The following is a 57,671-nucleotide window of genomic DNA, read 5'->3' on the forward strand; positions in this document are numbered from 1 at the left end:
ACAGCATGTCCAGGCGGCTGAGGACGAGGGCGCGCAGGCTGGTGGGCACCGGCAGCGGCTCGCCCGGCCGGGGCGGGGTGGGGCTGTCGGCGAGGGCGCGGCCGAGTTCCAGGGCGAACAGCGGGTTGCCGCCGCTCGTGCGGTGGATCTCGCGGACCGTGGAGCGGGGCAGGGCGCCGTGGCCGCGGTGGCCGAGCAACTGGGCGACCTGGGCGCGGGAGAGCGGGCCCAGCCGGACGGCGAGGGTGTCCGGCGGGCAGGCCCGCAGGTGGCGGTCGTACTCCTGGCTCTCCTGGCCCTCCGTGCGGACCGCGCACAGCAGTTGCACCGGGGTGCCGCCGAGGCGGCGGGCGGCGAAGCCGAGCAGTTCGGCGCTGGCCGGATCCAGCCACTGCAGGTCGTCGGCGACGACCAGCACCGGGCCCCGGGCGGCCAGCGCGCGCAGCACGGAGAGGACCGCGAGGCGCAGGGCGAGGCCGTCGCGCTGGAGGCTGGACTCGCCGCGGCCGGTGAGCGCCGACTCCAGGGCGGTGCGCTGCGCGGCCGGCAGCCGGGGGGAGACCTCGTCGAGGACCAGCCCGAAGAGGTCGGCGAGGGCGAGGAACGGAAGGTGGGATTCGGACTCGGTGGCCGAGCAGCGAAGCACGGTGTGCGCGGTGGCGGCATATTCCTCGGCCAAGGCCCGCAGGATGGTGGATTTCCCTATTCCGGCGGGGCCGTGGAGCAGCACACTGCCGCCCGAGGCGAGTTGGTCGCGAGCGCCGGCGAACAGCTCCTCGCGGCCGATGACCAGGTCGGGGCGGCACCTTGCAGGCTCCTGGAAGTCCCGTCGCACGGTCGCCGCTCCCCTCGTATGTCGTGTCCGGACCAAATTCTAGGCAACGATCCTTGAAATTCGGACGGAAGCCGTGGTGAGGGAAATAACAAACGGTCAAGCGTGAGAAAAATACAAGGGGTCCGCGCACGAATGGGCAGGTTTCCCAACCGCTCCCGGGCTACGGCAGCAGTCCCGCCCTGCGGGCCGCGGTCACCGCCTCCCCTCGCGTGTGCGCGCCCAGCTTCCGCATCGCCGAGCGCAGATAGCCCTTGACCGTCTCCGGGCGCAGCCCCAGCCGCTCGGCCACCGCCGCGTTGGTGGCGCCCGCCGCCACCCAGGACAGCACGTCCAGCTCGCGCGGCGCCAGGCTCGCGCCCGCGGCCGGGCGCGAGGCGGTCAGCAGGCCGCAGGCGGCGAGCAGTTCCGCCCGCAGTTCCGGGTCGGCGATCCGGGGCGCGAGCGCCCGCAGCGCCGCGTGCGCCTCGCGGACCTGCTCCCAGGAGGCGGTCCGGTCGCCGTCGGCGGGCTCCGTCCGGGCCGTCGCCAGCAGCGCCTGCGCCTCGTCCCGCACCACCAGCGCCTGCTCCACGTCCCGCGCCACCGACACCGCCGCGCCCAGCGCCCGGTCGCCCAGCGGCTGGGCCGAGCGCAGCGCGCCGTACAGCACCCCGCGCACCCGGCGGCGCACCACCACCGGCACCGCGAGCACCGAGCGGATGCCCTCCGCGGCCACGGGTACGTCGTACTCGTGGCTGATCTGTCGGGAGTTGGAGTAGTCCGTGACCGCGCACGGCCGGGCCAGCGCCACCGCCTTGCCGCCGAGCCCGTTGCCGGAGGTCACCGCGAGGGAGCGCAGGGCGGCCGTGGTCGTGCCGCTCAGCTCGCTGATGCGGATCTGCGGCCGGCCGGAGTCGACAAGGCCGCCGAAGGCGACGGGCAGCCCGGTCGCGCGCCGCAGCCGCACCAGCGCACCACGGATCTCCACCGCCGCCACGGCCTCTGCTGTCACCTCGTCGCTCCTTCGGTGCGGCTGATGTGCGGACCACACCCCCGTTCGCGCGCGGTCCACACCCCCGATCGGGGGTAGTGAGACCTGCATCACGGATTAGACGATGCCAGAGAGCCGCCCGGCAAGGTCCGGAACCACGGGAGTGAGCCACCGGCTGCGCGCCCGAGCCGAACGGCCCAAGGAGCATGGAGGAGAGATGACGACGGCGACCGACCTGTTCCGCAGCGCCCGGGACTTCCTGCTGGAACACCGCGAGGACTACGCCACCGCCTACGAAGGCTTCGCCTGGCCGCGTCCGGACCAGTTCAACTGGGCGCTGGACTGGTTCGACGTGATCGCCGCCGGCAACGACCGGACCGCGCTGCACATCGTGGAGGAGGACAGCACCGAGACCCGCCTGTCCTTCGCCGAGCTGTCCGAGCGCTCCGACCGGGTGGCCCGGTGGCTGCGCGAGCGCGGGGTCGGCGCCGAGGACCGCATCCTCGTCATGCTCGGCAACCAGGCCGAGCTGTGGGAGACCGCGCTGGCGGCGATGAAGCTGCGCGCGGTCGTCATCCCGGCCACTCCGCTGCTCGGCCCGGCCGACCTGCGCGACCGGGTGGACCGGGGCCGGGTGAAGCACGTCATCGTGCGCGCCGAGGACGCCGCCAAGTTCACTCAAGTGCCCGGCGCCTACACCAGGATCGCGGTCGGCGGTCCGCCGGCGGAGGGCTGGGAGCCGTACGAGGACGCCTACGCGGCCCCCGCCGAGTTCCTGCCCGACGGGCCGACCCTCGCCGACGACCCGCTGATGCTCTACTTCACCTCGGGCACCACCGCCCGGCCCAAGCTGGTCGAGCACACCCACCTCTCCTACCCCGTCGGCCACCTGGCCACCATGTACTGGGTGGGCCTGAAGCCGGGCGACGTGCACCTGAACATCTCCTCGCCGGGCTGGGCCAAGCACGCCTGGTCCAATCTGTTCGCGCCGTGGAACGCGGAGGCGACCGTCTTCATCCTCAACTACACCCGGTTCGACGCGGCACGGCTGATGGCCGAGATGGACCGGGCCGGGGTGACCACGTTCTGCGCCCCGCCGACCGTGTGGCGGATGCTCATCCAGGCCGACCTCGGCCAGTTGCGCACCCCGCCCCGGGAGGTGGTGGCCGCCGGCGAGCCGCTCAACCCCGAGGTCATCGAACAGGTACGGCGCGCCTGGGGCCGCACCATCCGGGACGGCTTCGGGCAGACCGAGACCGCCGTGCAGGTGTCCAACAGCCCCGGCCAGCTCCTGAAGACGGGCTCCATGGGGCGCCCCAGCCCCGGCTACACGGTGGAGCTGCTCGACCCGGTGACCGGCGCGCCCGGTGCCACGGAGGGCGAGATCGCCCTCGATCTCGCCGAGCGGCCGGTCGGCCTGATGACCGGCTACCACGGCGACCCGGACCGCACCGCGGAGGCCATGGCGGGCGGTTACTACCGCACCGGCGACATCGCCGCCCGCGACGAGGACGGCTATCTCACGTACGTCGGCCGCGCGGACGACGTCTTCAAGGCCTCCGACTACAAGATCAGCCCCTTCGAGCTGGAGAGCGCCCTGCTGGAGCACGACGCGGTGGCGGAGGCGGCCGTCGTGCCCGCGCCGGACGAGCTGCGGCTGGCCGTGCCCAAGGCGTACGTCGTCCTCGCCGAGGGCTACGAGCCGGGCCCGGACACCGCCAAGGCCGTCTTCGAGCACTCCCGCCAGGTGCTCGCCCCCTACAAGCGCATCCGCCGGCTGGAGTTCGGCGCGCTGCCCAAGACCGTCTCGGGCAAGATCCGCCGGATCGAGCTGCGCGAGGCCACGGCCCAGGGCTCGGACAACGAGTACCGCGAGGAGGACTTCCGGTGATCCCTCAGCTGTCGTACGCGCACGGGACGAGTTCGACCACCCTGCTCGGAGACACCATCTGCGCCAACCTGGACCGCGCCGTGGCGGCGTGGCCGGACCGCGAGGCGCTCGTCGACGTCCCCTCGGGACGGCGCTGGACCTACGCCGAATTCGGCGCCGCCGTCGAGGAGTTGGCCCAGGCTCTGCTGGCCGTCGGCACCGCCAAGGGCGACCGGGTGGGCATCTGGGCGGTCAACTGCCCCGAGTGGGTCCTGGTCCAGTACGCCACCGCCCGCATCGGCGCGATCATGGTGAACATCAACCCGGCCTACCGCACCCACGAGGTCGAGTACGTCCTCAACCAGGCCGGCGTCTCGATGCTCTTCGCCTCGCTGAGCCACAGGTCGAGCGACTACCGGGCGATGGTCGGGGAAGTACGGGGCAAGTGCCGCGAGTTGCGCGAGGTGGTGTACATCGGCGACCCGAGCTGGGAGGCACTGCTCGCGCGCCGCGGCGCCGAGCTGCCGTACCCGGAGCTGTCCTGCGACGACCCGATCAACATCCAGTACACCTCGGGCACGACGGGCTTCCCGAAGGGCGCCACCCTCTCCCACCACAACATCCTCAACAACGGATACTTCGTGGGGGAGTTGGTCTCCTACACCGAGCAGGACAGAATCTGCATCCCCGTCCCGTTCTACCACTGCTTCGGCATGGTGATGGGCAACCTCGCGGCCACCTCGCACGGCGCCTGCATGGTGATCCCGGCGCCCTCCTTCGACCCGAAGGCCACCCTGGACGCGGTGCAGCAGGAGCGCTGCACGTCCCTGTACGGCGTCCCGACCATGTTCATCGCGGAGCTGAACCTCCCCGGCTTCGCCGCGTACGACCTGTCCACGCTGCGCACCGGCATCATGGCGGGCTCGCCCTGCCCGGTCGAGGTGATGAAGCGGGTGGTCGCCGAGATGCACATGGCGGAGGTCGCGATCTGCTACGGCATGACGGAGACCTCGCCCGTCTCGCTGCAGACGCGGACGGACGACGACCTGGAGCACCGCACCGCCACCGTCGGCCGCGTCCTGCCGCACCTCGAGGTCAAGGTCGTCGACCCGGCCACGGGCGTCACCCGGCCGCGCGGCACGGCGGGCGAGTTGTGCACGCGCGGGTACAGCGTGATGCTCGGCTACTGGAACGAGCCGGAGAAGACCGCCGAGGCCGTCGACTCGGGCCGCTGGATGCACACCGGGGACCTCGCCGTGATGCGCGAGGACGGCTACGTCGAGATCGTCGGCCGCATCAAGGACATGATCATCCGGGGCGGCGAGAACATCTATCCGCGCGAGATCGAGGAGTTCCTCTACGCCCACCCGAAGATCAGGGACGTCCAGGTCGTGGGCGTGCCGGACGAGAAGTACGGCGAGGAGGTCCTGGCCTGCGTGATCCCGCGCGACGCGGCCGACCCGCTCACCCTGGAGGAACTGCGCGCCTTCTGCCGGGACCGGCTCGCCCACTACAAGATCCCCAGCCGGCTCCGGATCCTCGACTCCTTTCCCATGACGGTGTCCGGAAAGGTGCGCAAGGTGGAGCTCCGCGAGAAGTACGGGGTGTGAAACGGCGGAGAACGAGCATCCGCTGAATGCCCGAGGGCGGTCCCCGGGAGAGCGCGCTGTCGGCGGCGTACTCACCCGGGGCTCGTCTGCGCCGCGCTTCCGGGACCCTGCGCGGGGCGGGTGACCGCGGTACCGGCAGGCGCCCTGCGGGAGTTGGCGGCGCGCTCGGCCCGGGTGCCGCCCGGGCCTGCCGGCGTGCAGGAGCCCCGGCGGTCCCCCCGAAGCCCGGCCGCGGTGCTCGTGGCGTGCCGGCCGTGGGCGGGCACTCGGTGTGCCGGGTGTGCCGCGCGGGCCGGTGACATGTCCGGCGCGGGGTGCGCCGGTGTCCGACGGGGTGGGAAGGTCCCGGGAGTCGGTCAGGTGTGGCCGTCGTGTCTGCGGGGTTCCGGTCGCGTTGCGCCTGTGGTGTGCAGGGCGTCGGCCGGGTCGTTCACCGGTTGGGGGACGCCCGCGAGGTCCAGCACGAACAGGGGGACGCCCAGCGCGTCGGCGCGGATGCGGGCGTCGTCGGTGTAGCCGGCGAGGGAGAGGTAGACGCAGTCCGCCGACTCCGTCATCGCCGTCAGCCACAGGCACTCCACGTCCCGGGCCGCGGCCGGGCGAACGGTGGGGTCCACCTGCGCGAGCAGCCCGTGGGCGGCCAGCCCGATCCCGCTCGGCGGCCGTTGGTCGGCGCGGCGGACGTCCCGGTAGCCGAGCCAGCGCAGATAGAGCGCCGCGGCGGTGACGGCGTCCCGGGCGGTGCGGATGGCGCGGGGCTGGAAGTCGGGGCGGGGTTCGGGGGCCCCGGGCGGAGCCGGCGGCGCCGGGGCCGCCGACCGGTCCGCCGGAGTGCGCGCCACCGGAACCCTGAGCACCGTGCCGCACGGGCAGCCCAGTTCCGGGTGCGGCCAGTGTCCGAGGCGCCCGCAGACGGCGCACGGTACGGCAATCCACTCGTCGTCCCAGGAGCGATGCCGCGCCACGGACGGCGCCGCCGCGGGATCGAGCCGTGGCGCGGTGGGCGCGCCGCACGCGCACGGATAGGCCGGCGCGGTGTAGAAGTGCCGGCGCCCGCAGGCCGGACAGCGCACCGGCAGGCTCTCGGGCATGGCGCACCCACTCCCAGGCGTCGTGTAGGAACGGCCTTCCCATCGTGCCCGTCCCGTACCGCGCCTGTCCGGCGCTTGCCGGTCTCTGGGCCTCTCTTGACGACGTTCGCCCTCCCACCTACATTACTTCCAAATAGTAGAAGTCAAGTTCCGCAATGCGGAAATGCGGAACGATGCAGAGTCCGACAGCTGGAGACTGTGCTCACCGCGGGGCGCGACGGGAGTACGCATCCGAGAAGCCGAAGCAGGAGTACTCGATGGCCCGTATGACCGCTGCCCGCGCGGCAGTTGAGATCCTCAAGCGCGAGGGCGTCACCGACGTCTTCGGGGTGCCGGGCGCGGCGATCAACCCGTTCTACAAGGCCCTCAAGGAGGGCGGCGGTATCCACCACACCCTCGCCCGCCATGTCGAGGGCGCCTCGCACATGGCCGAGGGCTACACCCGCGCCCGGCCGGGCAACATCGGCGTGTGCATCGGCACCTCCGGCCCGGCCGGCACCGACATGATCACCGGCCTGTACTCGGCCGGCGGCGACTCCGTCCCGATCCTGTGCATCACCGGCCAGGCGCCCACGAGCGTCATCCACAAGGAGGACTTCCAGGCCGTCGACATCGCCGCGATCGCCAGGCCGGTGACGAAAATGGCGGTCACCGTCCTGGAGGCCGCCCAGGTCCCGGGCGTCTTCCAGCAGGCCTTCCACCTGATGCGCTCAGGCCGCCCCGGCCCGGTGCTGATCGACCTGCCGATCGACGTCCAGCTCACCGAGATCGAGTTCGACCCGGAGACGTACGCGCCGCTGCCGGTCTACAAGCCCGCCGCGACCCGCGCCCAGATCGAGAAGGCCGTCTCCTTCCTGCTGGCCGCCGAGCGCCCGGTCGTCGTCGCCGGCGGCGGGGTCATCGGCGCCGACGCCTGCGACCTGCTGGTGGAGTTCGCCGAGCTGACCCGGACCCCGGTCGTCCCCACCCTGATGGGCTGGGGCGCGCTGCCCGACGACCACGAGCTGAACGCCGGCATGGTGGGCGTGCAGACCTCGCACCGCTACGGCAACGCCACCTTCCTGGAGTCGGACTTCGTCCTCGGCATCGGCAACCGCTGGGCCAACCGGCACACCGGCTACAGGCTCGACGTCTACCGCGGCGACCGCACGTTCGTCCACGTCGACATCGAACCCACCCAGATCGGCAGGATCTTCCCGCCGGACTACGGCGTCGTCTCCGACGCCAAGGCCGCGCTGGAGCTGTTCGTCGAGGTGGCCAAGGAGCTGAAGGCGCAGGGCGGGCTCCCGGACCGCTCCGCGTGGGTGGCCTCCACCCAGGAGCGCAGGGCGACGCTGCTGCGCCGTACGCACTTCGACGACGTGCCCATGAAGCCGCAGCGCGTGTACGAGGAGATGAACAAGGCCTTCGGCCCGGAGACGCGGTACGTCACCACCATCGGCCTCTCCCAGATCGCCGGCGCGCAGATGCTGCACGTCTACCGGCCGCGCCACTGGATCAACTGCGGCCAGGCCGGCCCGCTCGGCTGGACGATCCCGGCGGCGATCGGCGTCGCCAGGGCCGACCCGGACTCCCCGGTCGTCGCGCTGTCCGGCGACTACGACTTCCAGTTCCTCGTCGAGGAGCTGGCTGTCGCCGCCCAGCACAGGATTCCGTACATCCACGTCCTGGTGAACAACGCCTACCTCGGCCTGATCCGGCAGGCGCAGCTCGCGCTGGACATCGACTTCCAGGTCAACCTGGAGTTCGAGAACATCAACGCGCCGGAGCTCGGCGTCTACGGCGTGGACCACGTCAAGGTCGCCGAGGGCCTGGGCTGCAAGGCCCTCCGGGTCACCGAGCCCGACCAGCTGGGCGCGGCCTTCGAGCAGGCGAAGAAGCTGGCCGCCGAGTACCGGGTGCCGGTCGTCGTCGAGGCGATCCTGGAGCGGATCACCAACATCTCCATGAGCCGCACCATGGACATCAGCGACGTCTCCGAGTTCGAGGAACCGGCCACCGAGCCGGGCCACGCGCCGACGTCGATCAGGCCGCTCAAGGTCTGATCCGCCCCCGGCGGCACAGGGTCGGCCCGACCGTCCGGTCGGGCCGACCCTTCGCGGTACTCCCCCCGAACCCCCCACCCGCGGTGCGCACACGTTCGCCTCCCAGCACGGGGCCGCGCCTGAAGCAGCGTGCCGTCCCGGGCCGCCTCCGCCCGTGCCAGGGGCCCCGTTCCGTCACGCGGCGGTGGTCGGACGGGGCCCGCCGCCCCCGTGCCGGCGGGCCCCGTGTGCCGCTAATCTGCCCTGTCCCAGGGGTGGTTGACGCCTGGGCCGCGGTGTTCAGAGGTTCATTTGAGGGTTGCGTAGTCCCCCTACGCCCCCTGGCGTACGCGGCACCGCTACAGCTCGTTCTCCGACAGCCCCGGCCAGTCCTCCGGGCCGCCGCCCTGCCACTCGATGAGGTCGCTCTCCTCGACCTCGACCCGGTCCAGGTCGGCCAGCCGCAGGATCTCCACGACGTCGTCCAGGTGGGAGGCGAGCCCCAGGGTGACCTCGCCCTCGGTCACGCGCCGGGAGCCGTCGAGGGCGGGTGCGTGGACCACGATGTGCGGGTGCTGCGTCGGATTGCCCATGCCTTCAGCGTGCTGCGGATGCGGTGCACGCGCACGCCGGGCAGGGCGGGCCCGGACGGCACGAAGCGCTCCCTGTGGCCGGGGAGCGCTTCGGGTCCGTGTGGTGGCCGTCCGACGGCGCGAGGCCGGGCGCGACGGGTCGTTCGCGCCGCCGGACGGAGCGGGTGCGCCCCCGTACGAGGGCCGGGCCGGGACCGCGGTGGGTGCGACGGAGCCGGAGGACGCCTTCCCTCCGGTCGGGAAGGGCACCCGGTTCCTTCACCACCGCACTGGCTCGCGGGCCGCCGCGGTCCCCGCCCTGCCCGCGCCTTCGCCGTACGGCGAAGGCGCGTCCGGGCCGTCCGGCGTGCCGCGCGGGCGCGTGTGCGGAGGCGATGTGAGCGCCAACGGTTCGGTGAAGCCGATTCCGGGCCGCGGGGCCGCCTGGGCGCGACGGGACAGGTGTCGGCGGCACCGCGGCCCGGAAGTGGGGGAGGGGCGGTCAGACCTGCGCGCCGGACAGGCGCTCCACGGCCCGCAGCAGGGCCGAGTGGTCCAGGCAGCCGTCGCCCTGGGCGCGCAGCGAGGCGACCAGCTGGGCGACCACTGCGCCGACCGGCAGGGCCGCGCCGACGGCGCGGGCGGCGTCCGTGACGATGCCCATGTCCTTGTGGTGCAGGTCGATGCGGAAACCGGGCTTGAAGTCGCGGTTCAGGAAGTTGTCCTTCTTCCGCGTCAGCACGGTGGAGCCCGCCAGGCCGCCGTTCAGGACGTCGAGCGCGGCCTCCAGGTCCACACCCGACTTCTCCAGGAAGACCACGGCCTCGGCGCATGCCTGGATGTTCACGGCGACGATCAGCTGGTTGGCCGCCTTCACGGTCTGGCCGGAGCCGTGCGGGCCGCACAGCACGATGGTCCTGCCGAGCGCCTCGAAGATCGGCCTGGCCCGGTCGAAGTCGGCCTGCTCGCCGCCCACCATGATCGACAGCACGGCCTCGACGGCGCCGGCCTCACCGCCGGACACCGGTGCGTCGAGCACCCGGATGCCCTTCTCCCCGGCCGCGGCGGCCAGGTCGACGGAGGTCTGCGGAGTGATCGAGGACATGTCGATCAGCAGGGCGCCGGGCCTGGCGTTCTCCAGGATGCCGTCCGGGCCGTAGGCGACGGCCTCGACCTGCGGGGAGGCGGGCACCATCGTGATGACCACGTCGGCGTCCCGCACGGCCTCGGCGATCGAGCCGGCCGCGGTGCCGCCCGCGGCGGCCAGCCGGTCCAGCTTGTCCCGCTCCAGGGTGTAGCCGGTGACGTCGTAACCCGCCTTGATCAGGTTCTCGGACATGGGGGAGCCCATGATGCCGAGGCCGATCCAGGCGATCTTGGGAAGGGCGTTGCTCATGATGAGGGTGCCTCTCTGACTGCTCTGCCAGGTAAGGGGGTTCAGCGCCCCGGGCGTGCCTCGCGCGGGAGCCAGTCGAAGGCCTCGGCGCTCGGGCGGTCGCCCGGCTTGTACTCCAGGCCGATCCAGCCGTCGTAACCGGCCTTCCGCAGCCGGCCGAGCAGCTCCTCCAGCGGGAGCGAGCCCGTGCCGGGGGCGCCGCGGCCGGGGTTGTCGGCGATCTGGACGTGTCCGGTCCGCGCGGCGTACCGCTCGATCACCGACGGCAGGTCCTCGCCGTTCACGGCCAGGTGGTAGAGGTCCATCAGGAACTTCGCGTTCCCGAGCCCCGTCGCCTCGTTGACCTTGTCGACGACGCCGACCGCGGCCGCCGCCGACACCAGCGGGTACAGCGGCGACTCGGGCGCGTTGAGCGCCTCGATCAGCAGGGTCGCGCCGATCCGGTCGGCCGCCCGGGCCGCGAGAACCAGGTTCTCCAGCGCCAGCGCGTCCTGTTCGGCCGGGTCCACGCCCGCGACCCGGTTGCCGTAGAGCGCGTTGAGGGCCGTGCAGCCGAGGGAGGCGGCGAAGCCGGCGGCCACGTCGATGTTGGCGCGGAACCTCTCCGACTCCGCGCCGGGGATCGACAGGGCGCCGCGGTCGGGGCCCGGCAGCCGCCCGGCATAGAGGTTCAGCCCCGTGAGCCTCACGCCCGCGTCCTCGATCGCCGTACTCAGGGCGTCGAGCTCGGACTGCTCGGGGGTGGGGGAGTCGACCCAGGGCCACCACAGCTCGACCGCGGTGAAGCCCGCCGCGGCGGCGGCCGCGGGACGCTCCAGGAGCGGGAGTTCAGTAAAGAGGATCGACAGGTTGACGTCGAAGCGCTGGTCTGCGGCGGTGCTCCAGTCAGGACCTGGCATTCGAGCCGCGCTCCTTCCGCTGGTCCGGTAATTCCGTATTACGGAAGTTTGATTCTGCTTAATGGAAGATTGCCGTCGGGCTTCGGTACTTGTCAAGGGGGGCCGGTCGGCCGGTCCTCGCCGGGCGGACCGGAAAGCCGTACCGCGCGTTAGGTTGTGCGCGTGCGATTGAGACTCGAGTTCACGACCGAACCCTTCGACCTGGACGAGGCGCCCGCGCACGCCCTGGCGGCGCGGGAGGTCATCGAGACGGCCGGGCTGGACGCCGTGGACGTCGGCCCGTTCGGCAACACCGCCGAGGGTGTGCCCGACCGCGTGCTGCCCGCCGTGGACGCGCTGCTGCGCAGGACCCTGGAGGCCGGTGCCACCCGGATCTCGCTCCAGGTCAACGTGATCGGCGAGCAGGCCGGGGAGGACGGCGGATGACCGGGGACGAGCCTTTCATCACGGCCGTGAAACCGCTGGTCGACGCCATCGGCGGGGTGATGCTGCCGCCGGACGAGGCCGGTCCCGAGGACGTCGTGCTGGCCTGGGAGGGCGTCGACGCCGTCGCCGTGCGCCTGCCGCAGCTCGCCGACTCCCTCGACCACATCCTCGCCGCCATGGAGCGCAAGGAGGGCCGGCCGCTGGCCGACCTGGACCGCAAGGCCAAGCAGGAGGTCGTGCGGATTCTGGAGGCGCGGGGCGCCTTCTCCGTGCGGCACGGCGTGGAGACCGTGGCGAGCGCCCTCGGCGTCAGCCGCTTCACGGTCTACAACTACCTCAACCGGGAGAAGCAGGGCTGAGACCGCCTCCGACTGGATCCCCCGTGCCCGGGCGGGGTGCGAGGGCGCCGGAGACGCGGGAACGCCGCGGCGGTGCCGCGCGGCTGCAGGTGGCGGCGGGGTTGGACGCCGGTCCGGCCGTCGGCCCGGCTCGGGGGGCTGTGGCGCGGGGTGTCGGTGCGGTTCGCTTCTGGCGGCGGACGCTTCGCGGTTTACGACTTCCGCCACCCGGACAAGCAGGGTGACAGGTTGGGCAGGAGGTCCTGCGGATACTGGAGAGGCGGGGCGCGCCGGACGGAGCCCGCCTTCGTTGCGCGGAATTTTCAACAAAGTGTTGACGCGGCGTTTCCGGGGGCGTTAGCTATCGGCAGCCCGCTCACGCACGAAGGCCGATTGCGGCCACGGAGGCTTCCCGTGACGTCGAGTTCCACGCCCCCGGGCCTGGCCCGGTTCAACGATCTGGAGGAGCGCGCGGCCTTCACCGCCCTGCACGAGGTGTGCGCCTCCACCGCATGGGCCCGGCGCCTGCTCGCCGCCCGCCCCTACGCCACACCCGGCGAGCTCTACGCGGCCGCCGACGCGGCCACGGCCGAGCTGACCCCCGCGGACCTCGACGAGGCGATCGCCGGGCACCCGCCGATCGGGCGGCCCCGGCCCGGCGACCCCACCTCCGCCCGCGAGCAGCGCGGCATGGCCGGCGCCCCGGCGGAGCTGCAGGCCGAGATGCTCGAACTCAACCTGGCCTACCAGGAGAAGTTCGGCCACGTCTTCCTCATCTGCGCCACCGGCCGGACCGGCGAGCAGATGCGGGACGCGGCCAAGGAGCGGATCGGGAACTCGCCGGAGCGGGAGCGGGAGATCGTCCGCACCGAGCTGGGCAGGATCAACCGCATCCGACTGGCCCGACTCGTCGCAGAGGACGCCTGACACCATGAGCACCAGCACCACCGCCTCCGTGTCCACGCACATCCTGGACACCTCGATCGGCCGCCCCGCCGCGGGCGTCGCCGTCCATCTCTCCGCCCGTCATGGCCGGAGCGAGGACTGGCGGGCGCTCGGCGGCTCGGCGACCGACGCCGACGGCCGGTGCAAGGACCTGCCGGAACTACCGGAGGGAACCACCCATGTGCGGCTGGACTTCGCGGTCGAGCCGTACTTCGAAGAGAGATCCGCGAAGAAGCAAGCCGATGCGCAGCAGGACGCCCCCGCGAATCGGGACAGCGGTGCGCAGCCCGTGTTCTTCCCGGAGGTGGCGATCACGTTCGCCGTCGTACCGGGCGAGCACTACCACGTACCGCTGCTGCTCAACCCGTTCGGCTACTCCGTTTACCGAGGGAGCTAGCTAGAGATGCCCACCATTCTGGGACAGAACCAGTACGGCAAGGCCGAGAACCGAGTCGTCAAGATCACGCGGGACGGCGCCACCCACCACATCAAGGACCTCAACGTCTCCGTGGCGCTGAGCGGCGACATGGAGGAGGTCCACTACTCCGGCTCCAACGCCAGCGTCCTGCCGACCGACACCACCAAGAACACGGTGTTCGCGTTCGCCAAGGAGCACGGCATCGAGTCCGCCGAGCAGTTCGGCATCCACCTCGCCCGCCACTTCGTCACCAGCCAGGAGCCGATCCGCCGGGCCCGGATCCGCATCGAGGAGTACGCCTGGGAGCGCATCGAGACCTCCGGCGCCGGCTCCGCGTCCACCGGCGGGGACGAGGCCAAGCACTCCTTCGTCCGCAAGGGCCAGGAGATCCGGCTCGCCCAGATCACCTACGACGGCGAGAAGTGGGAGATCGTCTCCGGCCTCAAGGACCTGACGGTGCTGAACTCGACCGACTCCGAGTTCTGGGGCTACGCCAAGGACAAGTACACGACGCTCCCGGAGGCGTACGACCGGATCCTGGCTACCTCGGTCTCCGCCCGCTGGCGGTTCAACTGGACCGACGACGAGCAGGAGGCGCCCGACTGGGACAGGTCCTACGAGCAGGTCAAGAAGCACATGCTCCAGGCCTTCGCCGAGACGTACTCGCTCTCCCTGCAGCAGACGATGTACCAGATGGGCGCGCGCATCATCGACAACCGCGCCGAGATCGACGAGGTCCGCTTCTCGCTGCCGAACAAGCACCACTTCCTCGTCGACCTGGAGCCCTTCGGGCTGAAGAACGACAACGAGGTCTACTTCGCCGCCGACCGGCCCTACGGCCTGATCGAGGCGACCATCCTCCGGGACGGCTGCGAGCCGGGGATCCCGGTGGACCTCACCAACCTCTGATCCACCCCTCTCGGCACCCGCGGCCGGAGAGCCCGTCTCCCCGGCCGCGGCACTCAAAACTCCCAGGGTCCTGCCGTGCCCTCTCCCCAGAGTCCACTGAGCGAAAAGGACGGATCATGGCAGCAGCCCAGCGCATCGTCATCGAGAACGGTGCGATCGCGACCGTCGACGCCGACGACACCGAGTACGACTCCGGGCACGTCGTCATCGCCGGCAACCGGATCGAGGCGGTCGGCGCGGGCAAGGCCCCCGAGGGCCTGGAGAACGTCGTGCGCCGTATCGACGCCACCGGGCATCTCGTCACTCCCGGCCTGATCAACACCCACCACCACTTCTACCAGTGGATCACCCGGGGCCTGGCCACGGACCACAACCTGTTCGACTGGCTCGTCGCGCTGTACCCGGTCTGGGCGCGCATCGACGAGCCGATGGTCTACGCGGCGGCCCAGGGCTCGCTCGCGATGATGGCCCGCGGCGGCGTCACCACCGCCATGGACCACCACTACGTCTACCCGCGGGGCTCCGGCGACCTGTCCGGCGCCGTCATCCGCGCGGCCCGCGAGACGGGCGTCCGCTTCACCCTCGCCCGCGGTTCCATGGACCGCAGCGAGAAGGACGGCGGCCTGCCCCCGGACTTCGCCGTCGAGACCCTGGAGGGCGCGCTCACCGCGACCGAGGCCACCGTGAAGGAGCACCACGACGCCTCCTTCGACGCGATGACCCAGGTGGCCGTGGCGCCCTGTTCGCCGTTCTCCGTCTCCACCGAACTCCTGCGCGAGGGCGCCGCGCTGGCCCGCCGCCTCGGCGTGCGCCTGCACACCCATGGCTCGGAGACCGTGGAGGAGGAGAGGTTCTGCCACGAACTGTTCGGCATGGGCCCGACCGACTACTTCGAGTCCACCGGCTGGCTGGGCGAGGACGTGTGGATGGCGCACTGCGTCCACATGAACGACTCCGACATCGCCGCCTTCGGCCGCACGAAGACCGGTGTCGCCCACTGCCCCTCGTCCAACGCGCGCCTGGCGGCCGGCATCGCGCGGGTCCCGGACATGCTCGCCGCCGGCGTCCCGGTCGGCCTCGGCGTCGACGGCACCGCCTCCAACGAGTCCGGCGAACTCCACACCGAGCTGCGCAACGCCCTGCTGATCAACCGGCTCGGCGCGCACCGGGAGGCCGCGCTGAACGTCCGCCAGGCGCTGCGGCTCGGCACCCACGGCGGGGCCCGGGTGCTGGGCCGCGCCGCCGAGACCGGCTCGCTGGAGCCGGGCAAGCTGGCCGACCTGGTGCTGTGGAAGCTGGACACCCTCGCCCACTCATCCATCGCCGACCCGGTGGCCGCCCTCGTCCTCGGCGCGGCCGCTCCGGTGACCGCGTCCTTCGTGAACGGCCGTCAGATCGTGGAGAACGGCCGCCTGCTGACCGTCGACGAGGACGTCATCGCCCGCTCCACGCGGGACCAGGCCCGGCGTCTGGCGCGGATCGCCGCCCAGGCCTGAGCCGCCGCGGGACTCCGGCCGGGAGGGACGGCTCCCGGCCGGCGGCCGTGGACCCGAGCGGGGTCCGCGGCGGCCGTCGCCGGGGCGCGTGCGCGAGCGCGCGCCCCGGACCGGTCCCCGTACACCTGCGTTCTCCGCCGTGCCCGGGCCGGCGTCCTGTGCCTCGAAGACGGCAACGCGCAGGTCACCGGGCGCGTCGCAGGTGCCGGGCAGCTCGGCCCGCTCGTTGCGGGAGTGGGCCGAGGACCAGCAGGAGACCGCCACCGCCGGGTGGGCGGACGGCCGCCCCCGCAGCGGCCGGCCGTCCGGACGGGGCGCGGCCCCGTGTCAGAGACCGAACAGGGCCGGATCGACGGACAGTTCCTTGAACACCTTGCCCGGGTCGGCGACCAGTTTGCGCTCCTTCAGGTCGAGCAGCCCGCCGACCGCGGTGATCTCGGCCGCCACCGTGCCGTGCGCCTTGCGTATCTCCTGCCGGATCCGGAAGGTCTTGCCGGTGTCCCACTCGAAGGCGCAGGTGACGTCCACCTCGTCACCGGCGAGGAGTTCACGCCGGTAGCGGATCGTCGTCTCCAGCGCCACGGGCCCCACGCCCGACCCGATCAGCCGGGCCTGGGTCACCCCGGCCGCCTGGAGCAGCGACCAGCGGGCGTGCTCCGCGTAGTTGAGGTACACCGCCTGGTTGAGGTGGCCCTGCACGTCGGTCTCGTAACCGCGGACGGTGACGTGGACGGAAAACGGTTCGCTCACGACTTCCCCTTCTCGTGTACGACGCTCTGCGGCGCGGGCGCCGCTCCGCCGATCCTTGCATGCGCGTCACACCCGGCGCGGCGAGGCCAGCACATAACGCGCCCGCGTGCGCGGCTCCGTGTACTCGCCCGCCTGCCATCCGGCCCGCTCCAGCGTGGCCGCGCAGGCCGCCAGCGCCGCCGCGTCCGGCGCGTACACGGCCACCGCCTCGGGCTGCGCCGTCGCCCGCACCCGGTACCCGTCCGTGCCGGCGCCCGCCGGGCGGTGCCCGGCCGCCTCCAGGGCGAGCGCCGCGGCCGGCACCAGATGGCCGCGCTCCCAGCCGCACGGCCGGTCCACCGCGCCGTCGGGATTGGTCATCCGGCGCAGTTCCAGCAGCCCCTGCCAGGCGCTGTGCACCTCCCGCAGCCGAGCGGGACCCGGCGGCGGGGCGTCCTCCTCGCCGCCGGTGCGCGCCGCGAACACCCCCGCGGACGGCGTGCCGGAAGGCGCCCGCTGCCGCGGCGCCTCGGGCCCGGCCTCCCGTATCCGGTGCCCGGCCGGGGTGAGGAAGTGGTCGTGCGGCGGCCGCGGGTGCCGGAAGGCGAGCCCCCGTTGCACCAGCGCCGCGAGCTGGGCCGGCGTGCCGCGCAGCCGCCCGGTGACGGGGTCGGCGCTCTCGATCACCCGCCGCTGGGCGGCGGTCGGCGGACGGGTCACGGCGGGCTCCTTTCCCGGGTCGTGCGGCCACGAAGCCGCCGGAGGGGCGGCTGCTGTGCAGCGTACGACCCGGGTCCGACAACGGGCCGGGCCCGCCGTGGCGCTCAGCCGGCCCGGAGGTTCCAGCCGGCCACCACCGGCCGCGCGTGCTCCGTGCCGAGGTGGCACAGGGTCCCCGTCGCCAGTTGGAAGAGCGCGCCGTGCTGCGGGTGCAGGCCCAGCCGGCGGGCGGTGAGGACGCGCAGGAAGTGCCCGTGGCCGACCAGGACGACGGACCCGTCGGCGTCGGCGAGTGCGGCGTCGACCTTGCCCAGCATCCGGTCGGCGCGCTCCCCGACCTGCTCCGGGGTCTCGCCCGGGTGGTCCGGCGGCCCCGGCACGACCCCGTCCGTGAACAGGAACCAGTCGGGCCGGGTCCGCTGGATCTCGGCGGTGGTCACGCCCTCGTACCCGCCGTAGTCCCATTCGTGCAGGTCGGCGTCCACCCGGGCGTCGTGGATCCCGATCAGCTCGGCCGTCTCCCGGGCCCGCTGCAGGGGGCTGACGAACGCCGCCCCGATCCGGTGCGAGAGGATCAGCGGCACCAGCCGGCGCGCCTCCTCCCGCCCGTGCTCGGTCAGGGGTACGTCGGTCCAGCCGGTGTGCCGTCCGGACCGCGACCACTCGGTCTCACCGTGCCGGACGAGAAAGAGGTCACCCACGTCACACCCTTCCCGCTCGTCTGCCAGCACGGTGCCACAGGGTGCCCGCGCCCCGCAGGGCGGACTCGGCCAGACGGCCGCTGCCCGCGCCGGGGCCCACCCGGTGCGCCCTGTTCAGCCGTCGGGGCCGACCGGTGGGGGCCCGGAGCCGAGGCCGTGGCGGCGGTGCCGGCGTACCGGCGGCGCGCTCTCACCGTCGGACCGGCGGACGACCAGGTCGTCGCCGCGGTGGCCGGCGGTGGGGTCGGCGGCCGTCGTCACCTGGGCGTGCCGCCGGGTGCGGTGCCACAGGGGCCGCGAGGGCGCCGGCCGGGCCAACGCCGGGCCGCGCGGACACCGGCCGGGCTACCGCTGCCGGTATCCGCCGAGGAACCGCCCGATCCTGCCGATCGCGGCCTCCAGGTCGTCCGCGTGGGGCAGGGTGAGGATGCGGAAGTGGTCGGGGGAGGGCCAGTTGAAGCCGGTGCCCTGGACGACCTGGATCTTCTCGCGCAGCAGGAGGTCGAGGACGAACCTCTCGTCGTCGTGGATCGGGTACACCGTGGGGTCGAGGCGGGGAAACGCGTACAGGGCGCCCTTGGGCTTCACGCAGGACACGCCGGGGATCTCGTTGAGCTTCTTCCAGGCCACGTCCCGCTGCTCGTACAACCGACCGCCGGGCGCGGTGAGTTCGCGGATGGACTGGCGGCCGCCGAGCGCGGCCTGGATGGCGTACTGGGCGGGCGCGTTGGCGCACAGGCGCATGGAGGCCAGCATGGTCAGGCCCTCCAGGTAGTCCTTCGCGTGCTGCTTCGGGCCGGTGACCACGAGCCAGCCGGAGCGGAAGCCCGCCACCCGGTAGGTCTTGGACAGGCCGCAGAAGGTGAGGACCACCAGGTCGGGGGCGAGGGCGGCGGCCGAGTGGTGGACGGCGTCGTCGTACAGGATCTGGTCGTAGATCTCGTCGGCGAAGACCATCAGGCCGTGCCGGCGCGCCAGGTCGAGGATGCCTTCGACGACCTCCTTCGGGTAGACCGCGCCCGTGGGGTTGTTCGGGTTGATGACGACCACGGCCTTGGTGCGGTCCGTGATCTTCGACGCCATGTCGGCCAGGTCCGGGTTCCAGTCGGCCTGCTCGTCGCACAGGTAGTGGACCGCCTTGCCGCCCGCCAGGGTCGTCACGGCCGTCCACAGCGGGAAGTCCGGCGCGGGAACGAGGATTTCGTCGCCGTCCTCGACGAGGGCCTGTACGGCCATGGAGACCAGCTCCGAGACGCCGTTGCCGAGGAAGACGTCGTCGACGCCGACCTCCAGGCCCAGGGTCTGGTAGCGCTGGGCGACCGCGCGGCGGGCGGAGAGGATGCCGCGGGAGTCCGTGTAGCCGTGCGCCTGCGGGAGCATCCGGATCATGTCCTGGAGGATCTCCTCCGGCGCCTCGAAACCGAAGGCCGCGGGGTTGCCGGTGTTCAGGCGCAGCACGCTGTGGCCCGCCTCCTCCAGCGCGTTGGCGTGCTCGATCACCGGGCCGCGGATCTCGTAGCAGACCTCGCTGAGCTTGTTCGACTGCCGGAACTCCATGCGCCCCTCCGGAAACTCGTGGTGCTTGGTTTTACCAAGTGGCAGCTTGGAAAGTCCAACAACGTGTCTAGACTGCGTCGCATGTCACCACGCCGAAGCTACGACCAGTACTGCTCCGCAGCCCGCGCCCTCGACCTCGTCGGCGACCGCTGGACCCTGCTGATCGTCCGTGAGCTGCTGGCCGGCCCCCGCCGCTACACGGACCTGCACGCGGACCTGCCCGGCGTGAGCACGGACGTCCTCGCCTCCCGGCTGAAGGACATGGAACGCGACGGCCTCACCACGCGCCGCCGGCTGCCTCCGCCGGGCGCGGCCTACGTCTACGAACTCACCGAGCGCGGCCGCGCCCTGCTGCCGGTCCTGCAGGCCCTGGGGGCCTGGGGCGAGCCGGAACTGGGGGAGCGGCGCCCGACCGACGCGGTCCGCGCCCACTGGTTCGCGCTTCCGCTGCTGCGCGGGCTGGAGGGCGCGGGAACCGTCGAAGTGTGCCTGGAGGAGGGCGAGTTCCACCTGCTGGTCGGCGCGGAGAACGGCCCGCTGTACGGCGACGGGCCGGCCCCCGCCGAGCCCGACGCCCGTCTGCGCATGGACGCGGCCACCTGCGATGCCGTCGCCCGGGGCGAGCTGACCCTCCGTGAGGCGGTGCGGACCGGCCGGGCGAGCCTTTCCGGCGACGGCCCGCCGGCCAAGGCTCTGCGGGAGCCGTGAACCGGCCGGTGCCCTTTGTTCCGGCCTTTCCCGGGGGCGACGGCCTTCGGCGCCCGCCGATGCCTCGGAGCCCTGTGGCCCGGTCAGGCTCGGGGCCGTCGCTGTCGCCGCCGGCGCGCGCCTTCAGCCCACCGATCGGGTGGGAGAGCGAGCGGAAGAACGAAGGCCCGCCGTGAGGCGGGCCTTCGTACGCAGGGGCGGGGCTCAGATGTTCGGCGGGATGCGGGACGGCCGGCCCGAACCCCGGGTCAGGGTGTAGCCGCCGATGCCGGCGAGAGCCGCCAGGGCGGCGCCGATCGCGGTCCACACCCAGCGGTCGGACCACCAGCCGGAGGACCAGCCGTCGTGCGAGCCGAAGCTGGAGAGCACGGCCGGCTTGGCGTCGCCGTCGCCGTCGGCGGACTTGACGGCGATGCCGGGGACGAGCGGCTTGCCGAGCGAGCCGTCCACCGCGGCCGAGCCTCCGATGTCCTTGGAGTCGACACGCACCTCGGCGTTCGCCGGCCGGCCCAGGTCGGAGGCGGCGAGGTCCACCGCCGTCAGCCGGACGTAGTACGTGCCCGGCAGCGGGTCGTTGGCCCACGGCTCCGACCAGCCGCGCACGGTGCGCAGCACACAGGCCAGCTCCACCGAGGAGACGCCCTGCGCGGCGGTGCGGGTCGCCGCTCCGTACTGGCAGGCCTGCCGGCGCCGCAGCCCGTCGTACACGTCGAGCTGCCACGTCTCGGCGCCGTGGGCCGCGGGGAGCTTCACCGTCGCCGTGACGGTCGGGCGCTGCCCGGTGTCGGCCGGGAACGACCAGTACAGGTAGTCGCCGGTGGACGCGGACGCCGTGGCCCGCTGTCCCTGCTCGATCTCCGTCGCCGTGCGGAAGGAGGTGCCCGCCTGGGTGGGCGCCGTGCCGTCGCCGGAGGCGCTCGGGGACGGGCTCGGGGAGGAGTCGGCGGCTGCCGGTCCGGCGGCCAGCCCCAGCGCCAGCAGCGCGGCGCCCAGCACACGTGTGATCCGCATCAGTTCGTCCTCCAGACCGCGACCCGCCAGCGCGACAGCCAGCCCCACAGCAGACCGGCGACGAAGCCGGCCAGCACCAGCGCGCCCAGCAGCCACCAGCCGCGCCCGAGTCCGAACGCGGCCACGTCGTGGTGCCCCGAGGGCCCGTCCACCACGTCCACCGTCAGTTCCAGCGGCAGGCCCGGCGTGGTCTTCACGCCAGCGGTCGCCGAGAAGGAGTTGGTGACCTGCAGACACACCGTCTCCGCGGGCGCGTTGTCGTCGTCGCTGTCCGGCTTCGGATAGCGCAGGCCGGTGGAGACGACGTCGGTGCGCCCGGTGCCGGCGGCCTCGCCGCGCACGATCTCCCGTCCGTGCAGGGTCACCGCCCGCAGCAGCACGCCGTAGTCGGGGTTCACGGCCCGGTCGTCCGCGACGCTCACGGAGGCCCGCAGCTCCTGGCCCGGGTCGACGTCCACCTTGTACCAGCGCTGCTGCCCGAACTCCTCGCGGTCGCTGTACAGCCCGGACTTCAGCGCCGGCGCCTGCTCGCAGTTCGCCGCGCCCTGGGTGGCCACCGGCGTCACCACCGGATCGGCCGCCCGGTGCACCAACTGACCGACGCGGTCGGTCAGTTGCTCCTTGTGCTGCACGGAGGTGTAGGTGCCGCCGGTCGCGTCCGCGATGCAGCTGAGCTGGTCGCGGGTCTTGGCGTCCGGCACCAGTCCGAGGGTGTCGATGGTCAGGCCGATGCCCTTGGCGGCTATCTCGCGGGCCACCTCGCACGGGTCGAGCGGCTGACAGGTGTCCTCGCCGTCGCTGATCAGGACGATACGACGGGTGCCGTCGCCGCCGGCGAGGTCGTCCGCCGCTTTCAGCAGCGCGGGCCCGATCGGCGTCCAGCCGGTCGGCTGCAGCGTGGCCACCGCCGTCTTGGCGTCCGTCCGGTTCAGCGGTCCGACCGGATAGAGCTGCGCGGTGTCCTTGCAGCCCTCCTTGCGGTCGTTTCCGCGGTAGTTGGCGCCGAGCGTGCGGATGCCGAGCCGTACCTCCTGCGGGGTCGCGTCGAGCACCTCGTCGAACGCCTGCTTCGCCGCGGCCATCCGGGAGCCGCCGTCGATGTCCCGGGCCCGCATGGAACCGCTGACGTCCAGTACGAGTTCGACCTTCGGGGCGGCCTGCTCGGTCTCGTCCGCGGCCGCCGAGGCGGGGAACGCGAGCCCGGCCGTCAGGGCGGCGAGCAGAGCGCACACTCCCGCCATCAGCCGTTGTCTTCTGATCATCGGCGGATCCTATTGATCAACCGGGTCGCACTCCAAAACGAGCGGGTTCGGCAGCGACGTCCACTGGTCTCCCGGGGTCTGCGGGGACAGCCGCATCAGGGTCAACGCCTTGGCGGGAACCGGCCCTTGACGCAGGGCCGCGAGGTCGGACGTGTCCGGCAGGTCCGGCACGGCGGCCGCCAGGGCCGCGCCGAGGGCCGGACCGGAGCTCGCCACGCCGGCCAGCGCGCCGGCCAGCAGAGAGCCGAACAGCTTGCGGCGCAGGGTCGTTTCGTCGTCGGTGATCAGCCGGCCGGTGAGGGCGGGCTGGGCGATGCCGTGCCGGGTCAGCCGCGCGGGGCTGATCCGGATGTCGGCCAGGTCCCGGTAGACCAGGCGCCGCGGGGCGCCGTCTGCCGACAGGACCACCAACAGGTTCTGGCCGTGCGCCTCCAGGGCCACGCCCAGGTCGAGCAGGCGCAGGCCCACGGTGAGCGCCAGGGCGGTGAACGCGGCCAGCCAGGCGGGGGACCGAGGCAGCCCGGTGAGGGGGAGCGCGGCCACCGGCACGACCCGTTCCCCCGGCCCCGCGTACGCCTCCGGCGACTCCCGCAGCACCGCGGCCAGATCGGGAGAGCGGGCGGTGACCGCGCCGAGGGTGCGGGTGATGTGCAGCAGCCCGTCGGTGCGGCTCGCCAGGTCCGCGGCGAACGAGGACAGCGTCGCCGCGGCCCGGACCGAGTACGGGGAGATGTCCCGCACCGAGGACGTCAGCCGGGCGCTCAGCGCGGTCTTCACGTGCGGGCCGCCGGGCAGGGCCAGCGTGCGCAGGGACATCAGCGGATGCGCCGGCCGCCAGTCGTCGTACGACCGCTTGAGCACATGGGCCGCCTGCCAGGGGTGCACCGGCACCAGCAGCCGTTGCCCGTCGCGCAGTTCGGCGGGCCACTCCCCGGTCACCAGGCACTCGGCGGCGGGCACCGGCACCGTGCCGAGCCGCACCACCGGCCGGTGCTCCGGGCCGTACGCCAGCTGGTCCGCCACCGAGAAGCCGGGCCGGGAGCGGCAGCCGGGGTGGAACGGATGCCCGTCGGTCACCCGCTGCTCCCACGCCCAGTCCCGGTCCGGCCACTCCTCGGGGTGATCCGCATCGGCCCGGGACAGCGCCGACGAGGCCACGCTGTGCGCCAGTTCCGCCGCGAAGGCCGAGGCGTGCGGCACCGCGAGCGCCTCCATCAGGCGGGCCGGATCGACGTGGAGCTCGCGGTCGAGGCGGACGCCGGTGACGTAGGCGCCCGTGGCGTAGGGGTCCGCGTGCGGACCGTGCAGCGTCCGCCCGTCCGCGAGCCGCAGGGCGAGTCCGTGCGCGCCGGTCATCCGGCCGGTGATCCACGGCAGCGGCTCGTGTGCGAGCCCCCGCCACAGCCGGGTCAGCACGGCCGCGCGGGCGCCCGGCAGCTCCGCCCGGTACCGGGGCAGCAGGGCGGGCCGCACGTCGGCCAGCTCCGCGGCGACCTCGGCCTCGGCGGTGGGAGAAGGGGACACGGACACGGTCGGCTCCTCGGTCGCGGGCGGCACGGGGCACGATGGTCGCACGACGGTCAGGGACGACCTCCATACTGGCCGCCTCCGGCTCCCGGACGAAGAACGAATGGATCGCGTGGACCTCAAGCCTCCCGCAGACGACGTCGGCCGGCGCGCCGACGCCTACGCTTGCGCCCCCCTGCTCAACTGCCTGCTCCGGGAGGTGGCCGTGCCGCTCCCGGACCCCGGGGAGCGGCCGGCCTACCGGCTGCCCGGTACCGGGCGGCTGCTGCGCGTGCGCCCCGGGCGGCGCCCCGCCGACCCGGAGGTGTACGCGGCCGGGGTCTGGCACCGGGTCGGTCACCCGGAGCTGGTGAAACTGGTCGCCGAGGAGCTGCGCCGGCACACCGGGCTGCCGGGCGGCGATCTGCCCGCCGAGATGATCGACAGCCGCGACGCGGTCGCCGCCCTGCTCGACGCCCGCGCCCGGGCGACGGCGCCCGCGGACCCGTACCTGCGCTCCGAGCAGTCCCTGATCACGGGCCACCCCTACCACCCCGCGCCCAAGGCGCGCGGCGGCGGCCCGGTCGCCTCCTGGCTGCCGTACGCGCCCGAGGCCCACGCCCGCTTCCCGCTGGTGCTGCTCGGCGTCCGCGAGGACCAGGTGGCCGAGGAGGGCGACACCCGCGCCCTGGACGCGCTCGGCACCGCCCCGCCCGGCTACCGGCTGCTGCCCGCCCACCCCTGGCAGCTCGACCTGGTCGGCGGCGACCTCGCGCCCGCCTTCGCCGACGGCCGGCTGCTCCGGCTCGGCACCACCGGCTTCGACACCTGGCCGACGGCGGCGGTGCGGACGGTGTACGAGCCGCGGCGCGACCTGTTCCTGAAGTTCAGCCTGGACGTCCGCATCACCAATGACATCCGCCGGCTGTGGCGCCACGACCTGCTCAGGCTGCGCCGCACCGACCTCGCGGCCGGGCAGGCCCTCACGGCGCTGGGCCCGTCCGCCGGCTGGCTCAGCGACCGCGGCTACCGCACGGCGGCCTTCGCCTTCGAGGAGCTGGCGGTCCTGGTCCGGGACGGTCTGCGCGGCCATCTGCTGCCGGGCGCGACCCCGCTGCTCGCCGCCGGGCTCGCGGAGGGCTTCGAGGGCAGCCCGCTGGCCGCCGCCGCCGACCCCGAGGGCTGGTGGGAGGCGTATCTGCGGCAGGTCGTGCCGCCCGCCCTCGCCGCGTTCGACGAGCACGGGGTCGTCCTGGAGGCGCACCTGCAGAACACCCTCGTCGCGGTCGACGCGTCCGGCACCCCCGTGCAGGCGCTGTTCCGGGACGCCGAGGGCGCCAAGCTGGTGCCCGACGTGCCGCGGGCCGCCGGCTGGGAGCGGCTGGTGTACTGCCTGGTGGTCAACCACCTCACGGAGATCGCCGGCGCCCTCGCCGAACACCGTCCCGGCCTCGACCCCTGGCCCGCCGCCCGCCGCGAACTCGCCCGGCACGACCTGCCCGAGATCCCCGCCCTGCTGGCCTCGCCGACCCTGCCCGGCAAGACCAACCTGCTGCTGCGCTGGACTGGCGCGGACGGCGCGGACGCCCGCTACCTGCCGCTGCCGAACCCGCTGGCGGCCCGGTGACCGGCCGAAGGCCTACCGGGGCGTGCCGAAGTCCTGGGTCCAGTAGTTGCCCTGCGGCGCGTAGCCGACGCCGATCTCCTTGAACGAGCAGTTGAGGATGTTGGCCCGGTGGCCGGGGCTGGCCATCCAGCCCGCCATGACGTCCTCCGGGGTGGCGTAGCCGTAGGCGACGTTCTCCCCGTAGCTGCTCCAGGCGTAGCCGGCGGCGGTGATGCGGTCGCCCGGGGAGGACCCGTCGGACCCGGTGTGCGACATGTTCTGGTGGGCCGCCATGTCCGCGCTGTGGGCCTGGGCGGCCTTGGTCAGCGCGGAGTTCAGGGTCAGCGCGGAGCAACCCGCCTTGGCACGCTCGGAGTTGACCAGCTGCACGATGCGTGCGGTGACCCCGGACGCGGTGGCGGTGGCCTTCGGACTGCTCGGCGCGGCCTTGGGCGTGCTCGGCGCGGCGGGGGCCGTCGACGGAGCCGCGGTGGCCTTCGGGGTGCTGGGGGACGTGGTTCTGGTGGGCCTGGGGGCCGTGACCTTCTTCGTGGTGCTCGGGTGAGCGGTGGGCCGCGGCGTGGCAGGCGCGCCGGCCCGCGGCCCGCCGGCGTGGTGGCCGTTGCGGTGGTGATGCCGGTGGGAGTGATGCCACGCCCGCTGGGGCGCGCTCGCCGCGGCGACATGGGCCTGGTCCTGTGTGCCGTGCGGCCAGTCGGAACAGGCCAGGGCGACGGAGGGCACGCCCACGACGCCGATGGCGGCGGTGGCGATGACTATTCGCCGGTAGTACTGCGTCTTGCGGTGCTTGCCCATTCGTCAACCTCGCTCGGTGATCGCCGGGCGCTCATTCTCGGGACGGCCTCACAGAGAGCGCAAAGGGCCTTGGCTACTACCGGGACTCGTAGGGCGGGAGGGCCCTTGCCAGACGGGGAGACGCCTGTCGAGTTCGCATCTGTGACGTTTGCTGATCCCTGGCGTGCCGTCAGATTCGCGCCATCGGTGCTCAGTAGGGGGAGCAGGTGCGCGGGCGCCGGACCATTCCCCGAGGCGCGCCTGGTACCCCTGGCAAGCCGGACAAATCCCATATGTCGCCGGAGCGGCACCTACTACCCGCCCTCCTTAGTGGCCGACTCCGGTGTGAGGGATGTCACCGGGGCGAGCTGCCGGTGGCGGCGGAGGTGCGGGAGTGATCATGGCTGATCAGTCTCCGACACCATGGATGCGCACCGATGGCAATCGATGGGCGTGATGCGCAACCAATCGGACCGTTTTGGGTATCAGCGCCCACGATGCCGGGCATAGCATGCATAGTTTGGATCTCTGTGGTCCGGGGGGCGGGCCCGGCATGGGGGGCGGGGGCGCCGTATGGGGGAATCGGTTCCGAGATCGAGTGGCCGGCGCTGGGCGGTCGTGGTGGTCGCGCTGGCGGTCGCCGCCTGCGGCAGCCTGGCCGTCGTACGCCTGACGGACACGGGCGGTACCCGCACGGCCGGGGCAGGGGTCGATCGGGCTGCTGCCGAACGAGACCTGAGGTCACGGGTGTCCCCGCTGACCCCGGTGGTCGTACGAACGCCCGGAGGCTACGAGGCCGCCTGCTACGACCAGCACGGACACATCACGTTCTGGCGCCGCACCGCCACCGGATGGCACGAACTCGCCCAGTCCATGTATCCGCAGGACGTCGGGGACGGGCCCGGCAGCTACGACGAGCACGGCGTCGGCGTCCAGGGCGCGATGCTGCCGGGGATGAACGACGCGGTCTACATCGTCAACGGCCCCTTCAGCGGTGACGGTTCCGGAAACGCCGTGACCTTCGGCAACGGCCCCGACGGCTGGGGGCGGCTGGCGCCGAGCAAGCCGCAGCAGTTGATCTCGTCGGGCACCGGAAACAGCTCCCTCGACCCTGGGATCTACAGCACCGAACGGTTCTCCCGGGGAACGCTGGAGACCGAGGAGAACACCGGCGTCTTCTCCACGGCGTTCGGCGCCGGGTTCCCCCTCCGGCGGGAATGGCGCGGAGCCGCTGACCGGCTCGTCGAGAAGGGCGACAACATCGTCATGGCCTCCGCCACGTCGGCCCCGGACGGGACGGTGCCCGCGCTCCCGTCCGCCACCCCGCCCGACGGCACCTACGGCGGGCTGCTGATCGACGCGACGGTCGAGGCCGGGAAGGCCCGGCCGGGTACCGGTCCGCGCATCAAGGTCACGGTGCAGGGCTCCCCGGTCTCGGCGGCCTGCGCTGCGGCAGGCACCTGCCGTCCGGGAGTGAACACCGGGACGGCATCGGTCACCGCGGCCGCCGACGCCCCCACCGTCTATCCCGTGAGGGCGAACGGACGTGACGCGTACATCACAGGCCCGCTCTGGCCACTGGCCGGGCTCGCGGACGCCCTCTGGGGACCCGGCAGCGACCCCGGCATCGACTCGCCGTACGCCGACCCGCGTTACTTCAAGGACCGCGGCAACAGCCCGTGGTACATCCCGGCCGGGCTTCATGCCACCGCCTTCGAGATCGTCCGGGGCGAAGCCGTGGAACTCACCTTCCGTGACGGCGTGGTGACCGCGATACGGCAAGTCCGCTCCGCGCTCTGAGGCGACGGGCGTACGACCGAAGGGGACCGGGCCCGCGGCCCGGTGGGGGGGGAGCCGCCATGTGGACCATTCGACCCAGACGCGAGCCCGAACGCGAGCGGGCGGCCGACGAGCCGCCTCCCGCGTCGGCCGGCACCACCCAGGAGGGTCGGCCGCGGCGCATGGCGTCGGCACGCCTGTTCGCCCTGAGCCGGGCCGCGCTGTCGCAAGGACCCGACGCGCTCGCCGCCCTGGACGCCGTACAGGATCAGGTCCCTCCCGCCGACGCCGAGACCGCGTCCGCTGTGCTCGCGGCGGCCCGGGCACTGGCACAGCCGGGCGACGCCGCGTCGCACCTGGCCGCCGCGCTGACCTACTGGCGCGCGTCGTTTCTCCTGACGGCTGCGCCGACGTCCGCGCCGGATCAGGCCCTTCCCGTGGAAGAACCGAGCCATGAACCGGCCCCGCCGACGACCGCACCGGACGCGGCGACACCGACGTCCACGCCCGCCCCTGGGCCCGCCCGCACCACCTCGCCACCCGGCGCCGCCCGCTCTGCACCTGCCGCGGCATCGCCCCATCCCGCGCCCGAGGTGCCCGAGCCGCCGGATCCACTCGGGGCCCACCCCGACGACCCGTCCTCCGTGCTTCGTGCGCTCGCCGACGCGGACAGGGATGCCGCAGAGGCCTTCGCAGCCATGACCGTGGAGGCGCTCGCGGGGGGACCGCGTCCCGCGGTCGTCGCGGAGGTCGAACACGTGGTCGCCGCCGGAGAGCAGGGCGGGACGCGCCTGATGCTCGCGGTGATGGACGGCGGCCCGCCGGGCCTGCACCCGGACCCTGAGCGCATGGCCCTGCTGCGGCCCACCGAGGCGTTCGCCGCCGCCGTCGGCGACGCGTGGGTGCGGTGCCCGCTCGCCCGGCAGGGGCGCAGCGTGCTCTGGGCGGCCGAGGGGGTGGACGGCGAGCCGCTGAGGACGGCGGACGGCGACCTGGGCCGGGCCTTCGCGCCGGCCCTCGCGGAAGTCGGCGTCAACGCCCGCGCAACCGGCCTCCGGCTCCGGCTTCCCACTGCGGTCGCAGCCTGGCCGGGCCGGTTCCTCCGCTGTTCCCGTCCCCTTCTCGCGGGGCTGGCCGGGGCGGTCACCGCGACCGCGCTGGTCATGCTCACCCTCCATCTGACGGGCTGGCACTCCGGAGACGACCGGTCCGTTGTCGCCGCCCGGCTGTCCGCACGCGCGCTCGGCGTCGCGGCGGAGGACCCACGACTCGCCGCCCAACTCGCCCTCGCAGCTCACAGCGTGGACCCCACCGACCAGACCGCGGGGCTGCTCAGGCAGCTCAGCGAGGACGAGCAGTACGTCGCCCGGCGCTTCGACACCGGTGACGGCACGCTCGACGCGATCGCTCAGGACGACGGCAGGCAGATGGTGTTCACCGCAGGGCCCGACGGGGGGATACAGGCCTGGAGTTCGTGGTCCGGGACGCGTCTCGGCCGGGTGAGCGGCGCGTCCGGCATCGTCGCGTTGGCCTGCGACCCGGCGGCCCCGCTGCTCGCCGGTGCCGACAGCAAGGGCGACGTGCTGCTGTGGCGCACGGGAGACCTCTCCCGCGTGGGCGCCCCCGTCCGTCTCCACATGCCGTACCTGGGAGGTAGCGAAGGACGGACCGTCGGCCTGGGCTTCAGCCACGACGGCACGCTCGTCTACCGTGTGGCGGGCAACGGCGAGGTGCGTGTGTGGGACACCAGGACGCACGCCACCCTCAGCGCAGACGACGACTCGCTGAAAGCGCCGGGACACCAGTACGTCACTCCTGTGGCTGTCAGCAGTCCCTACGCCCCAGGTGGTCACGGCTCCTCGGAAAGCGTCCTGATCGGCACCGACGACGCCGGCATCGTCTCCTACGACCTGCGCACCCACCGGACCGCCAACCTGCTCGGCGCGGGCCAGGCGCGCGGTCCGCTCACGGCACTGACCGCCGACGCCTCGACCGGCACGCTCACCGTGGCGGCGGGCTCCCCCGCGGGCCTGTCCCTGTGGAGCCTTGGCGCCAGGCATCACGAGATCTACCCCTATGCCGGCATCACCGCCTCGGTCGACGCCCTCACCCATCGGTCCGACGGCACGCTCGCCGTGGGCACCGACCAAGGGGTCGATCTCCTCACCACCGACGGCGGTGTGACCACCCCGCGACCCCAGGGCGGCTACGCCGGGCAGTTCGCCTCCTCCACCAGCTCGGACGGACGCGATCTCGTGGTGGGCGGCGCCGGGGACACCGTGACGGTGCTCGACGTCCGAGGCGCGGGTCCGGCCCCTGCCACGGGCGGGGCGTCCACCGTTCTCGCCTACGACGCACGAGGCGACCTCCTGCTCAGCAGTACCGACGCCCACGACTGGTCGACCGGTCTCTACACCGTGCGGCCCGACCCCCACGACCCCGCTCGCGGCGACTCCACGACGAGGACCCGCCGCGCCTTCCTGCCGGGCGCACACTGGTGGCCGAAGGGGTCGTCGTTCTACGCCAACGCAGGCGCGCTGACCTCGTCCTTCGTGGCCGCCGCCGGTCAGGATCCGGACTTCAGGGCCGCGGTACTCGTCTGGGACGCCAGGACGGGCAGGGCGCTGCGCCACATCGTCTTCCCGGGCGATGAGAACACGACGCCGACGGACCCCGACCTGCCGCCGAACATCGCCGTATCCGTGCTGTTCGACACCCGCTTGCACCTGATGGTCGCCCGGGACACCTCCGGCCAGGTCGCCGCCTGGTCGACCCGCACCTGGCGGCTGGCCCTGCGCGTCAGCACGGGCGCGGCCGGCGGCGGCGGACTCGCCCTGAGTCCCGATGGCAGGTCGGCCCTGCTCACCGTGGGATCTGCCAAGCTGAACGACGTGGCCGTCAGGAACCGGCTGGTCTCGGTGGACCTGCGCACCCGCCGTGTGGACAGTGTGGCGCTCGACAGATGGACGTACGCCGTGGCGTACGCGCCGGACGGCTCGCGTGTCGCGGCCCTCTCGACCGACGACACCGTCAGCTTCCTGAACCCCGCCGGCCGGCGCCTGCCCGGTACGCCGGTCATCCACCTGCCCGGCCCTGCCGCGCACCTCGCCTACAGCCCGAACGGCCGCCTTCTCGCCGTGGCCGACGGCCTGGGCAAGGTGCTGGTATACCGCACGGCGGACGGGCAACTCGCTTATCCTGCCTTCCAGTTGCCCGCGGGGGAGTCGGCGGTCGACGTCGCCTGGGACCCCCCCGGCACACTGCTGACGGCGACCGGGGGCGTGCTCGGCGACCACCCGCACGTCACGACCACGTACTTCTGGCCGCTTGCCTACGACCGGTGGGCCTCGCGCGTGTGCGCACTCGGCGGCGGCGACCTGACCCGTGCGGCCTGGGCCGAGTACGTCGGCTCGTCCACACCCTACCGCCCGCTCTGCGGCCGCCATGGCTGAGCGGTCCGCGCGATCGAGGAGAACGCGGATGCGAAGACGTGCGTCCAACTGGGGCGCCTACCAGCCGGGGCAGCGGCCGAGCAGCCCCGTTGGCAGCCGGGCCAGGCGCCGTCAGGCGGCCACCGCCGCGCGGCGGTCCGGCGAGGGGACCGCGCCGCCCGCGCACGCCGGCTCCTGGCAGTGGGCCAAGAGTCGCCTGGCCAAGCTCGCCGTGGCCCTCGCGGCCGCGGTTGCCGTGGGGATCACCGGGGCGGTGACCGGGATAGCACAGGACGTCGCGAACGGGGCCTGGCATGGCGTCGTGGGCCTGTTCACCGATGACGCACCGCCCCCGAAACCGACGATCGCCTCGGTCACGCCGCTGCGGATCAACGGTGGCGGCACGGTTGTGTTCGCCGAGCCGATGCACCTGAGCGAGCGGCAGATCGAGGCCGACACCAACAGCCTCACCGGCCCGGGCGTCCTCCCGGACGACACGGCCGTGCAGGTCATGGTGCGCAATCCCGGGCACGACACGGTGTACGTGACGAACGTGCAGGTCAAGAAGGTCTGCACGGCTCCGCTGTCCGGCACCGTGCTCTTCGACCCGCCGCTGGGCTCGGGTGGGGAGAGCGACGTGGGCATCGGTTTCGACCTCGACTCCCCGCACCCGGTGCCCCGTGACTTCTCCTCGGACAGCCTGAAGCTGGGCGGCGGCTACTTCCTGGGCCGGACGGTCACGATCCTGCCCGGTCAGCCGCAGACGTTCCTGTTGTACACCCGCACCAGCCGCTCCTACTGCCGGTTCCGTTTCGTCATGACCGTCCACGTGGACGACCGGACGTACCAGCTCACCATCGACCGCAAGGGCAAGCCGTTCGAGATCACCGCGGGACTGATCGAGAAGGGGGACGACAAGCCGACGCTGGGCGCGTACCAGGTCGCCTACGTTTCCGGGTACCAGGCACATGTGGGCGCCGGGGCGGGGATGAGCGCCGCGACCCCGGACTTCGTGAAGGTCGACCCCAGGACGTGGAAGCAGGGGGGCCCGGCGAAGCGGTGACGAAGGGACACCCGTGGACACCGGAGTCTGGAGATCGCCGTTCTGTCCTTCGGCTGACCAGCCTCACCTTTTCCACGACGCTCACAAGGTGTCTGTCACGCTTGGTTACTATGCTCACTTCATGCCGGAGGCCGGAAGCAAGGGCCGTACCGTCCTTGGAGGTGGCCGTGGAATGCAAGGTCGCAGCGCGACAGGGTCTTCGCTCATGTTGAGAGAGGTCACCGCGACCCGCTACATCGAGCCCCTCCGCTCCGGCGGCTCCGTCCCCGGCGTCGTCGAGGCCGACGACCTCGGGACGTACGTCGTGAAGTTCACCGGTTCCGCGCAGGGGCACAAGGCGCTGGTCGCGGAGGTGATCGTCGGGGAGCTGGCCCGGGCGCTCGGCCTGCGCTTCCCGGAGCTGGTCCTCGTCCACTTCGACCCGGCGGTGGCCGAGGCCGAGCCGCACCAGGAGGTGCGCGACCTGCACAGCGCGAGCGCCGGCGTGAACCTCGGCATGGACTATCTGCCGGGCGCCCGCGACCTCACCCCGGAGATCGCCAGGGTCTTCCCGGTGGATCCGCTGGAGGCGGGCCGCATCGTCTGGCTGGACGCGCTGACCGTGAACGTCGACCGCACGGTGCACAGCTCCAACCTCATGGTCTGGCCCACCTTCGGCACCGTGCCGCCGCGCCTGTGGCTCATCGACCACGGCGCCGCGCTCGTCTTCCACCACCGCTGGGACACCACGACCCCCGGCAGGACGTACGACTTCCGGCACCACGCCCTCGGTCAGTACGGCCCCGACGTCCGCGCCGCCGACGCCGAACTCGCGCCCCGGGTGACCGAGGAGCTGCTGCGCGGCATCGTCGCCGAGGTGCCGGACGCCTGGCTGGCCGAGGACGCCGGGTTCGCGACGCCCGACGACGTCCGGGACGCGTACGTCGGCTATCTCCTCGCGCGCGTACGGCTGTCGTCACAGTGGCTGCCCACCGGCTTCCCGAGCCGCGAGGAGCTCGCGGCGGAGGAGGCCGCCCGCGCCGAGCGGACGCAGGCGGGCCGCCCGGACTGGCTGAAACGCGTCCCCGACCTGCACGGCAAGCCCGCGGCGCAGCAGGACTGGTCGGTACACCTGGGATGAGACACAACGGATGAGGCACAACCGATGAGCCACGTCGTGCAGATCGAGTACTGCACCCAGTGCCGCTGGCTGCCCCGCGCGGCCTGGCTGGCGCAGGAACTGCTCACCACCTTCGAGGCGGAGCTGGCCGAGCTGTCCCTCAGGCCCGGCACGGGAGGCGTCTTCGTGGTCCGGGTGGACGACGAGGTGGTGTGGGACCGCAAGGAGCAGGGCTTCCCGGAGCCCACGGCCGTGAAGCGGCTCGTACGCGACCGGGTGGCCCCGGGCAGGTCCCTGGGCCACTCGGACGGGACCGCGTGAGGCTCAGCCCTTGAGCTGCTCGTATGCGGGCAGGGTGAGGAAGTCGGCGTAGTCCTCGTCGAGGGACACCCTCAGCAGCAGGTCGTGCGCCTCCTGCCAGTGCCCGGCCGCGAAGGCCTCCTCGCCGATCTCGCGGCGGATGGCCTCCAGTTCCTCGGCGGCGACCCGGCGGGCCAGCTCGGGCGTGGCCTTCTCGCCGTTCTCGAACTCGACGCCCGCGTTGATCCACTGCCAGATCTGGGAGCGGGAGATCTCGGCCGTGGCCGCGTCCTCCATCAGGTTGAAGATGGCGACCGCACCGAGGCCGCGCAGCCAGGCCTCGATGTAACGCATGCCGACCTGCACGGCGTTGACCAGACCCGCGTACGTCGGCTTCGCGTCCAGGGAGTCGATCGCAATGAGGTCGGCGGCCGTCACGTGCACGTCCTCGCGCAGCCGGTCCTTCTGGTGCGGCCTGTCGCCGAGGACCCGGTCGAAGGACTCCATGGCGATCGGCACCAGGTCGGGGTGGGCGACCCAGGAGCCGTCGAAACCGTCGTTCGCCTCGCGGTCCTTGTCGGCGCGGACCTTCTCGAAGGCGACCTCGTTGACCTCCGGGTCCTTGCGGGAGGGGATGAAGGCCGCCATGCCGCCGATCGCGTGCGCCCCGCGCTTGTGGCAGGTGCGCACCAGGAGTTCGGTGTACGCCCGCATGAACGGGGCCGTCATCGTGATCGCGTTGCGGTCCGGCAGGACGAACTTCGCTCCGCCGTCCCGGAAGTTCTTGATGATGGAGAACAGGTAGTCCCAGCGGCCGGCGTTCAGCCCGGAGGCGTGGTCGCGCAGTTCGTAGAGGATCTCCTCCATCTCGTACGCGGCCGTGATGGTCTCGATCAGCACGGTGGCGCGGATGGTGCCCTGCGGGACGCCGACGTAGTCCTGCGCGAACACGAACACGTCGTTCCACAGGCGAGCCTCGAGGTGGGACTCGGTCTTGGGCAGGTAGAAGTACGGGCCCTTGCCCCTGTCCAGCAGCCGTTGGGCGTTGTGGAAGAAGTACAGGCCGAAGTCGACGAACGCGCCCGGCACTTGGCGGCCGTCGGCGTCGACGAGGTGCCGCTCGTTCAGGTGCCAGCCGCGCGGGCGCACGACGACGGTCGCCAGCTCCTCGTCCGGCCGCAGGGCGTACGACTTGCCGCTGTGCTCGTCGGTGAAGTCGATGTTCCGGGTGTAGGCGTCGATCAGGTTGACCTGGCCGAGGACGACGTTCTCCCAGGTGGGCGCCGAGGCGTCCTCGAAGTCGGCGAGCCAGACCTTCGCGCCCGAGTTGAGCGCGTTGATCGTCATCTTGCGGTCGGTGGGGCCGGTGATCTCCACGCGCCGGTCGTTCAGCGCGGCGGGGGCCGGGGCGACCCGCCAGGAGTCGTCCGCGCGGACGGCGGCCGTCTCCGGCAGGAAGTCGAGCGTGGAGGTGCGGGCGATCTCGGCGCGGCGCTCGGCCCGGCGGGCGAGGAGTTCGTCACGGCGCGGGGTGAACCGCCGGTGCAGCTCCGCCACGAAGGCGAGCGCCGCGTCCGTGAGGACCTCCTCCTGCCGGGGCAGGGGCTCGGCGTCGACGATGGCCAGCGGGGACGGCGCTGGTGCGGACATGAGCTGTCACTTCCTTCAGCGGTGGCACCGAGTGCCAAGTGGCACGCAGAGGACGGTCAGCGCCCGCAGCACGGTCAGGCGCTTCTGATCTGTGGATAGTAGTTTCCTCATCGTGGAACTTCAATGGTTTGTTGATGTCGAGAATCTCCGGGTCGAGGCAAGGTGGCGCCCGGTGCCACCCCGTTCACTCAAGGTGGCTCAGATCGGCCACGGTGTCGATGTCGTAGGGCTCGGCCACGTCCGCGCACTCCACGAGCCGGATCCCGTCCTCGTGGGCCTTCAGATAGGCCCGGGCCCCGCGGTCCCCGGTGGCCGTCGCCGCGATGCCCGGCCAGTGGGCCGCGCCGAAGAGCACCGGATGGCCGCGCACGCCGTCGTACGCGGCCGAGACCAGGGAGTGCTCGTCCTCGTACGCGGCCAGCACCCGCGCCACCGCCTTGGGGCCGATGCCGGGCTGGTCGACGAGGCAGATCAGCGCGGCGCGGGCCCCCGTACGGTTCAGTGAATCCAGGCCGGCCCGGAGCGAAGAACCCATCCCCTGCTCCCATTCCGGGTTGTCCACGAGCACACAGCCCTCCAGGCGCGCCTGCCGCCGGACGTCGTCAGCCCGCGCGCCGAGCACGACATGCACCCGCGTGCACCCGGCGGCGTGCAGTACGGAGACCACCCGCTCCACCAGGGGCCGCCCCCGGTGCCCGAGCAGCGCCTTGGCGCGCCCCCCGAGCCGCCGCCCGCCACCGGCGGCCAGCACCAGCCCGGCGACCTCGCCGGCGGTGTCGTCATCCGTGCGTGTCACGCGTGTCATACCTCCTGCATACCCGACCACCGCCGGTTTCGCGGTCCGCGGCCCCCATTACCGATGCGGGATTCCGGATTCCGCTGTTCCTTTCAAACCGCCCGAAGGCGTGGGCCGCACCCGTTTACCGCGGCATGCCGACGGAAAAGCTCCTCCCAGGCGTGGGGGGTGGGGCGAAGCGTGAGACGGCGCGTCCTGAGCATTGCGGTCGACGAGTTCGAAAATGACGAGTTTCCGCCCTTGCCTTTCGCCGGGCGCAGAAGCAGAGAGTTGATCGACTCGCTCGCTCCGCATGGTTACTCGCCGCTGCCCTGCCCTTCGCCCTCGGCCCTGACGGCCCGGCGCATCGGCGATCTCGTGGAGGATGCCCTTGCGGATTCCTCTCCGGGTGACGCGCTGATCGTCCATGTGCTGAGCCATGGCGTGAGCCGGAACAGGTCGGTCCAAATCGTGGGGGCCGACGGGAATTTCGGTTCCCGCACCGACGTGAACAGCTGGCTGTCCGACGCCATGGACCGTGACGGTGACGCGACCGGTCACGACGGCGGCCGGATCACCGGGCGTTCTGTGACGTTGTTCCTCGTCGATGTGTGCGGGGCGGGCCAGGCCGCCCGTCTGTCCTGGCTGAGCGACATGGACGACGAACAGCGCCAGGCCTGGGTCCTGGCCGGCTGCCAGCCCGACCGGCCCGCTTTCAACGGATGGTTCACGCAGGCCATGAGCACCGTGCTGGAGCGGGCGCACGCCCAGGAGTTCGACATTCACCCCTCGCAGCGCTTCATTCCACTGCCGCTGATCGCCCAGAACATACGGAAGGAGACCAAGCGCCTCTGCAGCGACGGATATGTGCAACTCGTGGTCGGAACGCCGGTGGATCTTGCCGCCGAGGTCGACCTGCCTTTCTTTCCCAACCCTGGATACTCGCATGACGCCGCGAAACAGCACCACACACTGAGCATGTTGAATCCCGGACTGGCGAACTTCTGTGGTTCCGTCGACGAACTGGTCGACCCTTGGCACTTCTACGAACGCGCACTGGGCCGTGGCCCGGACCGGCGTACTGCGGTGGGGTGTTTCCGCGGCCGGCAGCGAGAACTGGCCACGCTCACCGGCTGGCTGGACGGCGAATCGCCCGGAGCCCTTCGCGTCGTCACCGGAAGTCCCGGCAGCGGGAAGTCCGCACTGCTCGGCATGCTCGTCTGTTCGGCGCACCCCGATCTCCACGAAGCGACACAGCACGTGTGGTTCCACCGCAGGGACGAACTCCCCTCCGTCAACCCTCATCTGGTGGCCCTGCACCTGCGTGACCAGAACGTCGACGCGATCCTCGACTCGGTGGCACGCCAGACGGGTCTGCCGACCGCCGCCGAGGACGCGTCCGGGCAGGCCCTCGCCGATGCCCTGACACGCTTCCCCGAGCCCTTGGTGTTCGTCCTGGACGCGCTCGACGAGGCCGAGGACCCGGGCCGGGTCATGTCCCACGTGCTCGAACCTCTCCTGGACCGCACCAGGCCGGACGGCATGCCGTGCTGCCGGCTGCTGGTCGCCACCAGGCCCTGGGAGCAGTTCGACCCGCTGCTGGCCCGCGCCCGACGGGCGCAGGGCCTGATCGACCTCGACGACGTCCGCCGCGACGAACTCGAGAACGCGCTGCGCAGCTATGTGATCGACCTGCTCAACGGCAACAACGAGTACCGCCAGGTGTCCCACCGCCGGCTCAGGGACTCCATCGCCGGCTCGGTCGCCGGCCGGCTGGCGGCCAGGCATGCCGAGGAACGCCCGCAGTGGGGAGAGTTCCTGGTCGCCGGCCTGTACGCGAACAGCCTGGCCCAACAGGGCGGCCCGACGGCCGCAGGAGCGGACGCAGGGGCGGCGCCGGCGGATGCCGCGGGAGTGCCCGGCACCCTGCCCGAGGTCCTCGACCTGGACCTGCGCCGGCAGACATCGCCCTGGGTGCGCCCGATTCTCTGCGCCCTGGCCTTCGCACGGGGCCAGGGCATGCCGCGCACCGCGATCCGGGCGATCGCACCCCTCTTCGCCAACCCGTCGCTGGGAGCGCCCGCCGAGAGCGATGTCCGCGACGCCCTGGAGGAGGCCCGGTTCTATCTGCGCAGGGACATGGACGTCGACGGCAGCATCGTCTACCGGCTGTTCCATCAGGCCCTCATCGATCACCTGCGGTCGGCGAGCACGCTGCCCGGCAGGCCGGCAGCAGCGGAACGGCTGAAGGAGCGCGTCGTCTTCGACCGTCTGCTGGATCTGGTGGGCCGGGCGGACGACGGCGGCCTGTACTGGGAGGAGGCATCGCCCTACCTGCTCCGGCACATGAGCGAGCACGCCGCCGCCTGCGGCCTGCTGAACACCCTGGCCCAGGACACGGAGTTCCTCGTGCACGCGGATCCGGCCACGCTCGGGGCGCACCTGACCGGCGATGCGTCCGACAGCCGATCCGTCGTCGCCGTCTACCGCGCCTCACTGAGCTGCCATCAGCATCTCGACGCGCACGCCCGGCGATCCGTACTGGCCATCGACGCCGCCCGGCACCAGATGCCGCATCTCGCACAGCGGTTCAGCCGGCCGCCACGGCAACAGGCGCTGGCCTGGCAACCGAGGTGGGTGACGGGGGCTCCCTGGGAACTGCTGCCGTGCGAGTCGCTGATGGGACTCACCGAGGAGGTGCGGTCCCTCTCCTGCGGCACCGTCGACGGGCACCCTGTTGTGGTGGCGGCGGGAACCCGGGAGGACGTCCCCGTGTGGGACCTCGAAACGGGCAGGGAGCACACACGGCTCGTGGGGCACCGGGGACCCGTGAACGCGGTGGCCTGCTGCGAGGTGGACGGCAGGGCGGCCGTGGTGACCGCTGGCAGCGACCGCAGTCTGCGCCTGTGGGACCTGGCCTCGGGTGAGCAGGTCGCCACGCTCACCGTCGACGCGGGACCGGTGACCTCACTCGTCTGCGTGCGCCTCGACGGCCGTCCGGTGGTGGTGGCGTCGGGCCGGCAGGGGCTGGTGCGGGCCTGGGACATCGCCGCGGCGACCGAGAAGGCGTCGTTACCGGGGCATCAGGGGCCCGCCTGGTCGGCAACGGGCATCACGGCCCCCACGGGGTGCGGCGCCCTCGTCGCGACGGGAGGGTACGACGGTTCGGTCCGCGTCTGGGACCTGGCTCAGGGGGCGGAGCACACCCAACTCCCGCGCCACGAAAGCGGCGTCCTGGCGGTGGCCCACCTGGCCCCTGCGCCCGGGGAGTCGTGGCTGCTGACCGGAGGGAGCGACGGAGTGGTGCGGGTCTTCGATCTCCCGGCACAGACGCAGCGCCTGTCGTTGGACTGCCGCACGGACTCCGTCCTCGCCCTCGAATCCGTCCGGCTCGCCGGCCAGGACGGTCGGCCGGAACTCTGCCTGGGCGTGGCCGGAGGAAGCGACGGCACCCTGAGTGTCTGGGATCTCGCCGCCGGCGAGAAGCGGTTCGACCTGATCGGTCACGTGGGCGCGGTCAACACCGTGGGCATCACCCGGCTGCACGGACGTCCTGTGCTGATCTCCGGTGGGGACGACGGCAGTTGCCGGGTATGGGATCTCGTCACCGGCACCCAGCGGGGCCGACTCGGGAGCCAGGGACGCTATCCGGCTTTGACGTCGGTGGACTTGGGGGAGGGGCCGGTGGTGGTGGGGGCGGCCGGTGATGGTTTGCATGTGTGGGATGTGGTTCGGGGTGTGCGGGTGGGGTCGCTCGCTCTGGATGGGCCGGTGTCGGCTTTGACGTCGGCGGACCTGGGAGACGGTCCGGTCGTGGTGGGGGCGGCAGCGGACGGTCTGCGCTCCTGGCACCTGACCGGCGGGGGCACCACGGCCGTCCACGTGCACACCGCCCGCGTCGATGCGGTGACGGCGGCGCCCGGCGATGCCCGGGGCGCCGTCGTCGTCGCGGAGGAAAACGGGGCGCTGAGAAAGCTGGAGCTCATGAACGGCTCGGAGGCGGCGGCTCTGACGGGGCACCGCGCCGCCGTACGGCAAGTGGTGTTCGCCCGTCTCGACGGGCGCCCCTCGGTGGTGTCGGCGGGCCGGGACGGAACCGTGCGGCTGTGGGACGGGACGTCCGGCAGGCAGCTCCGGGCCCTGCGCGTGCCCGCGGACTGCGTCAGGGCCCTGGACACCGCCGTGCTGTCCGGCGCCCTCGTCGCCGTGATCGGCGCGAGCGACGGGTCGATGCGGGTCTGGGACCCCGGCTCGGGCGCGCACCGGCTGCTGCGGGGTCACCATCGCACTTCCGTGCGTGCGCTGGCCACCAGCACCTTCGACGGTGGCTCGATGGCGGTGAGCGTCGGCGGCGACGGCTCGGTGCTCATGTGGGACCTGATCCGTGGGCAGTGCCTGTCCGAGGGCTTCTCGCACTCCGGACCTGCCTGGTCCGTGGCGTGCGGGACGGTCGACGGGCGCCCCATCGCCGCCACGGCGGGCGGGGACGGGACGATCCGCACCTGGGACCTGCTGACCAGGGCCGAGACCGGCACACCGATCACCTCGGCCGGCACCGTGTGGGACCTCGCGCTGGCGGAGCTGGACGGACGCCCCGTACTGATGACCGCCGGCTTCGACAAGACCGTCGGCGTCATCGACATCAGGCAACGCCGGCTGCTCGGAGCACTGGCCGGGCACCAGGACTCCGTCGACTCGATCGACGTGACCACGGCGGAAGACCGCCTCATCGCCGTGAGCGGCGGCTCGGACGGCACGGCACGCGTCTGGGACGTAGGGGACAAGCGCTGTCTGGGCCTGATCCATTTGCCCGGGCCGGGCACGTCGGTCGCGGCGGGACCGGACGGCTCGGTCGTCGTGGCATTCGACAACGAGGTAGCCGTGCTGGACTGCGGCTACGACATCGGAGAGCTGGGGGCATGAGCGACATAGTGGGGGTCCACGGCGTCGGCAACTACACGCGCGGGCCCGATGAGGAGGTCGGCGACCGGCTGTCGTCCGAGTGGGGACAGCACCTGGCCGGACTGGTCGACGGGGCCTCCCACAAGCTGCGTGTGGCCTACTACGCGCCGTTCCTGCGCTCGGTCACACCGCAGAGCCACGGCGACGATCTGGACCGGCTGCCGCAGGACGTCCAGTCAATGGTGCGGGACTGGGCGGCGTGCATCGAGCCGGTGGACGAGCAGGCGGTGCAGGGACACCTGACGCTCCCTCTGCGCATGGTCGTCGACCGCATAGCGAGGGTCAGATGCCTGAACGAAGCCCTCCTCAGGCCCTTCGTGGCCACCTTCTTCTGGGAGGTGGCCGCCTACCTGCGGCCGGGTGTCAACGAAGCCCGCACGGCCGCCCGCCACCACGTCGCCCGAACCATCCGCCAGGAACGGCCCAGAGTGGTCGTCGCGCACTCGCTGGGGTCGGTGGTCGCCTACGAGGCGCTGTGGACGACTCCGGACGTCCCGATCGACCTGCTGCTCACCCTGGGGTCGCCCCTGGGGATGCCGCGCATCGTCTTCGATCGCCTCACGCCCTCCGCGGGTGCCCGCGGGCGGCGCCCCCCGAACGTCCGCCGCTGGGTCAACATCGCGGATCCGGGTGACGTCGTGGCCGTACCGAGGCCTCTCACGGCCCACTTCGACCTCGACCAGGACATTGAGACGGCGATCGGACTGCTCGACTTTCACACCGCGGCCGCGTATCTGACGGCCGCGCGGACCCGCGAGATCCTCGCGACCTGTTTCCCTCTTGCCCCCCGGCCGCCCAGGCACCGGGAATGAGGGGGGGGCGAAACGCCCGTGGCACGCCCGGCACCGGTCAGCCCACCGACGGAAAGGACGGCGATGTCGGCCGTATCTGACGCGCGATCCCCGGTGACGTCCCCGCCGACGTCCCCGGTGATGTCACCGGAGGCGACGCTCTGGCGGACGCAGAAGGAGCTCGGCGGCCACCTCTCCGCCGTCACCTCGGTGGACCTGGGACCGGTGCCGCAGGTCATGGTCACCGGCGGATACGACGGGCACGTCATCCGCTGGGACACGGCGTCGCGGCACATCGTGTGGGCCGTACGCTTCGCGGACCTGGTCAACTCCGTGGCCGTGGACCACTCGGGGACCCGGGTGGCGGTCGCGGCCGCCGACTGCTTCGCCTACGTGCTGGACCTCGCCACCGGCATGGTCCTGGAGCGTCTCGGCCCGCACGGCGACGACGTGAACGACATCTCCTGGGACCCACGTGACCCCGAGGTGCTGGCCGCGGTCTGCGACGCCAACGACACCGGGGTGTACTTCTGGCGGCTGGGCTCCGGCGGCCCGCCCACCGTGCTGGACGGGCACGAGCACGGCGTCTTCGCCGTCGCCCATGCCCCCTCCGGCAGGTATCTGGCCACCGCCTCCGAGGACTCGACGGTCCGGGTCTGGGAAACGTCAAACCTCACGTCCTGCCAGGTGCTGGCGCACCCCGGAGACGTGGAGACCCTGGCCTGGTCCCCCGACGAGCGCCTCCTGGCCACCGGGTGCGACGACGGACGGCTGCGGCTGTGGGAGTCCGCCGGCTGGGACGTCGCGCGGGCCATGCCCGAGGCCGGCGCCTCGGTACGCAAGGTCGGCTTCTCGCCCAGCGGACGCCGGGTCTTCGGCGCGTCGTACGACGGGGCCGTACGGGTCTACGACACGACGTCCAGGCGTCTGCGGGCCGTGGTCCGCCACGCCCAGCAGTGGGAACGCTCGTGCGCACTGCTCGACGACGACACCCTGGTGACGGGCTCTTTCGGCGGTCGGGCCCTTCTGCACACCATTTCCGGAACCGGAACCGGAACCGGAACCGGAACCGGAACCGGAGCCGGAGCCGGACCCGAGGCCGGCGCAGACACGCACAGCATCAATGTGCTGGCGACGGGTCACGGTGGACGCGTGTACGCCGGCCAGGACTGCGGAGCGGTCGGCCTGCTGGGCTCCCGCCCCGCTCATCGGCTCCCGACGCTGATTTCCGCACTGATCCGGCACGACGGCCGCGGCGAACTCGTCGTCGGTGACTATCTGGGCCACATCACCGTGGTCCCCGACGCCGGAGAGCCCCGGCTGCTGGCCCGGTCTCCGGGAGGCCCGGTCAACGCCCTCGCGGCACTGCCGGACGGCACCCTCGTCTCCGGCGGCTACGACGGTGTGCTCCGTCGCTGGACCCCGGAGGGCGAGGAGACCGGCCGCGTCACCGCCCACCGCGGTCCTGTCAAGTCGCTCGTCTGGTGCCCCGGCGCCGGACTCCTGGTCGCCGGCTCCTCCGACAACACGCTCAGCGCGTGGCAGCCGGCCGAGGGCCTGACCGAAGCCGCCCGCTACCGCGCGAAGGACCTGGTGCTCGTCAACGCGGTCGCCGCCCCGCTCACCCGGCCGTGGGTGGCCGTCGCCTCCCGCGACCGGCACGTCCGCGTCTGGAACCCCGCCGACGGAAGCGTGCTGAGGCTTCCGGCCGTCCACGTCAAGTCGGTCAAGGCCGTCGCGGTCTCGCCCGGCGGGGACGTCCTGGCGAGTGGCAGCTACGACAGCACCGTGTGCCTCTGGTACCTCGCTCCCACCGGCGGGCTGCTCGGCTGGCGGCAGCTGATCTGGCACGCCAAACCCGGCGTCTCGACCGTCCAGGCCCTGGACGACGGCTTCGTCAGCGCGGGCTGGGACGGCACGGCCGCGTTCTGGTCCATGGAGGGGACGCTGCTGCGCGCCCACATTCCCGCCCACGGCACCCAGGGAGAGCGGTATGAGGACACCGAGCACAGCGCTGCCGGGAGCGGCGGCAGCCGGCGTTGAGGCGCTGCTGTCCCGCGTCGCCCCTGCGGCTCTGGCCGGCTTCACCCGCCGTCTCGCCGCGTTCCTCGACGACCTCGGCGGCATCGAACCGGCCGCGCCGCCCGGCGCCTGCACCGCTCTGCGCGGCGTTCTCGAGACGGCCGCCGCGCTGACGGAGGGCTCGCAGGCGGCGACCGACGACGACAAGACGCACGACGCCGATCACGACTACTCCGACTGGCACCGGCTGACCAGGTCACTGTCGTTCAACTGGGCCGACGGCGACGCGGAGGCGTCGGGTCCCGCCCTGCCGCCGCGCGCCTGGTGCGCGCTGCAGGTGTTCGCGCGGTCCGGGCCGGACGAGCGGATCAAGGTGGCGGAGGTCGGCGCCGGTGTCGGCCGGCTGGCCCATGACGTGATGTCCATGCGTCCCCGGGGCCGCTTCTGGGTCGGTGACACCTCGCTCGAGTCGCTGGTGCTCGCCGCGCTTCTGCACGGCGGGGCGGCGCTGACGCTGCCGCGCCGGGTGTCGTTCGACCGGAGTGCGCCGGGCATCGACTGGTTCGAGTGCCGGGCACCGGCGAGCGAGGTCGTGGCGGTGCCGGAGGGGGGCGCGGCCCCGGTCGCACAACCGGCGCAGAGGGAAGCGCGGCCGAGGCCGCTGGTGGAGTACTGGCAGGACTCGTATCCCCCGGACCGCGACTACGACTTCGTCATCGCATGCAACACCGTCAGCCTGTTCACCGAACCGCTGACGGCGGCCGAACGGCTCGCCGGGGCGCTGCGCCCGGGCGGCCACCTGATCCTGACGGACCTCTACTCCTGGCGAGTCGAGACCCCCCGGCCGCGCCGCGTCCTGGGTCCTGACCAGATCGCGGAGGTACTGCGGCGGGCCGGCTGCTCGATCCGTGCCCGGCAGGGCGGCATCCCCTACTCCGAGCACTGGGGACACGAGAGAACGTACTGCTGGACCTCGCACGGGCTGGTCGCCAGGCGGGACCGATGACGGCGCCGCCGGCCGTCGTGGTCGTCGGATACCTCGCCGTGCTCGGCCGGCTGCGCGTCGCTCGACTCCCGAGGGGGGACGGAGACGGCCAGGTGTGCCGGCCCCTGGGCTCCACCCTCACGTGTGACGCACCGCTCGTGGCCGCTCACTTGAACGGCTTGGGGGTGCGAGCGGGGCACGTGCTCTCCCACCCCGGGCGGCGGCCGCTCGACATGCTCGCGCTCACCCTGCTGCGCCGGTGGTCGGATCCGGTGCGCATCGGACCGTGGCGCGGTGAACCGACGGAGATCGAGATCAGCACCGACGACGGTGAACGCGTGTGGTTCAACTGCCCGGCCCCCGGCGTCGCATCGCTGCGGGACTGCGGGGGCGGCGACGCGCTCCGGCTCGCCGACAGCGTCGTCTACCTCGACGCCTATCCCTGGCTCGCCTCCGCCTGCCTGGACGTGGTGGCCGCGGCCGGTCCCGTCGGCACGGTGGTGGTCAACCTGGGCCGCACCGGCGGGCAGTCGGCCCGTGAACGGATCCTCGCCTTTCGGCGCCGGCTGCCGACGGCCCGTGTCCTGCCTCAGGTGTGCATCCCGGAACTGACCTCGCCCAAGTCCAGAAGGGCGGCGTTCCGCCAGCTCTGCGAAGGAACGGACTGCCCCCTGGCGCTCATCACCTCCGGCGGGCAGGGCCTGGGCCTGGGCGGAACGGACCGGCATCACTGGTGGACTCCGCCGCCCGCAGCCCGGATCACGGACACCAGCGGTGCGGGAGCGGCGGTGTCGGCAGCTTTCGTCGCTCACATCCTGCGGGACGGCCCGGGCTGGAGCGAGGCCCTCGTGGCGGACCTCGGTCTCGTCGGCCTGCGGCAGTGCGCGGTCGAAGGAGCGCTGCCGCCCGCCGAGCAGGCCGAGTGGAACGCGCATGAGCGGCGCATCGGCCGTGATATGTCTGCTCTCGGCAACCCGGGAGCGGTCTCGGCGAGCTTTTCGGAACGTCCCTCACTCGACCACGACGGCATCAAGGGGTACTGATGCAGGCCGGATTGGAAACCTCCCTCGAAGCACTCGAGATGCTCCGCGACACCGGCTGCGAATTCGACGGCTATCTGTCGAACCACGGCCCGATGGCGTCGGACGCCCTCATCGCCATGGGGTACGACGCCACCGTCGTCCCCTGGGTGGACGTGTACCGCCGGCGGCTGGACACCGCGGACTCGGCCACCGACCGCATCGGCACGAGTGAGCAGGAGTGGCGCTGCGCCCTGGGCGACGTGCGCAGGGTCGAGGACTGGATCGACTTCTTCCGGCGCGAACTCGCCGAGCGTCCCTGGCAGGAGGTGCTGGTCCTGTGGTGGCCCCGGCTGTCCCCGGGAATCGCCGCGGCCGCCGCGCACGGCATCATCCGCACCGCTCACGCGGTCCGAGCCATCAGCCGGTCGGTCGAGCCGCCTCTCCCCCCGCTGCTGGACGAACTCGCCCGCGGGCTGGGGTACTGGGCCTGCCGCTATCACGCGTTCCCCGAGCGGCCGACCCGCTACGGCTCACGGCCGGTGGACGAGGTGGTCGAGGTCCTGCCCCGGCTGCCGCGCCAGGTGCCCGCGGACGGCCCGGGAATCATGGGTCGCATGGTCCCGGCCATGACACTGCCGCGGCTGACGGACACGTGCGCCGAGGTGCGCCCGCCCGTCGACGTGGAGCAGGCCCTCGGGGAACTCACCGGCGCCGCCGCCCGGGTGTTCGTGCGCCAGCCCAAGGCCCCCATCCCCCTGGTGCATGCCCTGACCGCGCCCGCGGCGCTGCGCTTCCTGCTGCCCCATCTGCCCGAGGCCCACCACCGCAATGCGTTCGCGGCGGTCTGGCAGCTCTCCGCGGTCATCGTCGCGGCCTTCGACCATCCCTCCACCCGCATCCCGCTGCCGGACGTCGGGACAACCCCGCTCGCGCCGGAGGAACTGGCGGGCAGGGCGGCCGAGCACGGCGACGAGCACGTCATCAAGATGACCGAGGCGTGCATCCGGGAGAACGCACGGCACCCCGTCCCCTACTATCTACACGCCGCCGGCGCAGCGCTCGAGCGTATCGAGCCACTGATGTGACGTCAGAGAGGACCCTCCGTGAGACATTCGAACGCCCTGGTGACCGGTGGGGGCAGCGGAGCCGGCCGAGAGGTGGCCAAACGGCTGACGGCCCAGGGCGTGCACGTCACGGTGTGGGGCCGGTCCGCGGACCGTGTCCGCGCGGTGGTCGACGGCGGAGAAGCCGCCGCCTGGCGCGCGGTGGACGTCGCCGACCCGGAGAGCGTGGCCGCCGGGACCGGGGCACTGCGTGCGGACCGGGGCCATGTCAGCCTGATCGTCCACTGTGCGGGCATCTGGACTCCCGGCACGCTCAGCGAGGTGGATGTCGCTGTCATCCGTCAGCACATCGACGCCATCGTGCTGGGCAGCGTTCTGGTCGCCCGTTCCGCCGGAGAACTGATCGGCTCGGAGCCCGGCCAGTTCGTCCACGTGGCCGCCGCTTCCGCGAAGCCCGGCTTCCCGGACACGGCCCTCAACACCCTCGCCAAGCGCGCCCAGGACGGACTGCACGAGGGCCTGACGCGGGAGTTGCGCGGCACCGACCTGCGTATCACCGCCGTCTATCCCGATTCCGTCGGCGAGGAGTCGAGCGCCAGTGTCGCCGCCGGCAATGCCATGACCTACGGGGACGTCGCCGACGCCGTCCTGTACGCCGCCACCTGCTCGCCGACGGTCGTCCCGTCCGAGATCGTGCTGACCGCGAGGAACACCGGCCGCTGGTAGCGGGCGATGCGGCGGGGTGTGCCCGGACGGCCGCGGCTCGGATGCCGTCCGTGGTGCACTCCTCGTGCCGCTTCGAGCGGTCGACTCGGCGGCGTGCAAAGGTATTTGGTCATCTACTAACTGGTGGCCGCACCCTCCGCGCCGAGCAGCGGCAGGACGTCGGACAGCGAGCCGACGGATGGCCCGGCCCAGTCGTCCTCACGCATCACCACGTCGTTGTCCGCCCAGTCGGGCGCACGCAGCATCACGGCCGTCATGCCGCATGCCAGGGCACCGCTGAGCTCCCCGCTTCCGCCGTCGCCTATGTACAGGCAGCTCCCGGGGGCGACCCCGAGCCTCCGCGCGACGAGGCGGAACAGCTCCGGGTCCGGCTTGCGGCGCCCCGCCTCGCACGAGAACACTGCCGCGTCCACCGCCGGCGCCACCGGCAGAGCGGTCCAGTGCTCGGCCAACTCCGCACTGCAGTCGCTCAGTACGCCCACCCCGAGGCCCAGGCCGCGCACCTGTCCGAGGACGGAAAGCGCGTCCGATCGGAAGGTGAACAGTTCCCGCTGCGCGGCGCGCCGGGCGGCACACGCGGCGGCCAGGGCGTCGGGGGCCGGATCGACGCCGCAACGGCGGGCGAGGGTGCGCACCGTGTCCTCCACACCGCCGAGGGCGCCCACGATGCGCTCGGGGAACGACTCGTCCCACGCCTTGGACCAGATCGCGGCGGGGATATCGAGCCACTGGGCGCTGCGCGCGGCCTGCTCGACCCAGACGGGAGCGGGGATGCTGGGCGTCAGAGTCCCGTAGAAGTCGAAGACCACAGCGGTGTACGGCATGGCGGCGACCCTAGTCGCCGACGCGGGGGAAAAGTGAAACAACAGCGGTATCGGTCCGGAACCGGGAGGACTGAATTTCTGTCCGTACGGTGGCGCGTGCCGGGCCGGGTGGCGTTTACTGACCCGCGCACGACGGCGCGCCTGGGGAGGGCTGTGTTGCGGAGCTTGGGGCAGAGGCCGGTGACCGGCAGCGACGAGGACCCGAGGGTGACGGGACTGCGGACCGCGGTGGCCCGGCTGCGCCGCGAACTCGCCGCGCTCCCCGCGGACTTCCCCGACCGCGCCATAGCCGAGGACGAACTGGCGGCCCTGGCCGCGATGGCCGCGGGCGGCGCTCCGGAGATCCCGCGCCTGCGCAGGTCCCTGTTACTGATCGCGGGCGCGATCGGCTCGGTGAGCGCGCTGGCGCCGGGGCTGACGGGGGTCAGGGAGGCGGTGGACCTGTTCGGGGAGTCGCCGGGCACGGGCACCTGAGGCGCGGAGCTCGCGGGCACCTCGGCCGCTTCGGCTCGGGCCGGATGCGCCGGCCCCGAATTTTCAGGCGCCCGAGTTCGCCAGTGCTTCGGACAGCTCCAGGGCGGTCTGCTGCAGGATCGGAACGATCTTCTCGGTGGCCGCTTCCGTCACGCGCCCGGCCGGGCCCGAGATCGAGATCGCGGCAGCCGTCGGAGAGTCCGGCACGGACACCGCGAGGCACCGCACCCCTATCTCCTGCTCGTTGTCGTCGACGGCGTACCCCAGCCGGCGCACGTCCTCCAGCGCCGCCAGGAACGCCTCGGGCGTGGTGATCGTCCGCTCGGTGGCCGCGGGCATCCCGGTCCGCCCGAGCAGCGCCCGGACCTCGTCGTCCGGCACCCCGGCCAGCAGGGCCTTGCCCACACCGGTGGAGTGGGGCAGCACCCGCCGGCCCACCTCCGTGAACATCCGCATCGAGTGCTTCGACGGCACCTGCGCCACGTACACGATCTCGTCGCCGTCCAGCAGCGCCATGTTCGCCGTCTCGCCGGTCTCCTCCACCAGCCGGGCCAGATAGGGCCGGGCCCAGGTGCCGAGCAGCCGGGACGCCGACTCGCCGAGCCGGATCAGGCGGGGGCCGAGCGCGTACCGCCGGTTCGGCTGCTGGCGCACGTATCCGCAGGTGACCAGCGTGCGCATCAGCCGGTGGATGGTCGGCAGCGGCAGCCCGCTCGCCGCGGACAGCTCGCTCAGGCCGACCTCGCCGCCCGCATCCGCCATCCGCTCGAGCAGGTCGAAGGCGCGCTCGAGGGACTGGACCCCGCCTCCGTTGGCGGACTTCGCGGAGTCGGTGGTGCTGGCGCTGGACGTCGGCACGGCGCGTTCCTTTCGGGACGGACAGGAGGGGCAGAAGCCTAGCGGGCAGCCGGTCGCCTCCCCGCCTGTGCGTGGCTACGTTCTGCTACTTGGAATCATAATTCCGCTTTGTGGAAACGTCCAGGGCGGGTGCCCGCTGCCTCCCCTCCAGAAGTGTGCCTCTTGACGGCGGAGAAGGGGGAGTGAAGACTCCTTCAACAGAACGTTGAAATCCGTTACGTGGGTGTACATCCCGGTTCCTGGGCGTAAAACGGCCGTACAGAGAGGGGTTCGGGTGTCCGACGCTGAACTGGTGCTGCGCTCGACGCGCGTCATCACTCCGGAAGGGACGCGCGCCGCCACGGTCGCCGTGTCCGGCGGAAGGATCACGGCCGTCCTGCCGTACGACGCCGAGGTCCCGGCCACCGCGCGCCTGGAGGACGTAGGCGACCACGTACTGCTGCCCGGTCTGGTCGACACCCACGTCCACGTCAACGACCCCGGACGCACCGAGTGGGAGGGCTTCTGGACCGCCACGCGCGCCGCGGCGGCCGGCGGCATCACCACCCTGATCGACATGCCGCTCAACTCGCTCCCGCCGACCACCACCGTCGATCACCTGCGGCTCAAGCAGGACGTGGCCCGCGACAAGGCGCACATCGACGTCGGCTTCTGGGGCGGCGCCCTGCCCGGCAACGTCAAGGACCTGCGCCCGCTGCACGACGCCGGCGTCTTCGGCTTCAAGGCGTTCCTGTCCCCGTCCGGCGTGGACGAGTTCCCCCACCTCGACCAGGAGCAACTCGGCCGGTCCATGGCGGAGATCGCCGGCTTCGGCGGCCTGCTGATCGGGCACGCCGAGGACCCGCGCCGCCTGGCCGCGGCCCCGCAGCACGGCGGCCCCAGGTACGCCGACTTCCTCGCCTCCCGCCCCCGCGACGCCGAGGACACGGCCGTCGCCGCCCTCGTCGCACAGGCCCGGCGCCTCGACGCGCGCGTGCACGTCCTGCACCTGTCCTCCAGCGACGCGCTGCCGCTGATCCGCGCCGCCCGCGCCGAGGGCGTCCGGATCACCGTCGAGACCTGCCCGCACTACCTCACCCTCACCGCCGAGGAAGTCCCCGACGGCGCGAGCGAGTTCAAGTGCTGCCCGCCCATCCGCGAGGCCGCCAACCAGGAGCTGCTCTGGGCGGCGCTGGCGGACGGCACCATCGACTGCGTCGTCACCGACCACTCGCCCTCCACGGCCGACCTCAAGACCGAGGACTTCGCCACCGCCTGGGGCGGCATCTCCGGTCTCCAGCTCAGCCTCTCGGCCGTCTGGACCGAGGCCCGCAGGCGCGGCCACGGCCTGGAGGACGTCGTCCGCTGGATGTCCGCGCGCACGGCCGCCCTGGTCGGCCTCGACGCGCGCAAGGGCGCCATCGCCCCCGGCCGCGACGCCGACTTCGCGGTCCTCGCGCCCGACGAGACCTTCACGGTCGACCCGGCCGGCCTCCACCACCGCAACCGGGTCACCGCGTACGCCGGCAGAACCCTGTACGGCGTCGTCAAGTCCACCTGGCTGCGCGGTGAACGCATCGTCGCGGACGGCGCGTTCACCGAACCGAAGGGCGCGCTGCTCGACCGCCCCCAGTGAGCCACACCGCATCCGGCCGACTCCAGAAAGGACCCCTTGATCACCGTGACGGCGACACCAAGCTTCACCGGCGACGCGAACCCCTACGGAGGCGGCGACCCGTACGCGGACTACCGCACGGCCGACTTCCCCTTCACCCACTACGCCAACCTCGCCGACCGGCGGCTCGGCGCCGGTGTCGTCGCCGCCAACGACGAGTTCTTCGCCGAGCGGGAGAACCTGCTCGCGCCCGAGCGCGCCGAGTTCGACCCCGAGCACTTCGGGCACAAGGGCAAGATCATGGACGGCTGGGAGACCCGCCGCCGGCGCGGCGCCTGCGCCGAGCACCCCTGGCCGGCGGCCGACGACCACGACTGGGCGCTGGTCCGCCTCGGCGCGCCCGGGGTGATCCGCGGGATCGTCGTCGACACCGCTCACTTCCGCGGCAACCACCCGCAGGCCGTGTCGGTCGAGGGAGCCTGCGTACCCGGCTCCCCGTCCCCCGCGGAGCTGCTCGGCGACGACGTCAAGTGGACGTCGCTGGTGCCGCGCACGCCCGTCGGCGGGCACGCGGCGAACGGCTTCGAGGTCGGCGTCGAGCAGCGGTTCACGCACCTGCGCGTCAACCAGTACCCCGACGGCGGGATCGCCCGCCTGCGCGTGCACGGCGAGGTGGTTCCCGACCCCGAGTGGCTCGCGGCGCTCGGCACCGTCGACGTGGTCGCCCTGGAGAACGGCGGCCGGGTCGAGGACGCCTCCGACCTCTTCTACTCCCCGGCCACCAACACCATCCAGCCGGGCCGCTCCCGCAGGATGGACGACGGCTGGGAGACCCGGCGCCGCCGCGACCAGGGCCACGACTGGATCCGCTACCGGCTCGTCGCCCGCTCCCGCATCCGTGCCGTCGAGATCGACACGGCGTGCCTGAAGGGCAACAGCGCCGGGTGGGCGTCGGTTTCGGTGCGGGACGGCGAGGACGGCGACTGGACGGAGATCCTGCCGCGCACCCGCCTCCAGCCCGACACCGACCACCGCTTCGTGCTCCCGTCCCCGGCGGTCGGCACGCACGCGCGCATCGACATCTTCCCCGACGGCGGCATCTCCCGCCTGCGTCTGTTCGGCTCCCTGACCGAGGACGGCGCGGCCCGCCTCTCCGCCCGCCACCAGGAACTGGGAGGCTGACCCGCTCCCCCCCGCGCGGGGGCACGGCTCGATCGGCTCACAGCAGGGTCTCCTGGATGGGCGCTCCTCCCGCGCTCGCGCGCGGGGCCACCGCTTCGACTCGTGCGTGCACGTCGACCCGGGAGGGCGCTTCACCCGTGTGCGGGGGTGCGGCGGCCGGGCGGTCTGCTCGCAGGTCACCGTGATGGGCCTCTTCCGCGCGCGGGGACCCGGCACTGTCCGGCCGGCGATGCGAGACGCCGCTCCTCACGCGCGCGTGCCGCGTGGGCCGGCCGCCCCGCCCGCACGCGCGCGTGAGCAGCGCGACCGCCGCGCCGATGCCCCGGCTGCCGCCGGTCACCAGGGCGACCTTGCCGTCCGGAGTTCCATGGGTTGTCATGCCTCCATCCCGGCCGCCCCGACGTCGTCCCCCTGGCGGTCAGCGGACACCGATCTCCGCGGCGCGTGGAACTCTCCGGTCCGGCCCCGCGTTGTCGGTGACGTGACCCTTCAGCAAGAGATCGTCGGCAACGCCATGCAGATGGCGGTCGTCAACCTGCAGCCCGGCCAGACCGTGTACTGCGAGGCGGGGAAGTTCCTGTTCAAGACGACGAACGTGACCATGGAGACGAGGCTGTCCGGCCCGTCCGGCAACGGCGGGCAGCAGCAGGGCGGTGGCGGCGGCATGGGCGGCCTGCTGCGCCAGGCCATGGGCACCGCCATGCAGGTGGGCCAGCGCATGCTGGCGGGCGAGTCCCTGGCGTTCCAGTACTTCACCGCCCAGGGCGGCCAGGGCACGGTCGGCTTCGCCGGCGTGCTCCCCGGTGAGATGCGCGCCCTGGAACTCGACGGCACGCGCGCGTGGTTCGCCGAGAAGGACGCCTTCGTGGCCGCGGAGTCCACCGTGGACTTCGGCATCGCCTTCGCGGGCGGCCGGACCGGCATGAGCGGCGGCGAGGGCTTCATCCTGGAGAAGTTCACCGGGTACGGCACGGTGATCATCGCGGGCGCGGGCAACTTCATCGACCTGAACCCGGCGGACTTCGGAGGCCGCATCGAGGTCGACACCGGCTGCGTGGTCGCCTTCGAGGAGGGCATCCAGTACGGCGTCCAGCGCGTCGGCGGGCTCAACCGCCAGGGGATCATGAACGCCGTCTTCGGTGGCGAGGGCCTGTCCCTGGCCACCCTGGAGGGGAGCGGCCGGGTGATCCTGCAGTCGCTGACCATCGAGAGCCTCGCCAACGCCCTGCGGAAGGCGCAGGGAGGCGACAAGCAGGGTCCGACCGGCGGCCTGTTCTCCACGAACGTCGGCTGAACCGGCCGTTCGGAGGCTCGACGTCAACTCATCGGACGCAGTCATTTCCCAAGGACGTCCGGCCGGTTGCGCGACTGACGGAGGACGGGGCACTGCGCGGGCGCCCCGGACGTTGTCGAGGTATCGGGAGGTGCCCGGTGAGCCTCGGGGGGAGTCCGGAAGGGGAGCGGATGGACAGGCACCACGTGGTCGATCTCGGGGAGTCCGGGGACGCGTTCCGCCGGGACCCCCACCCGGTGTACGCCCGCCTGCGGGAGCAGGGTCCGGTGCACCGGATCCGGATGCAGGGCGCCGACGCGGGCTACGAGACCTGGCTCGTCGTGGGGTACGAGGAGGCCCGCGCCGCCCTGGCCGACCCCCGGCTGGCCAAGGACGGCGCCAGGATCGGCGCGACCTTCTTCGACGAGGAGCTGATCGGCAAGCACATGCTGGTGGCCGACCCGCCGCAGCACACCCGCCTGCGCGGCCTCGTCACGCGCGCGTTCACCATGCGCCGGGTGCAGGAACTGCGGCCCAGGATCCAGCGGATCACCGACCGACTGCTCGACGAGATGCTGCCGCACGGCCGCGCCGACCTCATCGAGTCCCTCGCCTACCCGCTGCCCATCACCGTGATCTGCGAACTGCTCGGCGTTCCCGAGATGGACCGCGCCGAGTTCCGGAAGATGTCCACCGAAGTGGTCGCCCCGACGAGTGGAGACAGCGAGTACGACGCCGTCGTCCGGCTCGGCGAGTACCTCACCGAGCTGATCGAGGACAAGAGGTGCGCGGGGCCGACCGGCGACCTGCTCAGCGACCTGATCCGCACGACCGCCGAGGACGGCGACCGCCTCTCCCCGCGGGAGCTGCGCGGCATGGCCTTCCTCCTGCTGATCGCCGGCCACGAGACCACCGTCAACCTGATCGGCAACGGCGTGCTCGCCCTGCTCACCCATCCCGATCAGCTGGCCGCGCTGCGCGCCGACCCCGGCCTCCTGGACGGCGCGGTCGAGGAGATGCTGCGCCACGAGGGCCCGGTGGAGAACGCCACGTTCCGTTTCGCCGCCGAGCCCTTGGAGATCGCCGGCACCGCGATCGCGCGGGGCGACCACGTGATGATCGGGCTCACCGCGGCCCAGCGCGACGGTGCGCGGTTCGCGGACCCGGACCGCTTCGACATCCGCCGCGACACACGCGGCCACCTGGCCTTCGGGCACGGCATCCACTACTGCCTGGGAGCGCCCCTGGCCCGGCTGGAGGGCCGGGTCGCCATCGGGTCGCTCCTGGAGCGGGCCCCCGGCCTCGCCCTGGACGGCCCGCCCGGCGAGTGGCTGCCGGGCATGCTGATGCGGGGCGTGCGCAGCCTGCCGATCCGCTGGTAGCGGGCGCGCGCGTGCGACGGCCGCACCCGCTCCGCGATCCCGGCGCGCGCTCGGCCCTGCGACTGGACTGGGTCCGGACATCCCGGCGCGCGCTCAGTCGTACGACGGCCGCACTCGATGCGGGATCGCGGCGCGCGCCCAGGCACGAGACGGCCGCACGCACTCGCTCCACGCGATCTGGGCGCCCGCTCAGTCGTGCGACGGCTGCACCCGGTCCGGGATCTCGGCCAGTGCCACCGGCCGCCGCTCGCGGCGGGAGACCTCGCAGGCCTCGGCGATCCGCAGCGCCTGCAGCGCCTCGCGGCCGTCGCACGGGTTGGGCCGCGCACCGAGCACCACCTCGACGAACGCGCTCAGCTCGGCCTCGTAGGCGGACCCGAACCGCTCCAGGAACCCGTTCCACGGCTTGTCCGCGGGCGGGGGCCCGGTCGGCTCGGTGGAGGCGAGCGGCGTGCGGTCGTCCAGGCCGACCACGACCGTGTCGCGCTCCCCGGCCAGCTCCATGCGGACGTCGTACCCGGCGCCGTTCATCCGGGTCGCGGTCGCCGTGGCCAGGGTGCCGTCGTCCAGCGTGAGCAGCGCCGCCCCCGTGTCGACGTCACCGTACTCGCGGAACATGGCGGGACCGGCGTCCGACCCGGTGGCGTAGATGTCGACCACCTCACGGCCGGTCACCCACCGCAGCACGTCGAAGTCGTGGATCAGCGTGTCGCGGAACAGGCCGCCGGACAGCGGCAGCCACTCGGGCGGGGGAGGAGACTGGTCGCACGTCATGGCCCGTACGGTGTGCAGCCGCCCGAGCCGTCCCGTGCGCACCGCGTCCCGGGCCCCGGCGTACCCCGCGTCGAACCGCCGCTGGAAACCCATCTGCAGCACCGTCCCGGCCGCCTCCACCTCGGCGAGCGCCTGGAGCGTGCCCGCGAGGTCCAGCGCGATCGGCTTCTCGCAGAAGACCGGCAGGTCCGAGCGTGCTGCCCGACCGATCAGTTCGGCGTGGGCCGCCGTCGCCGTGGTGATCACCACCGCGTCCACGCCCCACTTGAAGATCTCGTCCGTCCCCGGCGCCGCCGTCTCGCCCAGCCGGTGTGCCAGCTCCTGTGCCCGCGCCGGATCCGTGTCCGTGAGGATCAGCGACCCGACCTCGCGGTGCCGGCTGAGCGTGTTCGCATGAATGGTGCCGATGCGGCCCGTACCGATGACCCCGATGCGCATGGAAACAAAGTGAGGGCGGAGCCCGTGCCCTGTCAATGCAAATGTCCGGACAATCGGACTACACAACTTCCCGTCAACCAGGCACGGGACTACGCTCGGGCCCGTGCCGAAACCAGAAGTGGACCCGACCGTGTCGCTCGACCTCAGTGTGGATCGTAGCTCGCCGGTTCCGTTGTACTTCCAGCTCTCGCAGCAGCTGGAGGCCGCCATCGAGCGCGGCAGCCTCACCCCGGGCAGCCTGCTGGGCAACGAGATCGACCTGGCCGCGCGGCTCGGCCTGTCCCGGCCGACCGTGCGCCAGGCCATCCAGTCCCTCGTCGACAAGGGGCTGCTGGTGCGCCGCCGCGGCGTCGGCACCCAGGTCGTGCACAGCCAGGTCAAGCGCCCCCTGGAGCTGAGCAGCCTCTTCGACGACCTGGAGGCGGCCGGTCAGCGCCCCGCGACCAAGGTGCTGGTCAACACCGTCGTCCCGGCCTCCGCCGCGGTCGCCGCCGCGCTCGGCGTCGGCGAGGGCGCCGAAGTGCACCGCATCGAGCGGCTCCGGCTCGCGCACGGGGAGCCGATGGCCTACCTGATCAACCACCTGCCGCCCGGACTGCTCGACCTGGACACCGCCCAGCTGGAGGCGACCGGCCTGTACCGGCTGATGCGCTCCGCCGGCATCACCCTGCACAGCGCCCGCCAGTCCATCGGCGCCCGCGGCGCCACGGCCACCGAGGCCGAGCGGCTCGCCGAGGCGGAGGGCGCCCCGCTGCTCACCATGCAGCGCACCACCTTCGACGACACCGGGCGCGCGGTCGAGTTCGGCG

Annotated in this window: 49 protein-coding genes (1 of these 49 running past the window's edge); 29 read left to right on the forward strand and 20 right to left on the reverse strand. The window is 72.6% G+C overall.

The features are described from left to right. Positions 1-835 (reverse strand): AAA family ATPase (locus tag ACLU3S_RS10720; protein ID WP_413951530.1); only part of this gene is annotated, 835 nt, incomplete at its 3' end. Between the two features lie 160 nt (positions 836-995). Then, a complete protein-coding gene (locus ACLU3S_RS10725; protein WP_413951582.1) occupies positions 996-1,916 on the reverse strand; it encodes a LuxR C-terminal-related transcriptional regulator in 921 nt (306 codons plus the stop codon). A gap of 106 nt (positions 1,917-2,022) precedes the next feature. Here ACLU3S_RS10725 and ACLU3S_RS10730 point away from each other — a divergent pair, with 106 nt between their 5' ends. Beyond that, a complete protein-coding gene (locus ACLU3S_RS10730) occupies positions 2,023-3,696 on the forward strand; it encodes an AMP-binding protein (protein ID WP_413951531.1) in 1,674 nt (557 codons plus the stop codon). Then, positions 3,693-5,285, forward strand: coding sequence for an AMP-binding protein (locus tag ACLU3S_RS10735; protein ID WP_413951532.1), 1,593 nt, complete (start codon positions 3,693-3,695; stop codon positions 5,283-5,285). The genes ACLU3S_RS10730 and ACLU3S_RS10735 overlap by 4 nt, the downstream gene beginning before the upstream one ends. A 356-nt stretch (positions 5,286-5,641) precedes the next feature. Here ACLU3S_RS10735 and ACLU3S_RS10740 read toward each other — a convergent pair whose 3' ends face one another. Then, complete coding sequence (locus ACLU3S_RS10740) at positions 5,642-6,376, reverse strand: hypothetical protein (protein ID WP_413951533.1); 735 nt, start codon at positions 6,374-6,376, stop codon at positions 5,642-5,644. Positions 6,377-6,633: 257 nt separating this feature from the next. Here ACLU3S_RS10740 and gcl point away from each other — a divergent pair, with 257 nt between their 5' ends. Continuing rightward, entirely contained in the window at positions 6,634-8,421 is a 1,788-nt protein-coding gene (gene gcl / locus ACLU3S_RS10745; RefSeq protein ID WP_413951534.1) for a glyoxylate carboligase, read from the forward strand. A 338-nt stretch (positions 8,422-8,759) separates the two neighbouring features. Here the strand turns inward: gcl and ACLU3S_RS10750 are convergent, their stop codons facing one another. The 3 genes from ACLU3S_RS10750 to ACLU3S_RS10760 form a co-directional block, all read right to left on the reverse strand. After that, positions 8,760-8,993 carry a hypothetical protein gene (locus tag ACLU3S_RS10750; RefSeq protein WP_413951535.1) on the reverse strand — a complete coding sequence of 78 codons (234 nt, stop codon included), beginning with the start codon at positions 8,991-8,993 and terminating at the stop codon, positions 8,760-8,762. 481 nt (positions 8,994-9,474) lie between these two features. Continuing rightward, entirely contained in the window at positions 9,475-10,368 is an 894-nt protein-coding gene (locus ACLU3S_RS10755; protein WP_413951536.1) for a 2-hydroxy-3-oxopropionate reductase, read from the reverse strand. A gap of 41 nt (positions 10,369-10,409) precedes the next feature. Then, on the reverse strand, positions 10,410-11,267 hold the full coding sequence (locus ACLU3S_RS10760) for a TIM barrel protein (RefSeq protein WP_413951537.1): 858 nt from the start codon (positions 11,265-11,267) through the stop codon (positions 10,410-10,412). 162 nt (positions 11,268-11,429) lie between these two features. Between ACLU3S_RS10760 and ACLU3S_RS10765 the strand changes: the two genes are divergently transcribed. The 6 genes from ACLU3S_RS10765 to ACLU3S_RS10790 all read left to right on the forward strand — a co-directional run bounded on the left by ACLU3S_RS10765 (position 11,430) and on the right by ACLU3S_RS10790 (position 15,799). Then, the gene (locus ACLU3S_RS10765) at positions 11,430-11,693 is read left to right on the forward strand and encodes a hypothetical protein (protein ID WP_413951538.1); all 264 of its coding nucleotides are present in this window, start codon (positions 11,430-11,432) and stop codon (positions 11,691-11,693) included. Continuing rightward, a complete protein-coding gene (locus tag ACLU3S_RS10770) occupies positions 11,690-12,052 on the forward strand; it encodes a helix-turn-helix domain-containing protein (protein WP_413951539.1) in 363 nt (120 codons plus the stop codon). The genes ACLU3S_RS10765 and ACLU3S_RS10770 overlap by 4 nt, the downstream gene beginning before the upstream one ends. Positions 12,053-12,445: 393 nt before the next feature. After that, positions 12,446-12,958 carry a 2-oxo-4-hydroxy-4-carboxy-5-ureidoimidazoline decarboxylase gene (gene uraD, locus ACLU3S_RS10775; RefSeq protein WP_413951540.1) on the forward strand — a complete coding sequence of 171 codons (513 nt, stop codon included), beginning with the start codon at positions 12,446-12,448 and terminating at the stop codon, positions 12,956-12,958. A 4-nt stretch (positions 12,959-12,962) separates the two neighbouring features. Continuing rightward, positions 12,963-13,373 (forward strand): hydroxyisourate hydrolase, encoded by a 411-nt coding sequence (uraH, locus tag ACLU3S_RS10780; RefSeq protein WP_413951541.1) that lies wholly within the window; start codon positions 12,963-12,965, stop codon positions 13,371-13,373. 6 nt (positions 13,374-13,379) lie between these two features. Further along, positions 13,380-14,303: a factor-independent urate hydroxylase gene (gene pucL, locus ACLU3S_RS10785; protein WP_413951542.1), complete on the forward strand. Its 924-nt coding sequence runs from the start codon at positions 13,380-13,382 to the stop codon at positions 14,301-14,303. Between the two features lie 116 nt (positions 14,304-14,419). Then, complete coding sequence (locus ACLU3S_RS10790; RefSeq protein ID WP_413951543.1) at positions 14,420-15,799, forward strand: 8-oxoguanine deaminase; 1,380 nt, start codon at positions 14,420-14,422, stop codon at positions 15,797-15,799. Between the two features lie 327 nt (positions 15,800-16,126). On the opposite strand, the gene ACLU3S_RS10795 is transcribed toward ACLU3S_RS10790, so the two are convergent. From ACLU3S_RS10795 to ACLU3S_RS10810, 4 genes are all read right to left on the reverse strand, one after another. Next, positions 16,127-16,549, reverse strand: a complete 423-nt coding sequence (locus ACLU3S_RS10795; RefSeq protein WP_413951544.1) for an acyl-CoA thioesterase — start codon at positions 16,547-16,549, stop codon at positions 16,127-16,129. 66 nt (positions 16,550-16,615) lie between these two features. Further along, positions 16,616-17,248, reverse strand: coding sequence for a hypothetical protein (locus tag ACLU3S_RS10800; RefSeq protein ID WP_413951545.1), 633 nt, complete (start codon positions 17,246-17,248; stop codon positions 16,616-16,618). Positions 17,249-17,352: 104 nt separating this feature from the next. Then, positions 17,353-17,949, reverse strand: coding sequence for a histidine phosphatase family protein (locus ACLU3S_RS10805; protein WP_413951546.1), 597 nt, complete (start codon positions 17,947-17,949; stop codon positions 17,353-17,355). 345 nt (positions 17,950-18,294) lie between these two features. After that, positions 18,295-19,506, reverse strand: coding sequence for a pyridoxal phosphate-dependent aminotransferase (locus ACLU3S_RS10810; RefSeq protein ID WP_413951547.1), 1,212 nt, complete (start codon positions 19,504-19,506; stop codon positions 18,295-18,297). A gap of 81 nt (positions 19,507-19,587) precedes the next feature. Between ACLU3S_RS10810 and ACLU3S_RS10815 the strand changes: the two genes are divergently transcribed. Beyond that, positions 19,588-20,214, forward strand: coding sequence for a winged helix-turn-helix transcriptional regulator (locus ACLU3S_RS10815; protein WP_413951548.1), 627 nt, complete (start codon positions 19,588-19,590; stop codon positions 20,212-20,214). Between the two features lie 204 nt (positions 20,215-20,418). On the opposite strand, the gene ACLU3S_RS10820 is transcribed toward ACLU3S_RS10815, so the two are convergent. Genes ACLU3S_RS10820 through ACLU3S_RS10830 form a run of 3 tightly spaced genes read right to left on the reverse strand, consistent with a single transcriptional unit; the run spans position 20,419 to position 24,011 of the window. After that, positions 20,419-21,225 carry a hypothetical protein gene (locus ACLU3S_RS10820; protein WP_413951549.1) on the reverse strand — a complete coding sequence of 269 codons (807 nt, stop codon included), beginning with the start codon at positions 21,223-21,225 and terminating at the stop codon, positions 20,419-20,421. Beyond that, positions 21,225-22,487 carry a VWA domain-containing protein gene (locus tag ACLU3S_RS10825; RefSeq protein WP_413951550.1) on the reverse strand — a complete coding sequence of 421 codons (1,263 nt, stop codon included), beginning with the start codon at positions 22,485-22,487 and terminating at the stop codon, positions 21,225-21,227. Before ACLU3S_RS10825 ends, ACLU3S_RS10820 begins: the two co-directional genes overlap by 1 nt. 9 nt (positions 22,488-22,496) lie before the next feature. Beyond that, positions 22,497-24,011, reverse strand: a complete 1,515-nt coding sequence (locus ACLU3S_RS10830; RefSeq protein WP_413951583.1) for an IucA/IucC family protein — start codon at positions 24,009-24,011, stop codon at positions 22,497-22,499. 106 nt (positions 24,012-24,117) lie between these two features. On the opposite strand from ACLU3S_RS10830, the gene ACLU3S_RS10835 reads away from it, so the two are divergent. Next, positions 24,118-25,620, forward strand: coding sequence for an IucA/IucC family protein (locus tag ACLU3S_RS10835; RefSeq protein ID WP_413951551.1), 1,503 nt, complete (start codon positions 24,118-24,120; stop codon positions 25,618-25,620). Positions 25,621-25,632: 12 nt separating this feature from the next. Here ACLU3S_RS10835 and ACLU3S_RS10840 read toward each other — a convergent pair whose 3' ends face one another. Next, positions 25,633-26,415, reverse strand: coding sequence for a CAP domain-containing protein (locus ACLU3S_RS10840; RefSeq protein ID WP_413951552.1), 783 nt, complete (start codon positions 26,413-26,415; stop codon positions 25,633-25,635). Between the two features lie 552 nt (positions 26,416-26,967). Here ACLU3S_RS10840 and ACLU3S_RS10845 point away from each other — a divergent pair. The 5 genes from ACLU3S_RS10845 (at position 26,968) to ACLU3S_RS10865 (ending at position 34,087) form a co-directional block, all read left to right on the forward strand. Continuing rightward, on the forward strand, positions 26,968-28,194 hold the full coding sequence (locus ACLU3S_RS10845) for a hypothetical protein (RefSeq protein WP_413951553.1): 1,227 nt from the start codon (positions 26,968-26,970) through the stop codon (positions 28,192-28,194). A 59-nt stretch (positions 28,195-28,253) separates the two neighbouring features. Continuing rightward, on the forward strand, positions 28,254-31,625 hold the full coding sequence (locus ACLU3S_RS10850; protein ID WP_413951554.1) for a hypothetical protein: 3,372 nt from the start codon (positions 28,254-28,256) through the stop codon (positions 31,623-31,625). Between the two features lie 28 nt (positions 31,626-31,653). Further along, entirely contained in the window at positions 31,654-32,667 is a 1,014-nt protein-coding gene (locus ACLU3S_RS10855) for a hypothetical protein (RefSeq protein WP_413951555.1), read from the forward strand. A 205-nt stretch (positions 32,668-32,872) separates the two neighbouring features. After that, on the forward strand, positions 32,873-33,787 hold the full coding sequence (locus ACLU3S_RS10860) for a HipA family kinase (RefSeq protein WP_413951556.1): 915 nt from the start codon (positions 32,873-32,875) through the stop codon (positions 33,785-33,787). A 24-nt stretch (positions 33,788-33,811) separates the two neighbouring features. Continuing rightward, a complete protein-coding gene (locus tag ACLU3S_RS10865; RefSeq protein WP_413951557.1) occupies positions 33,812-34,087 on the forward strand; it encodes a SelT/SelW/SelH family protein in 276 nt (91 codons plus the stop codon). Between the two features lie 3 nt (positions 34,088-34,090). On the opposite strand, the gene aceB is transcribed toward ACLU3S_RS10865, so the two are convergent. Both aceB and ACLU3S_RS10875 read right to left on the reverse strand, forming a co-directional pair. Next, positions 34,091-35,716, reverse strand: coding sequence for a malate synthase A (gene aceB, locus ACLU3S_RS10870; protein ID WP_413951558.1), 1,626 nt, complete (start codon positions 35,714-35,716; stop codon positions 34,091-34,093). A 184-nt stretch (positions 35,717-35,900) separates the two neighbouring features. Then, positions 35,901-36,512: a nucleotidyltransferase family protein gene (locus ACLU3S_RS10875; RefSeq protein WP_413951559.1), complete on the reverse strand. Its 612-nt coding sequence runs from the start codon at positions 36,510-36,512 to the stop codon at positions 35,901-35,903. Positions 36,513-36,998: 486 nt separating this feature from the next. Here ACLU3S_RS10875 and ACLU3S_RS10880 point away from each other — a divergent pair, with 486 nt between their 5' ends. The 7 genes from ACLU3S_RS10880 (at position 36,999) to ACLU3S_RS10910 (ending at position 48,063) form a co-directional block, all read left to right on the forward strand. Further along, the gene (locus tag ACLU3S_RS10880) at positions 36,999-41,414 is read left to right on the forward strand and encodes an NACHT domain-containing protein (RefSeq protein WP_413951560.1); all 4,416 of its coding nucleotides are present in this window, start codon (positions 36,999-37,001) and stop codon (positions 41,412-41,414) included. After that, on the forward strand, positions 41,411-42,265 hold the full coding sequence (locus ACLU3S_RS10885; RefSeq protein ID WP_413951561.1) for a hypothetical protein: 855 nt from the start codon (positions 41,411-41,413) through the stop codon (positions 42,263-42,265). The genes ACLU3S_RS10880 and ACLU3S_RS10885 overlap by 4 nt, the downstream gene beginning before the upstream one ends. 63 nt (positions 42,266-42,328) lie before the next feature. After that, complete coding sequence (locus tag ACLU3S_RS10890; RefSeq protein ID WP_413951562.1) at positions 42,329-44,287, forward strand: hypothetical protein; 1,959 nt, start codon at positions 42,329-42,331, stop codon at positions 44,285-44,287. Beyond that, the gene (locus ACLU3S_RS10895) at positions 44,238-45,272 is read left to right on the forward strand and encodes a hypothetical protein (RefSeq protein WP_413951563.1); all 1,035 of its coding nucleotides are present in this window, start codon (positions 44,238-44,240) and stop codon (positions 45,270-45,272) included. Before ACLU3S_RS10890 ends, ACLU3S_RS10895 begins: the two co-directional genes overlap by 50 nt. After that, positions 45,269-46,294, forward strand: coding sequence for a hypothetical protein (locus ACLU3S_RS10900; RefSeq protein ID WP_413951564.1), 1,026 nt, complete (start codon positions 45,269-45,271; stop codon positions 46,292-46,294). Before ACLU3S_RS10895 ends, ACLU3S_RS10900 begins: the two co-directional genes overlap by 4 nt. After that, positions 46,294-47,358, forward strand: coding sequence for a questin oxidase family protein (locus ACLU3S_RS10905; RefSeq protein ID WP_413951565.1), 1,065 nt, complete (start codon positions 46,294-46,296; stop codon positions 47,356-47,358). The genes ACLU3S_RS10900 and ACLU3S_RS10905 overlap by 1 nt, the downstream gene beginning before the upstream one ends. 18 nt (positions 47,359-47,376) lie before the next feature. Continuing rightward, a complete protein-coding gene (locus tag ACLU3S_RS10910; protein WP_413951566.1) occupies positions 47,377-48,063 on the forward strand; it encodes an SDR family oxidoreductase in 687 nt (228 codons plus the stop codon). A 116-nt stretch (positions 48,064-48,179) separates the two neighbouring features. Here the strand turns inward: ACLU3S_RS10910 and ACLU3S_RS10915 are convergent, their stop codons facing one another. Then, positions 48,180-48,887, reverse strand: a complete 708-nt coding sequence (locus ACLU3S_RS10915) for an HAD family hydrolase (RefSeq protein WP_413951567.1) — start codon at positions 48,885-48,887, stop codon at positions 48,180-48,182. A 153-nt stretch (positions 48,888-49,040) separates the two neighbouring features. Between ACLU3S_RS10915 and ACLU3S_RS10920 the strand changes: the two genes are divergently transcribed. Beyond that, a complete protein-coding gene (locus tag ACLU3S_RS10920; protein ID WP_413951568.1) occupies positions 49,041-49,361 on the forward strand; it encodes a DUF5955 family protein in 321 nt (106 codons plus the stop codon). Between the two features lie 63 nt (positions 49,362-49,424). Here the strand turns inward: ACLU3S_RS10920 and ACLU3S_RS10925 are convergent, their stop codons facing one another. Then, entirely contained in the window at positions 49,425-50,219 is a 795-nt protein-coding gene (locus tag ACLU3S_RS10925; RefSeq protein WP_413951569.1) for an IclR family transcriptional regulator, read from the reverse strand. A 274-nt stretch (positions 50,220-50,493) separates the two neighbouring features. Here ACLU3S_RS10925 and allB point away from each other — a divergent pair, with 274 nt between their 5' ends. Continuing rightward, positions 50,494-51,834, forward strand: a complete 1,341-nt coding sequence (gene allB, locus ACLU3S_RS10930) for an allantoinase AllB (protein WP_413951570.1) — start codon at positions 50,494-50,496, stop codon at positions 51,832-51,834. 45 nt (positions 51,835-51,879) lie between these two features. After that, the gene (gene alc / locus ACLU3S_RS10935) at positions 51,880-52,995 is read left to right on the forward strand and encodes an allantoicase (RefSeq protein WP_413951571.1); all 1,116 of its coding nucleotides are present in this window, start codon (positions 51,880-51,882) and stop codon (positions 52,993-52,995) included. A gap of 37 nt (positions 52,996-53,032) precedes the next feature. Here the strand turns inward: alc and ACLU3S_RS10940 are convergent, their stop codons facing one another. Beyond that, positions 53,033-53,374, reverse strand: coding sequence for a hypothetical protein (locus tag ACLU3S_RS10940; protein ID WP_413951572.1), 342 nt, complete (start codon positions 53,372-53,374; stop codon positions 53,033-53,035). 102 nt (positions 53,375-53,476) lie between these two features. On the opposite strand from ACLU3S_RS10940, the gene ACLU3S_RS10945 reads away from it, so the two are divergent. Then, positions 53,477-54,289: an AIM24 family protein gene (locus ACLU3S_RS10945; protein ID WP_413951573.1), complete on the forward strand. Its 813-nt coding sequence runs from the start codon at positions 53,477-53,479 to the stop codon at positions 54,287-54,289. Positions 54,290-54,459: 170 nt separating this feature from the next. Continuing rightward, entirely contained in the window at positions 54,460-55,650 is a 1,191-nt protein-coding gene (locus tag ACLU3S_RS10950; RefSeq protein ID WP_413951574.1) for a cytochrome P450 family protein, read from the forward strand. 189 nt (positions 55,651-55,839) lie between these two features. On the opposite strand, the gene ACLU3S_RS10955 is transcribed toward ACLU3S_RS10950, so the two are convergent. After that, entirely contained in the window at positions 55,840-56,862 is a 1,023-nt protein-coding gene (locus ACLU3S_RS10955) for a Gfo/Idh/MocA family oxidoreductase (protein ID WP_413951575.1), read from the reverse strand. A gap of 130 nt (positions 56,863-56,992) precedes the next feature. Here ACLU3S_RS10955 and ACLU3S_RS10960 point away from each other — a divergent pair, with 130 nt between their 5' ends. Continuing rightward, positions 56,993-57,671, forward strand: partial view of a GntR family transcriptional regulator gene (locus ACLU3S_RS10960; RefSeq protein WP_413951584.1) — the 5' portion only. Its footprint extends 59 nt past the window's final position; only the first 679 of its 738 coding nucleotides appear in the window; its start codon is at positions 56,993-56,995; its stop codon lies beyond the right edge, outside the window.

It is taken from the genome of Streptomyces sp. AF1A (assembly GCF_047340315.1).
Classification (GTDB): Bacteria; Actinomycetota; Actinomycetes; order Streptomycetales; family Streptomycetaceae; genus Streptomyces.

Excerpts from the sequence above, each read along its gene's own strand:
- ACLU3S_RS10725 (WP_413951582.1), bottom strand. The coding sequence starts at position 1,916 with ATGCAGGTCTCACTACCCCCGATCGGGGGTGTGGACCGCGCGCGAACG.
- ACLU3S_RS10730 (WP_413951531.1), top strand. The coding sequence starts at position 2,023 with ATGACGACGGCGACCGACCTGTTCCGCAGCGCCCGGGACTTCCTGCTG.
- ACLU3S_RS10740 (WP_413951533.1), bottom strand. The coding sequence starts at position 6,376 with ATGCCCGAGAGCCTGCCGGTGCGCTGTCCGGCCTGCGGGCGCCGGCAC.
- gcl (WP_413951534.1), top strand. The coding sequence starts at position 6,634 with ATGGCCCGTATGACCGCTGCCCGCGCGGCAGTTGAGATCCTCAAGCGC.
- ACLU3S_RS10750 (WP_413951535.1), bottom strand. The coding sequence starts at position 8,993 with ATGGGCAATCCGACGCAGCACCCGCACATCGTGGTCCACGCACCCGCC.
- ACLU3S_RS10755 (WP_413951536.1), bottom strand. The coding sequence starts at position 10,368 with ATGAGCAACGCCCTTCCCAAGATCGCCTGGATCGGCCTCGGCATCATG.
- ACLU3S_RS10760 (WP_413951537.1), bottom strand. The coding sequence starts at position 11,267 with ATGCCAGGTCCTGACTGGAGCACCGCCGCAGACCAGCGCTTCGACGTC.
- ACLU3S_RS10770 (WP_413951539.1), top strand. The coding sequence starts at position 11,690 with ATGACCGGGGACGAGCCTTTCATCACGGCCGTGAAACCGCTGGTCGAC.
- uraH (WP_413951541.1), top strand. The coding sequence starts at position 12,963 with ATGAGCACCAGCACCACCGCCTCCGTGTCCACGCACATCCTGGACACC.
- pucL (WP_413951542.1), top strand. The coding sequence starts at position 13,380 with ATGCCCACCATTCTGGGACAGAACCAGTACGGCAAGGCCGAGAACCGA.
- ACLU3S_RS10790 (WP_413951543.1), top strand. The coding sequence starts at position 14,420 with ATGGCAGCAGCCCAGCGCATCGTCATCGAGAACGGTGCGATCGCGACC.
- ACLU3S_RS10810 (WP_413951547.1), bottom strand. The coding sequence starts at position 19,506 with ATGGAGTTCCGGCAGTCGAACAAGCTCAGCGAGGTCTGCTACGAGATC.
- ACLU3S_RS10815 (WP_413951548.1), top strand. The coding sequence starts at position 19,588 with ATGTCACCACGCCGAAGCTACGACCAGTACTGCTCCGCAGCCCGCGCC.
- ACLU3S_RS10820 (WP_413951549.1), bottom strand. The coding sequence starts at position 21,225 with ATGCGGATCACACGTGTGCTGGGCGCCGCGCTGCTGGCGCTGGGGCTG.
- ACLU3S_RS10825 (WP_413951550.1), bottom strand. The coding sequence starts at position 22,487 with ATGATCAGAAGACAACGGCTGATGGCGGGAGTGTGCGCTCTGCTCGCC.
- ACLU3S_RS10835 (WP_413951551.1), top strand. The coding sequence starts at position 24,118 with ATGGATCGCGTGGACCTCAAGCCTCCCGCAGACGACGTCGGCCGGCGC.
- ACLU3S_RS10840 (WP_413951552.1), bottom strand. The coding sequence starts at position 26,415 with ATGGGCAAGCACCGCAAGACGCAGTACTACCGGCGAATAGTCATCGCC.
- ACLU3S_RS10845 (WP_413951553.1), top strand. The coding sequence starts at position 26,968 with ATGGGGGAATCGGTTCCGAGATCGAGTGGCCGGCGCTGGGCGGTCGTG.
- ACLU3S_RS10850 (WP_413951554.1), top strand. The coding sequence starts at position 28,254 with ATGTGGACCATTCGACCCAGACGCGAGCCCGAACGCGAGCGGGCGGCC.
- ACLU3S_RS10855 (WP_413951555.1), top strand. The coding sequence starts at position 31,654 with ATGCGAAGACGTGCGTCCAACTGGGGCGCCTACCAGCCGGGGCAGCGG.
- ACLU3S_RS10860 (WP_413951556.1), top strand. The coding sequence starts at position 32,873 with ATGTTGAGAGAGGTCACCGCGACCCGCTACATCGAGCCCCTCCGCTCC.
- ACLU3S_RS10865 (WP_413951557.1), top strand. The coding sequence starts at position 33,812 with ATGAGCCACGTCGTGCAGATCGAGTACTGCACCCAGTGCCGCTGGCTG.
- aceB (WP_413951558.1), bottom strand. The coding sequence starts at position 35,716 with ATGTCCGCACCAGCGCCGTCCCCGCTGGCCATCGTCGACGCCGAGCCC.
- ACLU3S_RS10885 (WP_413951561.1), top strand. The coding sequence starts at position 41,411 with ATGAGCGACATAGTGGGGGTCCACGGCGTCGGCAACTACACGCGCGGG.
- ACLU3S_RS10890 (WP_413951562.1), top strand. The coding sequence starts at position 42,329 with ATGTCGGCCGTATCTGACGCGCGATCCCCGGTGACGTCCCCGCCGACG.
- ACLU3S_RS10895 (WP_413951563.1), top strand. The coding sequence starts at position 44,238 with ATGAGGACACCGAGCACAGCGCTGCCGGGAGCGGCGGCAGCCGGCGTT.
- ACLU3S_RS10900 (WP_413951564.1), top strand. The coding sequence starts at position 45,269 with ATGACGGCGCCGCCGGCCGTCGTGGTCGTCGGATACCTCGCCGTGCTC.
- ACLU3S_RS10905 (WP_413951565.1), top strand. The coding sequence starts at position 46,294 with ATGCAGGCCGGATTGGAAACCTCCCTCGAAGCACTCGAGATGCTCCGC.
- ACLU3S_RS10915 (WP_413951567.1), bottom strand. The coding sequence starts at position 48,887 with ATGCCGTACACCGCTGTGGTCTTCGACTTCTACGGGACTCTGACGCCC.
- ACLU3S_RS10940 (WP_413951572.1), bottom strand. The coding sequence starts at position 53,374 with ATGACAACCCATGGAACTCCGGACGGCAAGGTCGCCCTGGTGACCGGC.
- ACLU3S_RS10950 (WP_413951574.1), top strand. The coding sequence starts at position 54,460 with ATGGACAGGCACCACGTGGTCGATCTCGGGGAGTCCGGGGACGCGTTC.
- ACLU3S_RS10955 (WP_413951575.1), bottom strand. The coding sequence starts at position 56,862 with ATGCGCATCGGGGTCATCGGTACGGGCCGCATCGGCACCATTCATGCG.